Source organism: Gilliamella intestini (assembly GCF_900094935.1).
Lineage (GTDB): Bacteria > Pseudomonadota > Gammaproteobacteria > Enterobacterales > Orbaceae > Gilliamella > Gilliamella intestini.
This window is the reverse complement of sequence record NZ_FMBA01000010.1, coordinates 1-57,671: the sequence shown is the minus strand read 5'-3', so window position 1 is coordinate 57,671 and position 57,671 is coordinate 1. Positions and strand designations below refer to the sequence as shown.

Genomic DNA, 57,671 nt, shown 5'->3' with positions numbered 1-57,671 from the left:
GTTACCTCATCGTTATCCATTTTTAATGGTCGATCGAGTTCTTAGTTACGAAAAAGGTAAAACATTAAAAGCAATAAAAAATGTTACTGTGAATGAGCCTTTCTTCCAAGGACACTTCCCTAATAAACCCATTTTTCCTGGTGTATTAATTCTAGAAGCCATGGCGCAAGCAACAGGGATTTTAGCATTTAAGAGCATTGAAGAGCTCTCACCTGGGCAGCTTTATTACTTTGCGTCAATCGATAAAGCACGCTTTAAACGTCCAGTTGTACCTGGCGATCAAATTGTGTTAGATGTTGAATATATCAAAGAACGTCGAGGCATTGCGTTATTTCATGGTGTTGCAACCGTTGATGGTAAGTTAGTTTGTGAAGCAGAAATGATGTGCGCTCGCAAATAGCATCGATTTTTAGAGTATCTCCAAAGCAGTATTAAGGAACCGCTATGGCAACAGAAATACATCCTAGTTCAGTAATTGAAAAAGGGGCAAAGATTGGTGAAAACGTCAAAATTGGGCCTTTTTGTTTTATTGGTGAACATGTTGAAATTGGTGATGGAACTTTTTTAAAATCGCATGTCGTCGTCAATGGGTATACCAAAATTGGTAAAGATAACCAAATTTATCAATTTGTTTCAATTGGTGAAGTAAACCAAGATTTAAAATATCGTGGAGAACCAACACGCACTGAAATTGGCGATCGTAATATGATTCGCGAAAGTGTGACAATTCATCGTGGCACGGTGCAAGGAGGAGAGTTAACATGTATTGGTAGCGATAACCTATTGATGATTAATGCTCACGTTGCACACGATTGCCATATTGGTAATCGCTGTATTTTAGCCAATAATGCGACGTTAGGCGGGCATGTCCAATTAGATGATTATGTTATTATTGGTGGCATGACTGCTGTGCATCAATTTTGTGTGATTGGATCGCATGTTATGGTTGGTGGCTGTTCGGGAGTTGCACAGGATGTTCCGCCTTATGTTATTGCTCAAGGTAATCATGCCACTCCACATGGCGTCAATTACGAAGGTTTAAAACGTCGTGGGTTTAGTAAAGATGCTTTGCAGGCGATTCGTAATGCCTATAAAATCCTTTATCGAAATGGTTTGACATTAGATGAAGCTAAAATTGAAATCGAAACCATTGCCAAACAATATCCTGAAATCCAATTATTTATTGACTTTTTTGCCCGTTCTACGCGAGGCATTATCCGTTAATGACAAATAAACCATTAACTATAGCTTTAGTCGCTGGAGAAACCTCTGGCGACATTCTTGGTGCAGGTCTAATTCGTTCACTCAAAAATCATTATCCTAATATTCATTTTGTTGGTATTGCTGGTCCTAAAATGCAAGCCGAAGGCTGTGAAGCTTGGTATGAAATGGATGAGTTATCGGTGATGGGCATTGTTGAAGTCTTAGGTCGATTACGCCGAATTTTAGCAATTCGCAAAGATATTACTAGGCGTTTAATTGCACTTAAACCTGATATATTTATTGGCATTGATGCACCTGACTTTAATCTTTCTTTAGAAGGTAAGTTAAAACAAGCAGGCATTAAAACAATCCATTATGTGAGTCCATCTGTTTGGGCTTGGAAACAAAAACGGGTGTTCAAAATTAAACGTAACACCAACCTTATTTTGGCTTTTTTACCGTTTGAAAAAACGTTTTATGATAAGTTTGATGTACCTTGTCGTTTTATTGGTCATAAAATGGCAGACGATATCCCACTTAATCCAGATCAAACTGCAATGCGTCAACAATTAGGTATTCCACTACATTGCCGTTGTTTAGCTTTATTACCGGGTAGCCGTCATGCTGAAGTGGCATTATTATCAGCTCCCTTTTTAAAAGCAGCGCAGTTATTACGCCAACGCTACCCAGATTTACATATTTTAGTACCTTTAGTTAACGCAAAAAGACGACAAGAGTTTGAGCAGATTAAAACAGAAATTGCTCCACAACTTGAAATGCAGTTATTAGATGGTCATGCTCGTGAGGCAATGATTGCAAGTAATGCGTCAATCTTGGCTTCGGGTACTGTGGCATTAGAAAGCATGTTAGCTAAATGCCCAATGGTTGTTGGCTACAAAATGAAGCCTTTTACCTTTTGGCTTGCTAAAAAATTGATTAAAACACCTTATGTTTCATTACCGAATATTTTAGCGGGTAAAGAGATTGTGCCAGAATTATTACAACAAGATTGCACTCCTGAAAATATTGTTAATCGCATTATTCCTTTTTTAGAAACTGATAATTCAGAATTAAAACAGACATTTTTATCTTTGCATAATCAAATTCGTTGTAATGCTGATGAACAAGCTGCTAAAGCAGTGTTTGATGTATTAAAGGAGCCACATTGCTAGAGTTTACCTATCCAGATGCTACTTTGATTGCAGGGGTTGATGAAGTTGGGCGAGGTCCGCTTTGTGGCGATGTAGTTACCGCTGCAGTTATTTTAGATCCTAACAAACCAATAAAAGGGTTAACTGACTCCAAAAAACTAACTGAAAAAAAACGTGAACATTTATTTGATATTATCAAACAAGATGCTTTAGCTTGGTGTATTGCAAGAGCATCGGTTGATGAAATTGATAAATTAAATATATTACATGCCACCATGCTTGCTATGCAACGGGCAGTATCAGGATTACCCATAAAACCCAATTTTGTATTAGTTGACGGCAACCGTTGCCCTGATTTTGGTATACAAACACAAGCTGTAGTTAAAGGTGATTTATTAGTGCCAGAAATTAGTGCTGCATCCATTTTAGCCAAAGTTACGCGTGATCGTGAAATGGTTGAGCTTGATAAATTATATCCACAATACGGTCTTGCTAAACATAAAGGTTATCCAACTAAAGCACATTTAGCGGCAATAAAAGAACATGGTATTAATCATTTATATCGTAAAAGTTTTTCACCAGTTAAGAGTTTAGCATTATTTTAATTCACCATTGTTTGTCAACTGTTATCAGCAAGGGGGAATTAAAAATAGAAACTGGTGAAATAACCGTTTCTTGATAAGGAATTTTGTTTCCATAACGTTCTTTTAGTTTTTGCTTCACGGCAGGTGATGAAAGATTAAAATCTTTGATAGTTTGTAATTGACCAATTTTCAATTTAAGTGCTTTATCATAAATTTTCCAGATTAACTCAGAACAATAGATATAATTATTGTCCCAACCAAACCAGATATCATAAGGTTTGCCTTCAAAACTACTTGCGACTCGCTTTAATTTAGCAATTTCGTTATTGGATAAATCGTGATTTTTTAAACGTTTTATGATGTATTTTTTATTTTTACCACGCGCAATCCAACTATTTAGCGGGGTATAAATTACTTTATTAGCAGCTTCAAAAACATATGGTTTGCCATTTTTAATGAAAATAATTCCCATATGACTGTATGGAGAGTTTGTAGCTTGTTCAACTGCCAAGCTTTGTCTTGATTGTGAGGATTGAAAAATAATATCACCATCTTGAGGTTTATAACTAGCAATACTAATAAAGCTAACTAAAGACAGCATAAACAACATAATAAAACGCATTAAATTTACCTTTACCTGTAAATAATGAATAGCTACTTATAAAATAGTATTTTGTAAGTAGCTATCTAAATGGGAAACTAATCTTGATGAGTAAAGATAGAAGCAAATTTATTTTTATACATCTCTTTACTAGCTTTAACAAATCGAATTGTTTTGACAATACCTAACAGACTTGCTTGATGCATGCGATACAACAGGCGATGAATCATTAAAGCAAAAAATCCTTTAACGTTCATTTCTCCTTTACCGGCAATTTTAACTACACCTTGTGCAGTATCATGCAAAGAAATAATTGTACCATTATCCGTATATTTAAATAACTTCATTGGTTTATTATTTAATTTGTTAATAATATTTTCATAGCATATTTTTGCCATTTGATGTGCAGCTTGTGCAGTTGCTGGTGAAGCTCGCCCGCTGTCTTGCATAGCATATGCACAATCACCAATAACAAAAATATTATCATCGCGCGTTGTTTGTAATGTTGGTTTAACCACAAGTTGATTCGAACGGCTTGATTCTAAACGAGCAATATCTTTTAAATAGTCTGGTGCTTTTACGCCTGCGGTCCAAATCATAATATCTGCGCTAATAATATCGCCTTCCTTTGGATAAAAACCATCGCTTTGCGCTTTAGTTATCATGGTATTAGTCAACACATGAATTCCGCGCTGTTGCAGGGTTTTAGTAATACCTAATGCTGTCTTTTCAGGTAATGCCGGTAAAATGCGATCGGTTGCTTCAATAACAGATACATCCAGTAAGTCAGAACACATTTTATTACGCCCACAAGTGCCAAAGGTTTCAACCATATGAGGTAATTCTGAAGCTAATTCAACGCCAGTTGCTCCACCGCCAACAATAGCAATACGGATTTTATCTTCATCTTTTGCTTCATTTTCATCAATAATTGAACAAAAACTGGCAAATTTTGCAATGAGTGTTTCACGTAAACGAATTGCAGCATTTTGGTCATCTAAAAAAATACAATGTTCTTTTACTCCTGGTGTCCCAAAATCGTTTGAAGTACTACCAATTGCTACAACTAAAATATCATATGGAACAGAAACAGATTCATTATTTGAGTTGTTAATAATAACTTGTTTTTCTTCACGATTAAGATCGGTAAAAGCACCTTGAATAAATTGAAAAGCGTGTTGTTGACCTTGTGTAGTATAATCAATTTTATCTGCTTGTTCGCTTAAAACGCCGGTGGCAACTTCATGTAATAAAGGTTTCCAAATATGATAACTATTTTTATCTATTAGCGTAATTTCAGCTTGGTTTCTTTTTCCTAGTTTATCGCCAAGGTCAGTTGCTAATTCTAATCCTCCTGCGCCACCACCAATAATAACTATTTTTTTTATCATATTTAATCCTTTTTTAATACTTTATATTTTAAACTATTAAATATTTTACTAAATACATAGATTTTTATCTATTTTTTTTGACTAATGTCATTTATATATAAAACCTATTAAAGTGATGGTTTACAATTGTTAAAAAGCATCTATAGTATAAAAATTATTTGCTTTAGTAGTGAAAATAGTGTTAATACTATTTTTATTTAAAATGATTTTTGTTGAATTTAACGCTTATAAAGCACTTTTCGTATAATGCAAAAATAAAAGTGGTCATATGTTTATAAAATATAGTATATGATCATTTTAATTTTTTATGCCTTATGTCTTTACCATCACTCTATACACAAAATTTTATGAATAAAAAAATTTTTATTATCATTACGTTAATCGTTATTTTGATATCAATGACGATTTTAATTCGCTCACACAATAGCCCACTTATATTACAAGGCGAAGTTGATGCGCCGAATGTTAGCGTTGCTTCTAAAGCCAAAGGTAGAGTGCAAGTAATTCATGCCCATCGGGGTGATGACGTTAAACCTGGGGATATTCTTATTACTCTCGATAGCCCTGAGCTTTTAGCTCAAGTCAAAGCGGCTGAAGCTGCGCGAGACCAAACAAAAGCTCAATTAGCGCTTTCGGAGCATGGAACTCGTGAAGAAAGCATTCGTTATTATGAAGCAGTTCTTGAGCAAGCAAAGGTAACATATGATAATGCTTCCAAAGAATATGAGCGTAACAAAGCTATTTCGGCCAAAGGTTATGTTTCTCAATCTATCTTAGATAGCGCATTAAAAACACGTGATTCAGCTTTTCAACAGGTTCAATCAGCACAAGCTAATTTAGATCAAGCTAAAAATGGAGATCGTATTGAGCAACGTGAAATTTATGCAGCCAAATTAGAAGAAGCCGAAGAGCAACTTAAACAGCTACAAATACAATATGATGATTTACAAGTTAAAGCGCAAGTAGCAGGTGAAATAGGTTCTATTGCTGCTGAAGTCGGTGAATTGTTTAATGCTAACAGCCCATTATTAACCGTGATCCAACTGCCTCAAGCTTATTTTGTATTTAACTTGCGTGAAGATATCATGTCTAATATTCGCAAAGGCGATCATATTATACTTCAAGTACCTGCACTCAATTACAAAGAGATTGAAGCTGAAATTCGTTATATAGCACCAATGGGTGATTATGCAACAAAACGTGCAACAAGAGCAACAGGGGATTTTGATTTGAAAACCTTTGAAGTCAGACTCTATCCTATTGCACCAGTTGAAGGTTTACGTGCAGGTATGAGCACATTATGGAAGCTAGACAAATAATGTTAGATTTCTGGCATCGTTTTAAAGAGGCGTTTAACGCCGAAATACCACAAATTTTTAGGCGGTTTACTTTTCACTGGTTAATGTGGATTTTACCTCTTATTATTTTTGTATTAATCAGTAGTATCTTCTATCGTGGTGTTTTATTCGATCTTCCTGTTGGTTATATTGATAATGATAAAAGTGTTTTATCACGCGAGATTGTGCGTAATCTTAATGCTGGTGCGCATGCTAATCTTATCAATTACGGCAATGAGCTTTTTTTGGCAGAAGGTGATTTACAAAAAGCAAAAATTTATGCGCTACTTTATATTCCACCTAATTTTGAAGCGGATGTATTATCAGGTCGCCAACCTACACCAATGCTTTATTATAATGCGTTATATTATAGTGCTGGATTATATTCGATCATGGATTATTCTGGGTTGATAGCAACAATCAATACCCAATATCGAACCACCATGGCTACTAGCATTGGCATGCCAGTTCCCCCATTGGCAAAAGTTAACTTTAATTATGATGGTTTATTTAATGCTAGTGGTAACTCAATGTACTTCCAACAATTTTCCGCAGTAGTGCATTTATTGCAGCTATTTGTTGTAACCACAACAATTCACATTTTAGCACAGTTGCCAAAGCGAACTCGTCCTAGCTACCCTTTTGTTTTAGGAAAATTAGCACCTTATACAATTTGGTTTACTATGCTGCTCATTTTTGAAATTGCCTTGCTCGTTTTGTTTTCTAATGCGCGTGTATCAGGTTCTCCGTTTGCCATGATGATAGTGGTATTTTTCTATGTTATTGCAGCACAAAGCATTGGTATTTTGCTATACACTTTTACTAAAACTCCTATTGATGCCTATACTTATATAGGTATTTTAGTTGGACTTGCATTAACTTATTCTGGTGTTGTTGTACCTGAACTATCCATGCCATGGATTGCTAGATTTATCTCTTCGCTTGAACCATTAACTTATGCACTAAATAAACTGTTCGATCTGTTTTTGCGTCACTCTAGTTATTTATCGGTGTTAAAAACATGCGGAATTTTAATGATCTATCCAATTATTATTACCGTGTTAGTCAGAAAGCGTCTAGTAAGACGTTTACATTCACAGTAAGAGGATAAATTTAGATGATTAAAATATTTTGGTCTTCATTTATAAAAATATTCTTTTATCTGTTAGGACGACCAATGTGGTTATTGTTACTATTGTCAGTATCATTAATGAGCCTTGTTTATATTAATGGAACTATCACTAATTTACCGATAGCAATTGTTGATCAAGATCATACTCCAACAAGCCGTGGTTTAATTCGCTCATTAGAAACAAGTTCAAAAATTGATACAATTATTTATGAAAGCTCTCTTCAGGCTTATGATGATATCAATAATCGTAAACTTTTTGCTGTGATCACAATTCCAAGAGATTTTGAAAAGCGTCTAATAAATGGTGAAGAAGTTACAATTCCTGCATATGGTGATGCTTCAAGTCGTTTAGCTAATGGTTTAATACAAGTTGATATAAAAGGGATATATCAGCAGATATTGACTGAATATAATACTAAAATAATGCGTAATAACGGATTTTCAGATAAACAGATCAATATTATTTTATCACCTATAAAAGGTCAAACCGAACCACTTTATAATGCAGGCATCAGTTTTGCTGCCATTACCTTTCCAGGTTTGTTAGTCATGTTGCTACAGCACTCTTTTTTAATTGCTTCAACTCGTACTAATATCACCTTAAATTCGCTACCTCAAGGCAAACCGCCTAAAATTGTTGTCTTTGGCAGTTTATGTGGGTTATTACCTATTTGGTTATTTTTATCTATTGTATTATTTGGTTTATGGCCTTGGATACTTGGTTATCGGCAATTAGCTAGCATTCCCGAAATATTAATCATGACATTTCCATTATTGCTTGGTGCGCTAGGTTTGAGCAAATTACTAACAGAATGTTTACGCCGTACTGAGATGATATATCTTACATTAGCATTTTTAACCACACCTGTTTTCTATCTTTCAGGAACAATTTGGCCTATTGATGCAATGCCATTATGGGTGCAATGTGTTTCTTATTCTCTACCTTCAACTTGGGCAACCAATATGATTGCAGGAGTGAATCAAATGGGGTTAAGCTTATCAGATAACTGGTTAAATATATTTATGATACTTTTACTAGGAGTAATATATAGTTCGTTAGGTATTTTCATATCAGCCTTACGAGAAGGAAAAGTTAGAAGTATATTTAGAAAAATGAAAACGTTTCGATATTTAAAAATGCGTAGCTAAATGATAAATATGGGTAAAGTGCATATACGGAAAAAATCTGAGTTTTACTGAAGGAGCTTTTTATTACTAACACAGTGAATTGATTCAGTATTCCTGTTATTATGATTTATAGTTTTCACTAAAAATAATAACGCTTTGAATGTACAATAAATTTTACCCATGGATTATTAGTTTACGGTTAAAAACCATACCTCTTTCTCTTTCTGCGATATTAGTAGGTAATGCACTAGCTTATTGGCAACATCAATTTAGTTTTTGGATACTACTGTTTTCATTAATTACAGCATCATTGTTACAAATTCTTTCTAATCTAGCCAATGATTACGGAGATGAAATTAAAGGTAGCGATCAAAACAATCTTACTGCCCATAATCGAGGTATACAATTAGGCTTAATTACACTTAAGCAGCTAAAAATAGCGCTATGGATTAATATTTTTTTATGTATTTTATTTGGGCTGATTTTGCTTATATTTGCTTGTAATAATATTTATGAATTATTTATTTTTATATTATTAGGATTATTATCTATTGTTGCCGCAATAACTTATACCATGGGTAAAAAACCTTACGGCTATATTGGATTTGGCGATCTATCAGTACTTACTTTTTTTGGTTTGATTGGCGTCATGGGTAGTTTCTACTTGCAAACTAAGGTATTCTCTTTATCCATTATTTTACCTTCTTTAGGCTGTGGTTTGTTATCCGTTGCTGTGCTTAATATCAATAACCTTCGTGATATAGAACTAGATCGAAAAAGTAATAAGCGTACATTGGTAGTAATGATTGGTAAATGTATGGGGCGATATTATCATTTATTGCTATTACTCATAGCATTTTGTTCGCTAAGTTTATTTGCATACAATAAATTACAAACAATCTGGAGCGGTTTGTTTATATTAACATTACCGTTATTTATTAAGCATATTTATATGGTTTTTCAATTTAATACGCACAAAGAAGGGGTACCTTTATTATTACAGATGGTCAAACTTGCTTTATTGACTAATTTACTTTATTGTTTGGGGATTATTTTGAGCTAGTTCACGTTTATTTAATTTTAATATCATTTTACTTGGCATTAGCGTTATACTAAATAAACTTATATATCACAGCAAAAGGAGACTTGATAATGGAGTTTGATACTTCAATTCTTTGCGATTATTACCCAGAAGATGTTAACGTAGTTGAACCAATATTTAGTAATTTTGGTGGCGTAGCATCGTTTTCAGGTCAAGCTGTAACAGTTAAATGTTTTGAAGATAACGGCTTACTATACGAAATTTTGCAATCAGACGGCTCAGGAAAAATCCTTGTTATTGATGGGGGTGGCTCTGTTCGTCGAGCGCTAATTGATGCAGAGCTAGTAGATATTGCTGTTCAAAATCAATGGGAAGGAATAATTGTTTATGGTGCTGTTCGCCAAGTTGATTATCTAGCTGAAGCCGACATTGGCATTCAAGCTCTAGCAGCTATTCCTGTTGGTGCTGAAGATCAAGGCATTGGTGAAATTGATATTCGTGTTAATTTTGGTGGAGTGACTTTCTTCTCAGGTGATTTTGTCTATGCTGATAATACAGGTATCATCCTATCTGAAATTGCTCTTGAAATTGAAGATAAATAAAAAATAGTATGAACCACCGGTATCTATCGGTGGTTTTTATACTTAAACGTATATTTACCTGAAACTTTTTAACAAAAACATCTTTAATTTTAAATCACTCGATTACGAATATAACCACCTGTTACCGTCTTTATTAAACCTTCTAGTTCCATATCTAATAATTTGACGGCCACTTCTGAAATCGACATATTTACTTGTTGAGCAATAATATCAACAGGGATAGGTTGATGATGAATCACAGCAAAAATTTCAGGGTATAAAATAGAATTATTTGGTTCTTCTTTAAGCTGATTACACGAGCTATTTACTGCTGATAAATAACTGTAATAATGCTCTAAAATATCAACTGGTTTAGAAACTAAATAAGCGCCTTGTTTAATTAAATAGTGAGTTCCACTACAGTTTTCATTGTTAATATCACCAGGTAAGGCAAATACATCTCGATTTTGTTCAAGTGCATAGCGCGCAGTAATTAACGAGCCGCTTTTCTCTGAAGCTTCAACCACAAAAGTTCCTAAACTTAACCCGCTAATAATTCGGTTCCGACGAGGAAAATAGACAGATCTGGCTTTTTCAAATGGAAAAAATTCGGATACAATTGTCCCACCTTGCGCCAAAATATCATTGGCTAAGTTTAAATTTGATCTTGGTGCAATTTTTGCTAAGCCGCTGCCTAACACTGCGATGGTATAACCCGATACTTCAAGTGCGCCACGATGGCAAATAGCATCTAATCCAAGCGCCAAACCACTAGTTATTGTTAAACCATTAATAGCTAACTCACTAGCAAAATATCGTCCCCACTGTGCTCCATATTCACTAAATTCACGACTTCCAACCATAGCTAATTGAGGTGAATGTAATAACTGCCGATTACCTAAAACAAACAACAATAAAGGCGGAGAACAAATTTGTTTAAGTAATAAAGGATAATCGCTATCACAATAAGCAATAAGGTGTTTTTGTGGGTGGGGTGATTCTAACCATTCAAGTATTGGTTCTAAATGAAGATATGATGTTTCATAAAAACGTACTAATTGAACATCCGACAATCCTAGTTTATTTAACAAACAAGACACATTTTGTATGCTACTTGGTAAACCGTTAGCAAAAAGCTGTCCAATTTTTTCAAAAATATTTTGTTTTCCATATCCAACCATTGAAATTCTTAATAAGAATTCATATTTACTCATCATAATCTTTCCGCACTCGTTTTAAATGATTTAGATATCTTGAATTGATAAGATAAATACTACCAATAGCCAACAAGGGCTATTCATCAGTATGATAAATGTTTACAATGAGCAATAGTTTGAATAAACCCGAAATTTGAGGAGTAGATCGAAGAATTTATGGCTATTTTACCGGTATTACGTTTTCCTGATGAGCGACTTCGCAAAGTTGCTAAGCCTGTTACCAAGTTCACCCCTGAGCTACAAACGATCATTGATAACATGATCGAAACTATGTACGACGAAAATGGTATTGGGCTTGCTGCAACCCAAGTTAATGTACATGAACAAATTATTGTTATTGATGTATCAGAAGATAAAAGCCAAGTTTATGTGATCATCAATCCTGAAGTGATAAGCCAAGAAGGTGAAACGGGTATTGAGGAAGGGTGCTTATCGGTACCTGATTGTCGTGGATTTGTGCCAAGAGCAGAAAAAATCAAAATTAAAGCACTAGATCGTCATGGCAATCCTTATGAAATTGATGCCGATGAGTTACTTGCTATCTGTATCCAACACGAAATGGATCATTTAAAAGGTAAACTCTTTGTTGATTATCTTTCACCATTAAAACGTCAACGAATTGAACAAAAAATGAAGAAACTTGCTCGTGAGGAGCAACGGAATCAATAAGATTAACCGTCATAGTGATTGACGGTTAATCTATCTAAAGATAACTATTTAGCAACAATCACCATCGCAGGACGAATTAATCGGCCATTTAAGGTATAGCCTTTTTGGATGGTGTTTACTATTTGACCCGATTGATGTTCTGGTGATTCAACCATGCTAATTGCTTGGTGCACATCAGGATTTAGTTGTGAATCTTCAGTATTAATCACTTCAATACCAAATTTTTTGACAGTATCTAGGAATGATTTTAATGTCAGTTCTAACCCTTCAACAGTAGCTTTATGCTCAGGGTTGGTTTTATCTGTAGATTCTAAAGCTCGTTCTAAATTATCAATAACGGGTAATAATTCATTAGAGAATTTTTCTAGTGCAAATTTACGAGCTTTATCAACATCTTGTTCAACACGTTTACGAACATTATCAATTTCAGCTCGCGCACGAATCATGGCTTCGTTTTCATTTTTTTTAGCCAACTGTAATGCTTGTTCTAGCTCTGCAATACGTGCATCTTTTGCGCTTAATTGCTCTTCTAGACTTGGTTGCGCTGGAGCTTCTTGCTCTGTTATTTCTTCAGCTGGTGTGTCAATGTTAGTTTCATTTTCTGACATATTTTTATCTTGCTCTGTCATAAGGTACTCCAAATAATGTAGTCGAAAACTTAGTGAATTACGGTTATTATGGGGACAATTTTTATGATTACAAGCTTATCAGTAAATTGATATGTAATTTTTTGACCTGTGATGAAAAAATACATATCGTTTATATAAAAGAATAACAAGGATATTTTATGAATACACCTTTTAAATGCATTGGTCTCATTGGACTTCCTCGTAAATTAGAGGCAATCGAAACTCATCAAGTGCTTTATGATTGGCTTGTTAGTCTTGGTATTCATGTGCTAGTTGAAGATCGCTTAGCGGATCATATTCAATTTTCGGTTAGCCATTACGCTTCGTTAGAATCAATTGGCCAGCAAGCTGACCTAGCTATTGTTGTAGGTGGTGATGGAAATATGCTACGTTCAGCTAGGTACTTGTCACACTATAAAATCAAAGTGATTGGTGTTAATCGAGGTAATCTCGGTTTCTTAACGGATATCTCGCATGAACAAGTAATTGAACAATTAAGCCCTGTTATTGCTGGCGAATATGATGATGATCCACGTTTTTTACTTGAGGTGTCGATTTATGATAATGGTAACTTGATTAATTCAGGTTTTGCCGTCAATGAAATAGTCGTTACTCCTAACACTGTAGCGCACATGATTGACTATGATGTTTACATTAATGAACGTAATGCGTTTTCACAGCGAGCTGATGGGTTAATTATTGCAACGCCAACAGGCTCTACCGCTTACTCACTATCGGCTGGTGGTCCTATTTTAGCGCCTCATTTAGATGCATTAATTATTACGCCAATGTTTCCGCATTCGTTAGCAGTTAGACCATTGGTTATCAAAGGTAATAACCCAATTCATCTTAAATTTCCAACTACTGCGCTTGATTTAAATATTGCCTGTGACAGCCAAATTATTTTACCGGTCAAACCAACGCAAGATGTGATTATTCGCCGATCTTTATATGAATTTAATTTAATTCATACCAAAGATTATGATTATTTTAATAATCTTTCGACTAAGTTAGGGTGGTCACAAAAGATGTTTTAGTCTATTTTTGTAAAAAACTTTCAGGAAAGTATGCGTTTTAGTATAAAATTACATCTTAAATAACTAATGTCATGATATAAACGGTGAATGATGAAAAGATAGCTGCAATCACATCATCCACCATAATACCAAAACCGCCAGGTATACGTTTATCAAACCAACGAATTGGCCACGGTTTTGCCATGTCAAAAATCCTAAATGCTACAAAGGCTATCGCAATCCACATAACAGAAAGTTGTGGAATAAAAAATAGGGTGATCCACATGCCAACAAATTCATCCCATACTATATGTCCTGAATCGTGCGTATGGGTATCATCCGATGTTTTTTGGCAAATAAAACAACCAAAAATAAAAGTCACTAAAATAAATACCCAGTATAAAGCTGGTTGTAAACCATAAAATAATAGCCAAAGTGGAATCGCCATTAACGATCCCATTGTTCCCGGCATAATTGGAGATAAACCACTACCTAGTCCTACAGCTAAAAAATGAATGGGATTGGTTAACTTGAGGAATTTTTTAAAATCTTTATTTCGTTCTTGTTTTGTCATAATCCAATATTCTTTTAAATAAAATTTGCCGACATTAAGCCGGCAAAAAGAAAGTGCCTAATTTTTTAGCTAAGCATTTAAGTATTGATTATGACAATATTATTCATCTTTGGCTAATGTTGCAACCATTACCGCTTTAATGGTATGTAGCCTGTTTTCGGCTTCATCAAAAACAATACTATGTTCAGATTCAAACACATCATTAGTCACTTCAAGTCCATTGGTTAAACCATATTGAGCTGCCATCTGTTTACCGACGGTAGTGTTCATATCATGAAAAGCTGGTAAACAGTGCATGAATTTGACATTTGGATTATTGGTAAGTTTAATAACATTTTCATTCACTTGATAAGGTGTTAATAATTTAACACGCTCATCCCAAACTTCCTTAGGCTCACCCATTGATACCCATACATCAGTATATAAAAAGTCGACGTCTTTAACTCCTTTGGCAACATCTTCGGTTAAGATAATTTTTGCACCCGTATTTTTTGCTATATCTTGGCACTTTTGTACGAGTTCGGCTTCGGGATGACAGGCCTTTGGTGCAACTAAACGAATTTCCATTCCCATTAAAGCCGCACCTTCCATTAACGAATTTCCCATGTTATTACGGGCATCGCCTAAATAGGCAAATTTAATGCTACTTAATGGGCGATTGCCTATATGCTCTTTCATTGTCATAAAATCGGCTAAAATTTGGGTTGGATGTGCTTCGGTCGTTAAGCCATTCCATACTGGTACACCAGCATATTGGGCTAATGTTTCAACGATCTCTTGACCATAACCACGATACTCAATACCGTCATACATTCGACCCAGCACGCGTGCGGTATCCGCAATTGATTCTTTATGACCGATTTGACTACCACTTGGTCCTAAATAAGTGACATTTGCACCTTGATCAAATGCACCAACCTCAAAAGCACAACGCGTACGGGTGGAGTCTTTCTCAAAAATTAATGCAATATTTTTACCAATCAAATGTTGTTGTTCTTGCCCTTGTTGTTTGGCTTGTTTTAATTCGATAGCAAGATTAATTAATTGATTGATTTCGGTAGAGGTAAAATCAAGTAATCGTAAAAAATGACGCTGATAAAAACCGTGCATGATATAGCTCCTAATAACCGTAATGATGTAAATGATTCTATTTGAATAATTATGCAAATTCAAGTTAAACATCATAATAACCCTAACATTTTACCTTTATGTTGAGATAAGTCTCAAAAATTAGACTTAATTATTAAAATAATTTTTATAATATTGCTTTTTTTGTACAAAAAAGTGTAATAAAATGACCAAATATTGTATCTTTGTAGCTAGGTAAAATTGAATTTTTATTCAAAATTCATGATAATTCATTCAAAGGATCTTTTAGTCATGCAAACTTATGCCCTCCTTATGTTACAAGATGGTTCGCAATTTATCGGGAAATCAATTGGTGCTGATGGTCAAACAGTTGGGGAAGTGGTATTTAACACCTCAATGACAGGTTACCAAGAAATTCTTACCGATCCGTCTTACTGTGAGCAATTGGTTACATTAACCTACCCGCACATTGGTAATGTAGGAACGAATGATACCGATGCCGAATCGAACCAAGTTTATGCAAAAGGCTTGATTATTCGTGATTTGCCATTATTAGCTAGCAACTATCGAAGCGAACTCAGCCTTTCTAGCTATTTAAAAAAACATAATGTTATTGCCATTGCGGATATTGATACGCGGCGCTTAACCCGTATTTTGCGTGAAAAAGGTGCACAGCATGGCGTCATCATAACAGCAACGGACAAAACGACCTTACTTGAAAAAGCCGAAATAGCTAAACAGCAGGCAATCGATTTTAAAGGATTAAGTGGGCTTGATTTAGCCAAAGAAGTGACTTGTTTGACAAGTTATATTTGGTCACAAGGCATATGGACAAGGCAACAGCAACAGCCTGCTCCAAAACCAGAAAGCCAATTACCATATCATGTTGTTGCTTACGACTTTGGTGTAAAACATAATATTTTGCGAATGTTAGTTGAGCGTGGTTGTAAATTAACTGTTGTACCAGCAAAAACGACAGCAAAACAAGTCCTTGCTTTAAATCCCGATGGGATTTTTTTATCTAATGGTCCAGGAGATCCTGCACCTTGCAGTTATGCGATTGATGCCATTAAACAGTTTTTAAACACAGATATTCCTATTTTTGGCATTTGTTTAGGTCATCAACTTCTTGCGCTTGCTTGTGGTGCTAAAACTATCAAAATGAAGTTTGGTCATCATGGTGGTAATCATCCTGTTAAAGATCTAGAAAATAATAAGGTAATGATCACTGCACAAAATCACGGCTTCGCTGTAGATGAAGCAAGCTTACCAGCTCATTTACGAGCGACGCATAAATCACTGTTCGATGGTTCATTACAAGGTATTCATCACAATCAAAAACCGGCTTTTAGTTTTCAAGGTCATCCCGAAGCCAGTCCTGGGCCTCATGATGCAGCATCACTTTTTGACCACTTTATTGAGTTAATTAAAATTTATAAGCAGGAGCAATAATCATGGCTAAGCGAACAGATATAAAAAGTATATTAATTATTGGTGCTGGCCCAATTGTTATTGGTCAAGCATGTGAATTTGATTATTCTGGTGCTCAAGCCTGTAAAGCGCTGCGTGAAGAAGGTTATCGTGTTATTTTAGTTAACTCTAATCCAGCCACTATCATGACAGATCCTGAAATGGCTGATGCCACTTATATTGAACCCATTCATTGGACAAGCGTTCGTAAGATTATTGAACAAGAAAGGCCAGACGCCATTTTACCAACCATGGGCGGTCAAACAGCATTAAACTGTGCATTAGAGCTTGAAAAACAAGGTGTATTGAAAGAATTTAATGTTGAAATGATAGGTGCAACAGCCGATGCTATCGATAAAGCCGAAGATCGCAAACGCTTTGATGAGGCGATGAAAAAAATTGGTCTTGATACCGCTCGCTCAGGGATTGCTCATTCGCTTAAAGAAGCTTACGCCGTTCTTGATCAAGTCGGTTTTCCTTGCATTATTCGTCCATCATTTACCATGGGGGGCACCGGTGGCGGTATTGCTTATAATACCGAAGAGTTTGACGAAATTTGTACTCGAGGACTTGATCTTTCGCCAACCAATGAACTACTTATTGATGAATCATTGATAGGCTGGAAAGAGTACGAAATGGAAGTGGTGCGAGACAAAAATGATAACTGTATTATTGTTTGCTCAATTGAAAACTTCGATCCAATGGGTATTCATACAGGTGATTCAATTACGGTGGCTCCGGCACAAACTTTGACGGATAAAGAATACCAAATCATGCGTAACGCTTCGATTGCGGTACTGCGTGAAATTGGTGTTGAAACCGGTGGCTCCAATGTACAATTTTCGGTTGATCCAAAGACAGGGCGATTAATTGTTATTGAGATGAATCCACGGGTATCTCGATCATCAGCCTTAGCTTCGAAAGCAACGGGTTTTCCTATCGCGAAAATCGCCGCTAAACTGGCTGTCGGTTATACGCTTGATGAATTATCTAATGATATAACAGGCGGAAAAACCCCCGCCTCATTTGAACCATCAATTGATTATGTTGTCACCAAAATTCCACGCTTTAATTTTGAAAAATTTGCTGGTTGTAATGATCGTTTAACCACACAAATGAAATCAGTTGGTGAAGTGATGGCCATTGGGCGTACCTTCCAAGAATCAATGCAAAAGGCGTTGCGAGGGCTTGAAGTTGGCGCTTCAGGATTTGATCCTAAAATTGATAATTATACTGATGAAAAAAATATCACCCAAATTCGTTATGAGCTTCAAGAAGCGGGCGCTGATCGAATTTGGTATATTGCTGATGCTTTTAGGGCAGGATTCAGCTTAGAAGATATCTTTTTACTAACCAATATTGATCGTTGGTTTTTAGTGCAAATTGAAGAGTTGGTTAACCTTGAAAACAAGCTAAAGAAACAATCACTTGCTCAACTTGATCAAGAAACATTATGGCAATTAAAACGTAAAGGTTTTTCTGATTTACGCATCGCCAAACTGCTTAATACCACAGAACAAGCTGTTCGCAATTTACGTCATCAATATCAAATTCACCCTGTTTATAAACGTGTTGATACCTGTGCGGCTGAATTTGCAACAGATACCGCTTATCTTTATTCAACCTATGAGCAAGAGTGTGAAGCTAATCCTCAATTTAGCCGTAAAAAAATTATGATCCTTGGTGGTGGTCCTAATCGGATTGGACAAGGTATTGAGTTTGATTATTGTTGTGTGCATGCCGCATTGGCACTGCGTGAGGATGGTTATGAGACCATTATGGTTAACTGTAATCCCGAAACAGTTTCAACCGATTATGATACTTCTGACCGCCTCTATTTTGAGCCAGTTACGCTTGAAGATGTGCTTGAAATTGCGCATGTTGAAAAACCAAATGGTGTTATTGTGCAATACGGTGGGCAAACACCGCTAAAACTTGCTCGTGCGCTTGAAGCAGCAGGGCTACCAATTATTGGTACCTCACCCGATGCTATAGATAAAGCCGAAGATCGTAAACGCTTTCAAGAAGTCGTCGATAAACTGAAATTAAAACAACCTGTCAACGCAACAGTGACCGATATTAACAAGGCAGTCATTGAAGCAGAAAAAATAGGTTATCCATTAGTGGTTAGACCTTCTTATGTATTAGGTGGCCGAGCAATGGAAATTGTCTATAATGAACAAGATTTAAGGCGTTATTTTAAAACCGCAGTAAGCGAATCAAATAATGCACCAGTCTTACTTGATCACTTTTTAGATGATGCAATTGAAGTTGATATTGATGTAATTGCTGATGGTGAGCAAATCCTAATTGGTGGCATTATGGAACATATTGAACAAGCCGGAATTCATTCAGGCGACTCAGCTTGCTCACTACCAACCCACACCTTAACTGCAGATATTTTAGACAAACTACGACAGCAAGCCAAACAATTAGCACTTGAACTCAATGTAAAAGGTTTAATGAATGGGCAATTTGCGGTGAAAGATAATCAAATTTATTTGATCGAAATCAATCCTCGTGCAGCTCGTACTGTACCGTTTGTCTCAAAAGCAACAGGTTTACCACTGGCAAAAATAGCGGCTCGCGTGATGACAGGGCAATCACTTGCCAAGCAAAATGTGACTAAAGAGGTGATTCCTCCTTATTATTCGGTAAAAGAAGTGGTATTACCGTTTAATAAATTCAGTGGCGTCGACCCAATCTTAGGCCCTGAAATGCGCTCAACCGGTGAAGTAATGGGAATCGGTAAAACCTTTGCTGAAGCCTTTGCTAAAGCTCAGTTGGGTAGTTTATCCAATATGAAAAAATCAGGGAAAGCATTATTATCGGTTCGCGATCAAGATAAAGTAAGGTTGTTAGAGATAGCTAAACGATTAATTACTCATGGGTTTAGTATTGATGCAACTATTGGCACGGCAAAGGTATTACAACAAGCAAAAATACCATGCCAAATCGTAAAAAAAGAAAACGAAGGGCGACCAAATATCCATGACCATATAAAAAATGGCGAATATAGCTATATTCTTAATACCACTTCTGGGCGAGCAGCTATTGAAGCCTCAAAAATATTGCGTCGAAGTGCCATTCAATATAAGGTACATTACGATACCACGATAAATGCTGCCTATGCTACAACTGTAGCGCTAGATTACGATCCGGCACAAACAGTAACGCCATTACAGAAACTTTATTGGTAATCAAAAAGACAAAGACGAGCAATGCTCGTCTTTTACAGTTTATACTTAAATTAACTTTCTGACGAATTCTTAGCTGCCTTTGCCCAAATGTCTGCTTCAGTCATATTATGTGTATGATTTGCAAAATCATAACAACTTGGTTTTTTATCAATAAAGGCTTGAGTTGTAAATTCCAATTGTTTGATATCATCAAAAAGCCAAGCTGCAATATAGTAATGTTGCGTGCCTTTTAAGTGATAATAAAGATGAGTACCACATTCTTTACAAAACGCTCTTTCAGCCCACTGAGAAGAATTATAATGGGTGATATTTATTTGTCCTTCAATATTAATTTCACCATTATGCGCTAATGCCATTAGTGGTCCTGCGTTCCATTTACGACAAGTTTGACAATGGCAAGCGCTTAAATGAGCATTTTCAAATGGGACTGTTAATTTTACTTTTCCGCATAAACATGATCCGTGGTATTGGATGGACATAAGCGATTCCTTATTTAAAATAACTTAAATTATTACTATAGTAAAAATTAGAATATCACAATATATTTTATACAACTAACGAAATTGTGCCTAATGAACTGACTTAATAACTAGCTAATAATTAGAGTCAAATGACATCAAAAAGGGATAATTCAATAAACCAGTTTACTCACAACTTTATTTTTTATAATAAATTATTTAAAGGCTCGTAATAGACAATAAAATGCTCGTTTTTAATATAAAATAATGTTAATTTATTTGCTATATTTCAATTAATTTAATCAGTTATCATTATGGATATGATTCATTCTTCTGATCTAAAAACGATCATGCATTCCAAGCGAGCCAATATTTATTATTTAGAGCATTGTCGTGTTTTGGTTAATGGCGGGCGAGTTGAGTATGTTACTGAGCAAGGTCAACAATCGTTATATTGGAATATCCCAATAGCTAATACTACCTGTATTTTATTAGGCACGGGAACATCATTAACGCAAGCGGCAGTGCGAGAGCTTTCACGGGCAGGCGTTATGATTGGCTTTTGTGGTGGAGGCGGAACGCCTCTATTTTCATCAACCGAATCTGAATTCGCTTGTCAATTTTTTTCGCCACAAAGTGAATATCGCCCGACAGAATATCTACAAAGCTGGTGTCAATTTTGGTTTGATGATGAACGTCGATTACAAGCAGCTAAATTATTGCAACAAATACGGCTTAATATTATTAGTGAGTGTTGGCCGCAATTTGATTGGGATGTTGATAAAACGCAGTTAACGCATATTCTTACTGATGCAACACAACAATTTACCGATGTTGATAATAGCCAAGCACTTTTAGCCGCAGAAGGGCGAATTAGCAAACGTCTTTATAGCATGGCAAATCAATTAACCTTACAAGATGATAAATTTAAACGAGAACAAGGCACACGAGGCAAGAGTCATGATCCCGCTAATCAATTTTTAGACCATGGTAACTATTTAGCCTATGGACTTGGCGCAACGGCTTGTTGGGTGTTAGGTCTCCCTCATGGACTTGCTATTTTACACGGAAAAACTCGCCGGGGTGGATTAGTTTTTGATGCGGCAGATATTATTAAAGATGGCATTGTATTACCTCAGGCCTTTTTATCAGCCAAACAAGGCGATAGTGAAAAAGAATTTCGTATGGCATGTATTGCGCAATTTGCTCAATTAGGTGCACTTGATAGGATTATTGATACTTTAAAACAGATAGCAGATCAAATATGAATATTTTACTTGTTAGTCAATGCAAAAAAAATGCCTTAACCGAAACAAGGCGGATTATCGATCAGTTCGCTGAGCGCTGCGGTGAACGAACATGGCAAAGCCCAATGACCGAAGCAGGGCTACAAACGCTCTATAAATTATTACGTAAAACTGCACGAAAAAATACTGCTGTTGCATGTTACTGGACACATGGCAAAAATTTAACTGATCTTTTGTGGATTGTGGGTGATCGCAGTCAGTTTAATCAAGAGGGACGAGTCCCAACTAATCGTACTAAACGTAATATTTTACGCAGTGACAGCGAAAATTGTTGGCAATATGCAACCAGTATCCAATTAATTACAACCATAGCGGCACTACTTCATGATTTAGGCAAAGCAACGATTGGTTTTCAATCTAAATTACGAGCAGAAACGGCTGTGGCGGCTGATCCTTACCGACATGAGTGGATTTCGTTACAATTATTTTTATTAATGATTCAAGGCTGCACCACGAACGAAGCCTTATTTGATCGATTAGCGCATTTTGATCAATATCGACAACAGAATCCTAATTGGTACCAGCAACTAACCAAAGTCGACAAAAATGATCTCACGCAGTTACCGTTATTGGCACAATGGATTGCGTGGCTCATTGTGTCGCATCATCGAATGCCGTTTTTAACGACTTCATTAGATGGTGATAAAAAAAAGAAACAAGAAAAAGATTCATATCTCTCAGGCTTAAAAATAACTACCTTTTATAAAATATTGAATGCAGTTGATGGGTGGGTTAAAAATAGTCATAGTCAGCATACTTCGCCCGATGATTTTTGGCAGCTTAAGAGCGATATTACCTTAAGCCAGCTTTGGCTGAAAAAACTAAGCCGTTATGCAACCAAAGCCCTAAATCATGTTCCCTTAATGCAATTGTCTAATATTGACGCGTTTTTATTGCATATTTCACGTTTAAGCTTAATGGTGGCTGATCATAACTACTCAAGTTTATCTTTGTCAAATGACGAGGCAAAAAAAAATAGGGCAATACTGATTGCCAACACAAATTACCAAAAAGAAGCCAAACAGTGTTTGGATGATCATTTGGTCGGTGTTGCTAATTTTTCAGCCCGTTTTGCTCGTTTATTACCTAAAATAACCACGGAATTACCCGCAATCAATCAACATAAACCTTTTACCAAACGAACAACTATAAAACGATTCCAATGGCAAAATCATGCTTTTGATTTAGCAAAAAGTTATCAACAACTATCTGATGAATGTGGCTTTTTTGGTGTTAATATGGCATCTACTGGCTGTGGTAAAACCTTAGCCAATGGGCGGATTATGTATGCGCTTTCAAATCCAAAACGGGGCGTACGTTTTACCATTGCATTGGGATTACGTGTTTTAACGTTGCAAACAGGTAAAGCATTAAGAGAAAGATTACACTTAAGTGATGAACATCTGGCGATTTTAGTGGGTGGGCGAGCCACAAAAACCTTGTTTGAACTGAGTAGTGAAGAAATTCAACAAAACGATTCTCAAAAAAAATCAGAAAACCAAGGTAGTGAATCTATCGAATCGTTACTTGATGAATATATTGATGTCGCAGAAAGTGGTATTGCTGATTGTGAATTAGGTACTATTATTGAAGACAGTAAAGCACGACAATTACTTTATGCACCTATTGTGACATGTACAATTGACCATATTATTCAAGCTAGCGAATGTAGCCGAGGCGGTAAATATATTGCACCAACGTTAAGATTGTTAACCTCAGATTTGATTTTAGATGAGCCAGATGATTTTGATCAACACGACTTGCCAGCGCTGGCGCGTTTAGTCCATTTAGCTGGATTGTTTGGGAGCAAAGTACTACTGTCATCGGCGACCTTAACGCCAGATTTAATTGCTGGATTATTTGATGCTTACCAAGCAGGGCGAAAAATTTGGAATCAAAATAACCAATATGCCAATAATGCCATTGTATGTGGTTGGTTTGATGAATATGAACAGTCGATATCACAAATTGCTGATACTAAAATGTTTAGCGATCATCATCAACAATTTGTAGCAATGCGCATTCATCAATTAGCACAAAGCGCAGTTCGTCGCCAAGGGCATATCTTAGATCTACTAAATTACCAAGAAAATAAAACAGAAAACCAAAAAATCAATTATGGTGTGCTAGCTAAACAATTATTGGATCAAGCTTATCAATTTCACCAAGATCATCATCAAATTGATAAAAAATTGCAAAAAAAGGTAAGTATCGGTTTAATGCGTTTTGCCCATACAGAAGATGTTATTTCACTTACAGAACAAATTTATGCACAAAAGAAGTTACCTACTGATACTGCTTTTCATATCGTGGTTTATCATGCTCGACAACTGCTGTTATTGCGTAGCCAATTAGAAGAAAAACTTGATAGAATTTTAAATCGCAGTGATGAACAGGCACTATTTAACCAACCTGAAATTTGTCAAGTTATAAAAGGTAGCAAGAAAGAAAATCATATCTTTATTGTGATTGGCACACCAGTCACCGAAGTCGGGCGCGATCACGATTATGATTGGGCGATTGTCGAACCATCATCCATGCGCTCTATTATTCAGTTAGTAGGGCGAGTATGGCGTCACCGACCACAAAAAATTGCACAAAAGGCCAATGTAGCCATATTAGGCTCGAATTTAAAAGCAATTGAATCTAAGTATCGTACTGATCAAGCCTGTTTTACTAAACCGGGGTTTGAAGAAGAGTCATTATTCTTGCTGAAAACCCATAAAACCCATGAACTAATCCCAGCTTATCAGTTAGTTAATATAGATGCGGTTCCACGTATTAAGTCTTGCCCTGAAGATGGGCTAACGCTAGCTGAATTAGAGCATAAGGTCATGGCAGATCTTTTTGCAATTAATGCCCGTAAAAGTAATTATGTCACCAGCTATTGGCAACAAGGCTTAGCTCATCACCATTGCGTGCATTTACAGGCAATTTCACCATTTAGGGATGATGGTCACACGCAAGATGAATATATTTGCCAACTTGATGATGATGGGGATTATCAATTTAGCTATGCAGATGTGGCATGGCAAACACCAGATGAGTGCTGTAAAGATACACAAAATAGTATAATTGAATATAAAAACTGGTCATTTGCTAATCCTAACATTCAACCTTGGTTGGTTAATAGTGTCGAGCAAGCCATAGCAAAAATAACCGAATATTTCCCAAATAAAACGCCATATCGATTAGCGAATGAATTTTGTAGCGTAAGCTTATATCGTAATAGCAGTTGGTATTTTCATCCTTATTTAGGATTTTATGAAAAGAAAGGATAAAAGAATATTGTTTTTATACTGAAACACATAGTTACCTGAAACTTTTTGACAAAATATCGTCAGGTGAATAATGGTTGCTAGTAAAAGTGAGGTAATTCTTTTATACTTGATGGCACTGCTGTGTAAGCAGTTTAGAAACATGAAATTTTGTTTTAGTTTAATAATCTCACCGCCGCATAGGCGGTTTTTATTTCCCCATGATATTTATTTTTATCTTAATTTAAATGACCCATGAAATTATATTTTATTTTAATAAAAATTTGACACATCTTTTTTTGTTGTGTATATTTTGTTTCGTGATTTACTCACAAATATTAAGAAGCTCTTATCCGATGTTTACGTCATTTGATAAGAGCATATTTCAACCTAGGCATAAATGAAGGAGAAATACTATGTCTAATAATAAATATTTTGTTATACCTCGTCAAATTTCTTATGATAAAGAATTATTAAATCAAATACAAAAATTCATTATTGATTCGCCTGCTGCTAATGATGAATTAATTATTGGATTACCTGCGAAGTCTAAATATTATTCGATTAAAGATATAATGAAAATTCTAAATATTTCGACGATTAAAGAAGTTGAATATTTGATTAAGAAATTAGAGCTTGAACAATCTAAGTATAGACATCTTAATTCTTATAATGAATGGTGTTATAACAAAAGTGCGATAACTTCATTGAAGTTATATTTAAAATATAAAGCAGCATAGTATTAAATTAAGAGGCTTATAGATGATGATATAAGCCTTTTTATTTTAAATTTACAAAAATATAAGGAGGGTCAATGGATAACATATCTTGGCAAGATATAAGAAAAGTAATTTTAGATTTTCTACAACAACGGCTTGCCAATAATAGTAATTATAAAAGCGAAACCGCTAAGCTAGAAAAAGCAAAAGAGCTAGGCGATCAGGTTGCAGTGAATGAGGCTCAGCAAAAGCTAGCTGAACTCGCTAAACGGTTTGATTTTGAAACGTGGATGGAAGATGCAGCAACTAGAAGAATTTCGTGGATAACAATAGGAACTCATTTAAGCAAAGGTATTCATTCATCTAGCTCTGGAGATAACGTTAACATTGCAACCCAATCTAAACTGAGCCATCAAACAGTTATATCTTCTGCAACACCATCCTTGTTAGAACTTGATAGCTCTGGTAACGCCGCTTCATTAGATATATTTTCTCTTTTTAATCAATCTGTTGGTGGAAAGAAAATCCTTCAAGTAATTATGGAAAATCATCCAGCTGTTTTACCTGCACTTTCCGATGATAAGCAAAAAGCATTACTTTATTTAGCTAATTTTAAAAAAGCAATTTTTGGTGATTTTGAACATCCCAAAGCATCAGAGCTTAATAAGCAGATTTATTGGCCGAATAGCCAACAAACTTATTTATCACAGCAAGACAATAATTATCGATTGTTAATTCCGTTACATCCTAGTTCATTGTGTCATTTGGTTTATCAAAAAGTACAATCCCGATTTTCAGACGAAAATAAAAAAGCACGTGAACAGCGACGAATTAAAGATATTGAACATCAATCTTATTTTTCTTTTCAAGATTTAGCGGTGGTTAAATTAGGAGGGAGTAATCCCCAAGGAGTAAGTCAATTAACCAGTAATCAGGGAGGACGTAATTTTTTGTTACCTTCCATGCCACCTAAATTTCAAAAACCTCAGTTTCCATCAATTACAAATTTTCAAGAAACCATTTTTAATAGTTCATTTCAATATTATTGTCGATATGGTTTTAAGTTATTATTTGATACTGTTGAAGCAAAAAAAAATGTTTTTGTTGTGAGAAATAATAGAAAAGAGGCTTTTTTTGTCATCTTAACATTAATTCTTAAGTTCGTTGCGCATATCCAAATGACCAAAAGGGCTGGTTGGAGTAGGGAATCCTCACTAAATTTAACTCAACAACTTTGGCTTGATCCAAAACGAGTCAGGTTGGATGGCGAAACCGATTTTAAAATAAGATATGAACAAAGCGATTGGCAACAAGAATTAGAAAAGCAATTTGCTTTTTGGATTCAAACTATTTTAAAAGAAAAATTCAAAAATATTAAACAACAATTTGCCGATCCGGAATTTAGTGAATGGCGCCGTGAATTTCGATCTGCGGTGAAAGCAAGTCAACGTAAATGGGAGGGGATCTTTTAATGGCATTACCAGATTATTATTTATTTTTTGATCATGTCAAAATTCATAATGCTAATGCAATTTCTAGCCCATTAACGTATGGCTTTCCAGCTATTTCGGGTTTTTTGGGTGCGATTCATGCTTTAAGTCGTAAAATTGAATCAGAAAATCCTATTTACTTAGATGGTGTGTTAATTGCATGTCATGAATGTGATGTACAAGTTTATCGGTCAAACAACTATGCGGATTATACTTTTCGATTAACACGCAATCCATTAGCTAAAAATGGTAGTACTCGTTCAATTATTGAAGAAGGTCGAGTACATCTTGATGTATCATTATTAATCGAAGTGAGAATAGAAGATGTAGAAACATTATATGACGCCGAGCAACAGAAAGCTTTTATCCAACAGATGAAACAAAAACTTTACCAACAACGTATAGCTGGCGGTCATGTAGTATCTATTGGGGATGTCAAGTTAATTTCTTCTGATGAATCAGATGCTGATTTAGCTAATTTACTATTACCCGCATTTGTTTTAGTTGAAGCACCACAAGATTTACAAGATATCACTGCTGAATTACAGCAACAAGATCCTAATGCTACAGCGCTTGATGCTCTGATTGAAACAGCGATGTTGCATCATCATCCACAAGAAAAAGATCACTGGCAAACCACATCGGTTAAACAAGGTCGTGGTTGGCTTGTTCCTTTACATTTGGGTTATCAAGCTATTTCACCGTTATTTTCAGCGGGTAAGGTTGAACATGCGCGCAGTAATGAGCATGCCACACAATTTGTGGAGTGTATTTATGGGCTGGGTAAATGGGTCTTTCCTTTACGCTTGAAAGAGAGTTTATCACAGGCTTTTTGGCGTTATAAATGCAGTGAATTGCAATCTAATGATGCAGAAATTTATATTATCAATCAAGAAACTAATTAAGTAAATTTAGAAAATTATAGATTAAGGAATACATTATGAGTAAAGATAAAATGACAACGGCAAGCGTACTTGCTTTTGAACGTAGTTTTGATATTTCAGATGCAATTTTTGCACAGCAAAGTAGTACGGATACCAATAAATTATCCCCTGTTGTAGTTACTGAAAAATCAGTTCGAGGCACTATTTCAAATCGTCTTAAAAATGCAGTGGCAAACGATCCAACCAAATTAGATGCTGAAATACAAAAACCAAATTTACAAACGGTAGATGTCGCTTCGTTAGATGCCGATAAAGATACTTTGGTAGTTACATGGAGCTGTAAAGTGTTGCCATTTTTAGGTAAACCATCAGTATGTAATGATATCGAATATCAAAAAGAACTAGAAAAAACAACGCAGGGTTATATTCAAACGCAAGGATTGACAGCACTAGCTAAGCGTTATGCTATTAATATCTTAAGTGGCCGTTGGTTATGGCGTAACCGTATGGCAGCAGAGCAAATTAGCCTTTCGATTACTCGGAAAGATGATAAAAAATCAATGATTGAAGTCAGTGATGTTAAACAATATCAACTGAACTCATTTGATTATGATGATAAATCGGTGAATGATCTTGCTACACTGATTGAAGCAGGATTATGTGGTAAAGAGTTTGTGATTTTTAACGTTGAAGCCAAATTGAAAATGGGCTTAGGTCAAGAAGTCTACCCGTCACAAGAATTAATTCTAGATACTGGCAAAACTAAAAGTAAAGTATTGTATGAGAAGAACAAACAAGCGGCCATGCATTCACAAAAAATCAGCAATGCAATTCGAACTATCGATACTTGGTATGACGATAATGCTCAATTCCCAATAGCAATAGAACCGTATGGCTCGGTGACATCAATGGGGCATGCTTTTAGACAACCAAAACAGAAATTAGACTTTTATACCTTATTTGATAATTGGGTATTAAAAGGTGAAAAACCATTGCTTGAGCAACAACATTATGTAATTGCGGTATTAATTCGTGGTGGTGTCTTTGGTGCTAGTGGCAAGGAGTAAATAATATGCACTCACACTATTTAGAGCTGCGAGCTATTTCGCAAATTGAGATAACTGAGGTGGACGTGATTAATCAAGTCATGCAGTCACTGCACCAAATCTTGGTTAATCAACAAGGAAATATCGCAATTAGTTTTCCTTGTTACAATGTGCACCGAACATTAGGCGGAGTAATTCGCCTATTTGGTACCGAGCAGGAATTGCAAAAACTTAAAGCAGATATACAGCAAAAATCATCGATTAGTGATTATGCTTTATTGATGCCTATCACAACAGTACCGGCAACGATAAAAGGCTATTTGCATTTGAGTCGTGTTAATCCTAAAGGTCAGAGTGCGTTAAGACGTGCCGAAAAAAGATTAACTGCACAAGGTAAATGGACACCTGAAGTGAAAAATAAAATGGTTGAAAAGTGGGGAAGCGTTCATTTGCAATATCCACATCTTCATTTGAATAGTAAAAGTACAGGTCAAAAATTTATTTTGTGGTTAAAGCAAGAAAAACGTCCAGAGCCAGTGCAAGGCACATTTAATAGCTATGGACTAAGCCAAACCGCAACAGTTCCTGATTTTTAAATTTCTAACCCTTTTTTTGAGGATGATTTTAACATATTGATTATTATTGATATTAAAATAGACTCAAAAAAAGGGTAAAAATTGGGAAAAGTGCAGTATGCTCTTTTACAATAAGGCACTATTGAGATAAAATTCTACTTCAATGCCGTATAGGCAGTTTAGAAAGCTACCCCTCTGACTGTTGCGTTGAATTTACCCTTCAATGCCGTATAGGCAGTTTAGAAAATTGCATTTGTAAGATGTACTCACGCTTTGGCCTTCAATGCCGTATAGGCAGTTTAGAAAACACCAACCGAAACATTTGAAATATCTACTGACTTCAATGCCGTATAGGCAGTTTAGAAATGCGAGACACAGTCTTGGTTTAAAGTTATCGTCTTCAATGCCGTATAGGCAGTTTAGAAAAGACCGTGAGTTTTTAGGCATCAGTGATGCAGCTTCAATGCCGTATAGGCAGTTTAGAAAAATAATTCGCGCAGGCATGGGGATATACCCATCTTCAATGCCGTATAGGCAGTTTAGAAAATGCTCGCAATTTCATCACGAATTGTTGATATCTTCAATGCCGTATAGGCAGTTTAGAAATAAATAGGCTGCCTATCAATGCTATGGCATATCCAAGGTTCTAATGACATGTCATAGGGGCTTTATTTTGGCTAACTGCCATATTAAGAACCCCTATAAGGGCTACCCACTATAAAGGTTAAGGAGGAGTAACACATACAGCAACAGCGTCCATAGGAGATGATTCAATTTGACCAGGAGCAGGTGGATCTTCGGTGAACATCATACCCTGATTCCCCGAAATCCAGTATCTAAAATTGGTGCCTGATAATGTATCACTAGCCCATATTTTATCAAAGGAACAAGAATCTAAAAAATAAGGATAAGTTACAGGATTAAAAGCATCATTGTTGTATTCCTGCATACTACCCCACTCCGCAATAAGCCCAGCTCCTATTTGACGTTGGTAATGATTACTCGGTGATGCTGGTGTGGCACCGGGTGAGGGACCTACTTGGTCACATGAGTGAAAATAATCTTTACAAACCGCATTAGTCAAATCCTTCACTTTTACAATTCGATATTCAAGGTCATGATCTTTGCCTCGACCAAGGCTACGACACCAAGTTTCCTGTTTAGGGAAGATATCATAATAAAAAGTTGAATTGCATCCCCTTCTTTTTGTACGAGGGACAAACCATTGCTTCAACTCAAATCCATATTTTACCACCTCATTACCATAAATATCTTTAGCAACTAACTCAAATATCTGTGGCAAATTGGGCTTGGTCAACGGGTTAGGGTTGTTAGACTGTATTTGATCATCACTTGCTTTTGGCCCTGTTAACTTTACACGAGTTACTAGTTTCCTATCTTCATTAGGAATCCACCATTCTTTTGCTACGACTGTTTTCACTGTAGCTGTTATTCCTGAATGAGTAACAGGCTCCCATTTCAATGTATTTATATCAACACCTTCTATCAGTAAATCAAAATATAAACTATCCATGCCAGTAGTTGGAAAATTAAGACCGTATGATGCAGGATCAGTTGATTGAACTAAAAACCCCTTCTCGGTACTCCATATATTAGGTGGTCCATCATATCCATCATTATAAAGCCCGTAAAATAAAACCGGTCTAGCATAACTTATAGTTGGCGATGTCATCAATATTGCATCGCTACGATTACTCTTTTGATAATTTTTACTGATAGTTGCCTGTAAATTCCATGAATATGGTAATAACAACAGTGTCAACAACACGATTTTGGGAGATAACTTTAACAATATAAATGAGAAACGTGTAAAAACACGTTTAATTTGTTTATTTAATAAATTAAAAAAATAATTTTTCTTATGTTTAAAACAGCGATGCATCACAATATCCTTTGATAAATCAATCCTTATTTTTATGATAATTTACTTAAGTAAGTTACTATAATGCAATTATAATTCAAAAAAAATGGTTGTCTATCTTTTGCATTACTAAATATTTGCTGATTATGACACATATTTTACAAATAGATGTTCGTTTATGCCTTGATATTCACGTCCATTATCGGAATAAATACATGTAGTAGTATACGGACACTGGGCTAACTATAAAAATTGTGCCAAGCTAAATTGGGATTTATCGGGGTAAATACCCACATAAAGCTCACGTGAAAAATCATCAATGCCAACAAATAAATATTCTCTAGTTTGCTGTTTCGTTTTGTTTTTAAGTAAAGGTAAACGTTTGGTAACAACGTGTAGCATTTCATCCGGATATAGCGTTTAGCTTGCCGTCTTAATTTATCTTCAATAGATTTTTCGACTTTAACCAGACGTTTAATTCCATATAGGCAGTTTAGAAATGAGTGTTTCTAGTTTTATTAACTGAAACACTTCATTATTAGTATTATAAAGTAACTATTCTGCGCCAATTTGCGTACTCATTTTTATCTCTCGATTATCGGTGATTTCTAAATTTGACAACACCACTAATTGAGGAAAATTTGGTCTTAGAAATTGTGAAAGCATAGGCCTTAATGCATGGTTCACTAATAACACTGGTGGTGCACCAATAGCTTCTTGTTGGTTAAGTGCTTTTTGTAGTTGCTCAATAATATGTTCAGCAAGTCCCGGTTCAAAATTGCTGGTATTTTGCAGTGCTTGTAATAATAAACGTTCTAAGTTGATATTTAACCCTATTACATTGATTGGGTCTGTACCTGGGAACCATTGTTGTGTGATTACTCTACCTAATGCGATTCTTACTATACTAAGTAATTGATAAACATCATTTTGAATTGGTGAATGTTCACAGATGGTTTCAATGATGGTTCGCATATCACGAATTGAAACCTTTTCTGCGATCAAGTTTTGCAGTATTTTATGGAAAGTGGTTAATGTTACAACATTAGGAATAAAATCTTCTACTAATTTGGGAATCTCTTGTTTTATTCTGTCTAATAGCTCTTGGGTTTCTAATCGACCTAATAAATCGCTAGCAAACTGTTGTAGTAAATGATTAAAATGAGTAGCAATCATGGTGCTTGTATCAACAACGGTATACCCCAATATTTGCGCATTTTCTTTATTGCTTTCATCTATCCAAACTGCAGGTAATCCAAAGGCAGGTTCGGTTGTTGGAATGCCCTCAATGGTTTCAGTTACATTACCGGGATTGATCGCTAACCATTTATCATTAACAATTTCACCTTTGCCAATTTCACCACCTTTTATAAATATCTTATATTGATAAGGTGCTAATGAAAGATTATCTCTTATATGAACTTGAGGTGGTAAAAAGCCAAGTGTTTGAGCAAATTTTTTCCGTAAACTGCGGATCCTTCCAAGCAACTCGCCATTTTGAGTTTGATCTACCATTGGGATTAATCCGTATCCTACCTCCATAGCTAAGATATCTTCAATATTAACATCTGACCAAGTTGCTTCAATGTTGGCTGGCGTGGTTGCTTGTACATTAGCTTGTTTGGGTGCTACTTTTTGTTCAGTCTTTTTCTGTTTAGTTAGCCACCAAGATATGATTGATAAAATAACAGTAAAGAGTAGAAAAACTAAATTTGGCATACCCGGAATTAGTCCAAGTAAACCAATGACGACAGCTGTTAAAATCAATACTTGTGGATTATTAAAAAGCTGTGTAATCATTTGATCACTGATGTTATCTTGTGATGTGACTCGAGTAACAATAACGCCAGCTGCGGTTGAAATAATGAGTGATGGTATTTGTGCAACTAAACCATCCCCAATGGTGAGTAAAACATAAGTCTTGCTAGCATCTGAAAATGGCATACCTTGTTGAACCATACCAACTAGTAAGCCTCCGATAATGGTAATTGCCATTATTAGTAATCCAGCAATGGCATCACCGCGTACAAATTTACTTGCCCCATCCATTGACCCATAAAAATCGGCTTCTTGAGAAACTTCGGCTCGGCGGGCTTTAGCTTCATCTTCACCAATTAAACCCGCATTCAGATCGGCATCAATAGCCATTTGTTTTCCGGGCATGCCATCTAACGCAAAGCGTGCGCCCACTTCAGCTATTCTACCTGCTCCTTTGGTGATGACCATAAAGTTGATAATGACTAAAATAATAAATACCACAATACCAATAGCAAAATTACCACCAACTAAAAAGTGTCCAAAAGCTTCAATAACCCTCCCAGCAGCAGCACTACCTGTATGTCCTTTTAATAACACAACTCGCGTTGAAGCGACATTTAATGATAGCCGTAATAAAGTGGCAAAAAGTAAAATAGTTGGAAATGCAGCAAAATCAAGCACACGTTTAGTAAATAATGCGACTATCAAGATAATAATTGATAACGTAATATTAAATGTAAAAAATAGGTCCAAAATAAATGCAGGCAGGGGTAATACCATCATCGAAAGAATCAATAAAATTAGCAAAGGACCAGCTAAGATTTGATAACGACCATTTTTTGTATTATTTGATAATAAATTAAGTAGTTTAGATTTAATCATAAGACTAGGTATTACCTTTATTTATTTACGGATAGTGATTCAGGTATGGGTAAATTATTTGGCGCTATTGGTTTATCGCCACCATATTTATGCCACTGTTTTAATTGATATACCCAAGCTAAAATTTGCGCAACAGCAGCATATAATTCAGTTGGAATAGTTTCGCCTATTTCACCATGACGATACAAAGCCCGCGCAAGTGGAGGAGCTTCTAATTGTGGAATATTATGTTCACTGGCAATTTCTTTAATACGTAGCGCAATTTTATCTGTGCCTTTGGCCAATAATTTAGGTGCCATCATTGTTTTTTCATCGTATTGCAGAGCAACCGCATAATGGGTTGGGTTGGTAACAATGACATTTGCTTTCGGTACATCTTTCATCATTCGGCGTCTTGCCATTGCTTGTTGCATTTGACGAATGCGCCCTTTGATTTGCGGATTACCTTCTTGCTCTTTAAATTCATCTTTAATCTCTTGTTTTGACATTTTTAATTTTTTCAGATTACTCCAAATTTGGTAAAAGATATCAAAACCGACCATGGGTACTAAAGAGATAACACTAAGAATCCCACAAAGAATAACTAACTGTGTTGATTTGGCTAATGCATTATTTAAATACATATTAGGTAACGATAGCATGTCATAAAAATGATGCATTAAAAACAGTGTTGAAGTTATAGTAATTAGTATTACTTTAAGCACACTCTTTAACAATTCAGAAAGAACTCTAGTACTAAATAACCTACTAAATCCTGATATTGGATTAAGTTTTTTAAAATTAGGTTTAATTGATTGTAGACTAAATAGTAATCCGCCAACGCAAAGTGGTGCAAATATAGCAATAATAACTAGACCAAAAAAAATAGGTACAATTGCCCAAAAACCATGGATTAATAAGTTAACTAAATTAAAGACCATTAATCTGTCATCAGTTTTATACGAAACCTTGATTGCAGTTTTTATCATTGTGATTAATTGGTTAACTAAATGTGATCCCATTACCCCAAATAAAGAGGTACCTATTAACAATATTAACAAAGAAGTTAATTCTCGAGATCTGGGGATCTGTCCCTTTTCTCTAGCCTTTTTTATTTTGCTATCGGTAGGTTGTTCACTTTTATCTAGATCATTATCGCTAGCCATGATGACATTAAATAAAATTTCATAGTTTGATTAAAATTTACAATGCTAACAGTATGAACTAATTACTAACAAGTTATTGGCTTAATAAGAGGGTATTTTTGTGGGTATTTATCGAGTTTGCCACTAATAACATCAACAAATATCAATTCTCCTTAAACTTTAGCTCGTTTTGATGAGATAACATCTGTTTGTTGATAGCCATGATTAGTATAAACTGCTGGGCTATTCATCTTTTTAAGATAATTGATCGATTGTTGGGTTATATTCATGCGATTTTGAATGATTACTCCGTTATCACGATTTATCTTTGACAATAATACCGTTGTGTTAGTAATTGATAGCCAATGTTCTGCAATTGTTGGGCTTTCTTCATAAGGTGGTTGAATATTAAATTGTTTACTTAATTTTATACGCTTTTCATCTAGTAACTTTAACTCAATCAGGAGTTGGCTTTTTTTATTAATAATTTCATTTAATTGATTGGTTAAGCTATTTTCAATTAATAACTTTTGCTCGGTTTGCAAAATTCCTGAAAGTGTTTGTAGCATTTCTGTTATTTTATTTAGGGTATCATTGAGTTCTATCATTTTGTATTCCTATAATTGTCTTATTTTCAAACACGTTGTAGTAATTGTTTAATTAATTTATCTGCAATTTTATGTGTATCAATAGTCAATGTACCATTAGTAATGGCTTGTTTTATTTTTTCAATTTTTTCGATATCAATATCTTGGTCAGTTGAATGCAAAAGATCCATCGAATTTTGAGTTATGCTTACATTAGTACTCACATTCTCACTGTTTTTTGCTTGTACAGATACCGTTTCACTTTTATTTTGCTCATTGACAACACCACGCTTAAGTAGTCCTGATATGGTTGTAACGGATTTTGTTGCATCTATACTCATAAAATACCTTTAATCAAATTGACGATTTAAGTGATTTGTTTAGTTTTATTATCGGCAATAATAAAAAAATCATTAATATTATTTGTTGAAAATAATTACTCCTTGGTGAGTAAGTGTTCCTTCAACAACCTTATTAGAATTTAGCTTAACTCTAATTTTATCATTTAACGCAGCATTACTGAGGCTTTTACCACTTGTTGACACTTCATAACCCTCGCCATAAATTATTACTTTAATTATTTGACCTGCTTTTACTAGCCAGCTATTTTGAAGCATTGTTGTTTTTATTGGCTCGTCCTGATTGATATTACGCAAAGCGATACGATTAAGCACATCAACTTCATTTAAAATAACCGAAGAAGATAATTTATCTAGCCGACCTGATTGTATGCGAATATGATCTTTATCTATTACCGCTCCTGCATTTATTGTTTTTTTAGCAACAATATAGTTACCCACTGCAGCAACATGAATTTGGATAAATTTTTTCTTATTATCACATTGTGCACTAATAGTTATGTTACCCAACAATTTTTTTTTATCTAATAATGAAAGTATTGGTGTATTGCAATCCAATTTAGGTTTAGCGGTAAGATATGTAATTACAATCTCATCAGGTTTATAGCTAAATTGTTGTGATAGCAAATTATTAATCTGTTTATCAAGTGAATTAGCAAAAACTGTATTCGAACTAAATAGTATAAAAATAGCGAACATTAATTTTTTAATTTTAATCATATTTACTTGTTTTGAATTATTCATAAACTGATTTTACTTTATCACTGCATCAAATGAATCTTGAAATAAGGGCAATTTTTATCGTTATTTCTTCAATGACTTTTTTTTGATTGGCTTAAAATTCTCACTATCAAAAAAAGTGAGACAATTTTATGTTTGATAAATTAGATACATTTGTTAATTTTCATCAGCAAGCATTAAATATAAGAGAAAAACGGCAAAATATATTAGCTGCAAATATTGCCAATAGCGATACGCCTAACTATCAGGCTCGAGATATTGATTTTAACGCTGAACTCATTAAGGCGCTTAACAACCAGAGCAATATTAATCATTTCAACCTAAATACAACCGCATGTAATCATATCCAAGGCGCGGTATCACCTAAGCCTAATCAAAATGTGCTTTATCGAATTCCTTATCAAGCATCAGCCGATGGTAATACTGTCGAAATGGATCAAGAGCGCACAGCTTTTATTGATAATAGTATTCACTACCAAAGCAATTTAACGTTTTTAAGTGAACAGTTTAAAAATGTTATGTCAGTATTACAAAAAGGATAATCATGATGAGCTTTTCTATTTTTGCAATATCTGGGTCAGCATTAATGGCACAAACCCAACGAATGAATGTTAGCGCTAGTAATTTAGCCAATGCTGATAGTGTAACAAGTACATCAGGTAAGGCTTATCGTGCCAAGCAAGTCGTTTTTCAAGTAGATAACCAAGGTTTGCCTAATAATGGCATTGCAGGGGTTAAAGTATCGCAGGTTATTGAAGACCCAACACCAATGAATTTAGTTTATGAACCTAATCACCCTTTAGCCGACTCAAAAGGCTATATTCAAAAACCAAATGTCGATGTGGTTGCCGAAATGGTTAATACCATTTCAGCATCACGTAGTTATCAAGCAAATATTGAAGTTATTAATACAGCAAAAACGTTAATGCTAAAAACATTGACATTAGGACAATAACAAGGAGTTACCGATGGGCGTATCGAATGTACTGGTTTCAGAATCTTCAGGTGTAAAAAGTCCTCAAGCAAAACAAAAAAATACGTCTGATGGTAACTCTAGTAAAGAGTTGCAGGATAATTTTTTAACGTTATTAATTGCACAAATGAAAAACCAAGATCCAACAAACCCAATGGATAATAGTCAGTTAACCTCGCAACTTGCTCAGATTAATACGTTAGCAGGAATCGAAAGGCTTAATACCTCATTAGGCATCGTTTCGGGGCAGATTGACGATAGCTTATCGGTTAATGCCAGCAATATGATTGGTAAAGGGGTTATGGTCCCAGGTAATAAAATTTTAGTAGCTACCTCGGATCCTAATGATATCAATACATTTGATGATACTAAGCCAGATAAAGAAACTATCACAACGCCTTTTGGTTTTGAATTGATGCGTGATGCAGATTCAGTGGTTATAACCATTCAAGATGAAAAAGGCAATGTGGTTCGTGAAGTCGATTTAGGTGCTATTCCTGCTGGGGTCAGCTCTTTTACTTGGGATGGCATTTTAAATGATGGAACAATTGCGCCTGATGGGAGTTATACCTTTTCGGTCAATGCAACTAATGATGGGCAAAAAGTATCCTCTACACCATTATCTTATTCAGTTGTGTATGGCGTAATTAACAGCAAGGTTAACAATAAAGTATTACTCGATTTAGGTATTCTTGGTTCTATTAGTATTGACGAAGTTCGTCAAATTCTTTAAAGGAGATGAAGTTCTATGGGATTTTCTCAAGCAGTAAGTGGCATGAATGCTGCATCAAAACAATTAGATGTTATTGGCAATAACATCGCTAACTCAGCAACAGTCGGTTTTAAAAGCGCAAGCATCTCGTTTGCTGATATTTATGCAGGTTCAAAAGTTGGAATGGGCGTAAAAGTCGCTAGTGTGATGCAAAATTTTAATGATGGCACAGCAACAACGACGAATAACAGTTTAGATGTTGCGATTTCAGGAAATGGCTTTTTTCGCTTAGTCGATAGTAATGGTCAAATTTACTATACCCGTAATGGACAATTTCAATTGGATGCGGAACGAAATATTGTGTCTACTGATGGCTTACAACTGACTGGGTATCTTGCAACAGGAACGCCACCTCAAGTACAGCAAGGCGCAGCGCCAGGGCCATTAAAAATTTCGCAAGAAATGTTAAATGCATCGGCTACAACAAAAGCTTCTTTGCAAACCAATTTAAATTCAAATAGCAAAGTGCCAACAAAACAACCTGTTAACGCACTTGATGCTGATACGTTCAATTATTCTACAACCATTACCACTTATGATTCTTTGGGGAATCAACGTAATGTTCAACTTTTTTATGTAAAAACGGCAGATAACCAATGGGATGTTCATTACCTTGATAGTAGTGATCCTAATGCAACTTTACAAAGAGTTGGGCAAATGGAATTTGATTCTTCTGGTAAATTAATCAGCGATCCTGAAATGACTATTAATATTAATGGGTTAAATGGTTCAGCGGATAACACCTTTACGCTATCATTAGCAAATAGTTCTCAACAAAATATGGGCAAAGAAGTCGGCAGCATAAAAACGCCAATAGTTGATGGCTACGCGCCGGGTGATTTAGTTGGCTATAGTATTAATGATGATGGTTCGATTTATGGTGTTTATTCAAATCAGCAAACAATGTTATTAGGTCAAATTGCTATGGCCGATTTTGCTAATGTTAACGGCTTAGAATCAGCAGGTAACAATAATTGGCGATCAACAATTAACTCAGGTACTGAAGTTTTAGGTGCGGCAGGTTCTGGCACATTTGGCTCACTAACCAGTGGTGCGGTTGAATCATCAAATGTTGATATGAGCCAAGAATTAGTGAATATGATTGTTGCTCAGCGTAATTACCAATCTAATTCACAAACTATTAAAACGCAGGATCAGATCCTAAATACGTTAGTTAATTTACGTTAATTAAAAGGTTATTTATGGATCGTGTAATTTATACAGCAATGTCGGCAGCAAGTCAGACGCTTAATCAACAGGCAATCACTAGCCATAACCTAGCCAATGTCTCTACAACTGGGTTTCGAGCTCAGTTAACAGCAATGAAAGCAGTACCTATTGTTGGCAGTCAAACGAAGCAGACACGAACCATGGTTACAGCAACAACGCCAATGTTTGATTCAGCAATGGGTGAATTTAATTACACAGGTAGAAATTTAGATGTTGCTTTAGCTCAAGATCATTGGTTAGCCATACAACTTCCTGATGGTAGTGAAGCTTATACGCGTAATGGCGCTATTCAAATTGACCAAAACGGCACACTAAATGTTCAAGGATACCCTTTAGTTGGTGATAATGGCGTTTTAACTGTGCCACAACAATCGCAAGTAAGTATAAGCAGTGATGGAACGCTTTCAGCATTGGGTGCAGGCAATAAGCCAACCACTATTGCCCAAGCAGGTAAAATCAAAAAAGTGCATCTTGAACGTCATGAAATTGTTCGTGGTGATAATGGCTTTTTTCAACTAACCGACGAAGCACGCAACCAACGAGGTGCTGTATTGCAAGATAATCCTCAAGCGAAACTCATGTCAGGCGTATTAGAAGGCAGTAATGTCAATCCTGTTTCGACAATGGTTGATTTGATAAGTCATTCTCGACAGTTTGAAATGCAGATGAAAGAAATCATGACGGCTGATGAAAATGCACAAAAAGCGAATCAAATTTTATCGCTAACTTAAATTTATTAATGTATTAAGGTAGGAAGAAAATGATTAAATCATTATGGATTGCAAAAACTGGCTTAACGGCACAACAAATGAATATGGATATTATCTCTAATAATTTGGCCAATGTTAGTACCAGTGGTTTTAAAAGACAAAGAGCCGTATTTGAAGATTTATTATATCAAACCGTTCGCCAACCTGGCGCACAATCTTCAGAGCAGACAACCTTACCATCTGGTTTACAAATTGGTACTGGTGTTCGCCCTGTTGCAACAGAGCGTTTACATAGCCAAGGAAATTTAGAAGCTACTGATAATAGTAGTGATATTGCCATTAATGGTCAGGGATTCTTTCAGGTTTTATTACCTGATGGAACACAAGCTTATACTCGTAATGGTTCATTTCAAGTTAACCAAAATGGTCAATTAGTTACGGCTGCTGGCTATGAAATTCAACCCACCATTACAATTCCATCTAATGCAACAAAAATGACTGTTGCCCGTGACGGCGTAGTAAATGTGACGTTAGCTAATCAATCAACACAAGTGCAAGTTGGTCAATTAACGTTACATACATTCATGAATGATACTGGGCTTGAAAGCATTGGTGAAAACCTGTATTTAGAAACCGAAAGCTCGGGAACATCGACCGAAAATACTCCAGGATTAAATGGTGCTGGATTGCTATATCAAGGCTACACTGAAACCTCTAATGTCAACGTTGCTGAGGAGCTAGTTAATATGATTCAAGTCCAACGGGCTTATGAAATTAATAGTAAAGCCATTTCGGCATCTGATCAAATGTTACAGCGTTTAAATCAGTTATAAACATTAGCCATATGATAAACAAAATGAGATATTTTTATATTTTAATTGCTTTCTTTTTGTTTAGCTGTGCACAGTTGCCTAAAAAAGCATTAGTTGAAGGCGAAACTAGCATAGTGCCACAAATGCCCGAAATTGTGAACACTAGTGGTTCGATTTATCAAGCTGCTCAACCTAGCAGCTTTGGTTATCAGCCGATGTTTGAAGATCGTCGTCCTCGTCATGTAGGAGATGTGTTAACTATTGTTCTGCAAGAAAACGTTAGCGCCAGTAAAAGTTCATCTATTAATGCGGGGCGTAATGGCTCGGTAAATTTAGGGATAAAAAAAATCCCCACTTTTTTAGATGGATTAGTTGGTCGAGGCAAAGCCGAAACAGATCTTTCTGGAAGCAATGACTTTAAAGGTTCAGGTGGCGCAAACGCTAAAAATACATTTAGCGGCACTATCACGGTTACCGTTCAAGATGTCATGATTAATGGTAATTTAAAAGTAATTGGTGAAAAACAGATTGCAATTAATCAAGGCACCGAATTTATCCGCTTTTCGGGAGTGGTTAATCCAAGAACCATAAGCGGTAATAACACCGTTATATCAACACAAGTTGCCGATGCTCGCATTGAATATGTTGGCAATGGCTATATTGACGAAGCACAAACAATGGGCTGGTTACAGCGTCTATTTTTAAATCTTTCACCATTTTAACGAGTCTGATTATGATAAAAAAACTGCGTTCCTTTTTTAGTGTTATCTTTATGATGATATTGGTCATACCGAATGGACATGCTGAACGTATACGTGATCTAGTCACTATTCAAGGTGTAAGAGAAAACGCATTAGTTGGCTATGGCATTGTTGTGGGTCTTGATGGAACTGGCGATCAAACATCACAAACCCCCTTCACCATTCAAAGCATCACCAACATGTTATCTCAACTAGGTATTACCGTGCCATCAGGAAGCAATATGCAACTGAAAAATGTTGCTGCGGTAATGGTGACAGCTAAATTACCCTCTTATTCACGAGTTGGACAAAAAATTGATGTCGTCGTATCTTCACTAGGTAATGCTAAAAGCTTACGAGGTGGCACATTAATCATGACGCCATTAAAAGGTGCTGATAATCAAGTTTATGCCATTGCTCAAGGTAATCTTTTTGTTGGTGGAATGGGCGCAAGCAATAAAGGAAGTAGTGTTAATATTAACCAAATGGCGGGCGCTTCAATTCCTAATGGTGCAACAATTGAACGCGAGCTGACAATCAACCTAAATGAACAAAATGTTATCCATTTACACCTTAACGAATTTGATTTTACTCGAGCGTTAAAAATTTCGGACGCAATTAATAGGCTACAAAAAAATATTGCTGTCGCATTAGATGGCACAACAATCGCTTTACAAATGCCAGAAGAAAATACTGCAAGAGTAAAGCTCTTATCAAAAATACAAAACCTTGAAATTGCCGCAACGCCTATTTCGGCAAAAGTTGTAATCAATACTCGAACAGGTGTTGTTGTTATGAACCAAAAAGTTAGGCTAGATAATTGTGCTGTGGCACATGGTAATTTGTCGGTGGTTATTAATCGTAAACTCAATGTTAGCCAACCCAATACTCCACTTGCTGGTGGTGCGACGGTTGTCACACCTGAAAATCAAATCAGTTTAGAACAAGAAGGTGGCGCACTACACAACCTAGCATCAGGCGCGGACTTAAATCATGTAATTAATTCGCTCAATGTGCTCGGCGCTAACCCGACCGAATTAATGTCGATACTTGAAGCACTAAAAACAGCAGGTTGCTTGCATGCAGCTTTAGAAACAATTTAAATTATCTGTCATTACATGGCTTATGAGTATATAAATTAGGCAAAAAAAGAAAATACATTATGAATAATAAAATAAGTCAATCTTTAAATCATTTTGCTTATGATTTTTCTGGGCTTAATCAATTAAAACGTAATGTTGCAAATGGTTCGGCAGGAAGCATTAGGCAAGTTGCCGAGCAGTTTGAAACGTTATTTATCAATATGATGATGCAGTCAATGCGCAAAGCAATGCCAGAAAGTGGTTTATTTAATCATTCCGCTACACAACTGTTTACGTCAATGTTTGATCAGCAAATTGCACAGCAAGCAGCAGGCAAAGGATTTGGACTGGCCGATATCATTACTAAACAATTAAGTCATCATACATCGCCATCAATAAAGGTAAATTTACAATCAAATACCAATAATGCCTCGCAAAATCTTAGTTTAGCGCAGTCTTTATTTAGTGATGTATCAGCTAATATATCACCTCAGGCATTAGGGCAAATGCTTTATCGCCAACATAAGGCAAATCAGGCAACTAGCTCAACCAATGAATTATCTTTAAAAACACAAATAAAAGATGGAAAAGACGAATATATTGTTAAATTTGTAACCGAATGGCTTGAACCTGCCAAGCAGGCTGCAAAACATTCAGGCATTCCTTACGAAATTATCATTGCACAAGCAGCATTAGAAACAGGCTGGGGACAAAAGCAAATAAAAACAGAAAATAATCAATCAAGTCACAATTATTTTGGAATTAAAGCGACTCGATCGTGGCAGGGAGGCTCAACGCAATTAACTACTCAAGAATTTATCAATAATAAAATGATAAAAATCAAAGACCAATTTAGAGTCTACCATAGTAAACAACATGCACTTACCGATTATATTAATTTATTAACAAATAATCCTCGTTATCGTGCTGTAGTTAATGCGCCAGACGCTAGAACGGCAGCTAAAGCATTACAAGAGGCCAATTATGCCACCGATCCCAATTACAGTGACAAACTAATTCAAATCATTGGACGTATTGAACAAATAGCCCAAAATAATCCTCCAACAAAAGTATTAGGATTTAAGCAAATTGCGTTTAATTGACAATAGAATTATTTGCACAAGTCCTTCGTATTTATTACCGTAATTTAATAAATTACGGTAATATGCAAAAATAATTCCGTATTTTTCTATACAACTTATCTAAACAAACATTCTAACTAAAAAATAAAGACATCGCCATTTTGTAAAAAACTTTCAGGAGTGTACTACGTTTATGTAAAAAATCACAAAAAATCACGCATAAATTAACAAACAAAAGTATTGGATGACATCAAATTATGGACACTATTAGATGGCAATGGTGGCTTTTATTATCATAATAATACTCAAAATAAAAATTCGATATGGTCACATCAGTTGTGGATTGGACAACAATTAGAAGATCAGCGTAAACTGGGTGAATTAACCGTACAAGGCATTTTTTGCCGGGCGTTTTTCCGCAATGGCGACAAGGTCGAAGTGGTGGTCGAACCACTCCACGACGGTAGCTACTACGCCTATGCCCTTCGCCGGCCCATCGATCACCGCCTATGGTTATACCCTTGGGCTATAAAAGGAACCAAAGCTAACAATGATAAAAATCATTCAAAAAAACAATTGATTTTATTAGTGTTTTTTGGTTGTTTTTTTATGTTAATTATACAATTACATTGATTGCTTATCTTGCATGATATAGCATTACTTATTGAGCATTTCAGCAAAAAAGGAGGCGTTAAGCCTCCTATAGGGGATGAATTATTTAGGGGGTAAGATCACGTTGCTCAAATCAGCATGCAATGTTTATTTCATTTGAAACAGTGACATACTTTGCATGGTCATAAAGGTGTATTGTGCAGCTTGTAAATTTGCTTGTAGTATGGCGTATTCTGAAATGGCATCATACCAATCTACATCTTCAAACTGACTAATTTGTGTTTGGAATTCAATATCTAATGTTTTGCCTAGTGTGATTAGTCTGTTTACTTCAGCTAATACCGAGCCACCTTCTGCTCTAAGCGTTGAAATATTGCTAAATGAATTATCGACACCATTGCGAGCTTTTGATAATCCTTCTCTAAATGCATCAACACTTTTTTCATCATCATAATTTAAGTCTGCTTTTAATGCATCAAGTGCATAATCGATACTGACAAAAATATTGCTTTCTGCTGGTGAACCATCGGCATTTTTGACATTGGCATCTGTCATAAATACTTCAATACCTGTAAAACTTGCCGAAACTTCTCTTGAATCATCAATTAAAACATTAATAGAGGTACTTCCGCCAATATAGGTGATTTCGCCTGATTCATTTTTTATAAAAGGAGGCGCATCATTTTTTTTGCCCGCAAAAATATAATTTCCGTTTGTATCTTTTGAGTTAGCTAACGAAAATAGTTGATCTTTTAAACCTTGTAATTTATTGGCAATATCTAGCCTATTTTCTTCATTTAATGTTTCATTAGCGGCATAAACTAAGGTTTCTTGAATTGATTGAAGGACGGTATTGATTTCCGACAAAAGCGTATCTTGGCGACTTAGTGTTTTTTCAGTACTTTCGCGCGTAGCTTGAAATTGTTCATTTTGAGCTTGCGCTTGTTTTAATATTAATGACTGTGCAGCCCCCATAGGATCATCTGAAGGCGTTAAAATTTTTTTTCCTGTTGCTAGATGTAAACCGGATTTTTGCCATTTGCTGTTAGTATTTAAAATACTTTGTGTATTTTTTTGATAGAGCGAGTTTGTACTAAGGCGCATTTTTTATCCTTTTATCATTTAGTTAAACTTAAAATGGTATCAAATAGTGTTGTTGCCGCATCAATCACTTTTGCATTCGCTTGGTAGTACTGCATATAAACTTGCATTGAGATATACTCTTCTTCAAGATTGACCCCAGATATTGATTGATTTTGCTCATAAATTTGTTGAGTTATATTTTGCGTTGATTGGGATGAAACTTTAGCTGTTTGAGTTTCGCTACCAATGTAACTCACTAAGGTTGTATAAGCACTTTTTAAGGTTGTTGTACCATTGATAAGTTTTTCATATTGGATTTCTAATAATTTAGCAACATTACGATTATCGCCTGCGCCATTTTCTTCGTCATCAAATCCTGTTGCTAGTTTATTGACATCTTTAACCAACAGTTCTAATGACGAAGCAATATCTGCCACGGGTTTAATCATAAAAGAGTCACCACTTACAGCGTTACCGCTTATTTCAATAGACAGACCATCAAAGAGCAATTTATCCCCTTCAATTTTTGGGGTTATTTGTTGATGATCGGATAATCTTGTAACAACCCAATCTTTGCCATTAAATTCTATTTTGTAATCAGATGCTTTTACATCTGTAAACGATGTAAACTCGATTTTAGCTGTGGCATTACCTTGATTTTTAGTATTGGTGATACAACTAGGGTGGTTGTAATTAAATAATTTTTCGCCTTGATTACCATTAATATCAATACCCGACATATGCACTTCGTTAAAGCGTTCAGCTAAATTGAGGGCAATTAAACCTAATTGATTGCGTGCATCGGTTAAAGGGCCTTCACGAAAGGTTAACAGACCATTTAATGAGCCTGATGTGATGTTCTGACTCGTTAATTCTTGTGTTGCGCCTGAATGATGCGTATAAATAATTGTATTTAACGTGGGATCGTCTGCTGAAGGTTGAACTGATAATAAATTTATAGAAGAACCTTGAACTAAATTTAGACCATTGGCTAAGGATAAGTTATATTGTCCATTTTGCTCAGTAACGGTAATACCAATGATTTCACTCAGTTCATTAACAAGTTGATCACGCTGATCAAGTAATGCGTTGGGTTCAAGCCCGTTACCCACTGATTGTAGTTGTGAAATTTTTTGATTGAGATGAGCAATTTGCTGAGTATAGGTGTTGATTTTATCTACATTACTGCTTAATTCAGTATTAATATTAGCGATTTGATTTTTTAAGTTTTTTTCTGTTTTATTAAATTGGCTAGTTAACGATGCCAAATCACTTATCACTGTTTGTTTTGTCGATGCATCACCTGCATTTGAAGCCAGTTTATTTAAACTTGCAAAAAGGTTGTTGAGTTGTGATGAAATACTATTGTCATTTTCTGCCAATAGATTATCGACTTTTGATAATTCATTATAATAAGCTTTAATTGAACCGCTTTGCGATTGTGATTGACGCAGTTGTCCAACCACAAAGTTGTTAAAGGCACGGTTCACCGATGAAACCGAAACACCATTACCCACAAAACCAAAACTATGTTGAGTTCCATTTGCTTGACGTAAAATTTGCTGTTGACGATTGTAACCTGTGGTATGGGCATTACTAATATTATTGCTTATTACATTAAGCATATTTTGTGCAGCATTTAATCCACTAATACCAGTATTCATCAATGAATTTGTCATAAAAACTCCTAAATTTATGGTTTCAGTTAATAATATTATTATTAAACGAACAGGTTACCTTTTATATCGGCGCAAGTTACCAAAACTTTAATTATTTTTTAGATAATGCCATGGATGGTTTATCTTTTGATTATTGCTCGCTAATGGATTGGGTTTGTTTTAAAAAATCAATACCTGTCATGTTGTTTTCGGCCTCAATATATTCTTGCGCGGTTTTATTTAAAATTAAGATGCTAATACGACGGTTGGCATCTTTACTGTAGTTTGGATTGTTTAAACTTACTGTATCGGCTAGGGCAATAATACGAGTAATTTTGCTTGAATCTAAACCGCCAGCAATAAGCTCTCTTCTTGATGAATTGGCTCTATCGGCTGATAATTCCCAGTTGCTATACCCTCGATCGCCTGTTGAATATTGCCGTTCATCAGTATGACCTGATAAAGTGATTTTATTGGGTAATGAATTGATAATCGGTGCTAAAGTTCGCAGAATTTCTCGCATATTGGGGTCAATTGTAGCGCTACCTACATCAAACATCGGTTTATCGTCAGAAGCTAAAATTTGAATGCGTAATCCCATTTCAGTTAATTCAATAATAAGATTAGGTGCTAATTTTTTTAATTTCTCATCAATTTCGAAAATATCATAAATCTTACGTGCTGCTTCAATCATTTGTATTTTTTCAAGTTGTTTTTTTTCAATTTCATTTTGTGATAGAGCATCATTTTTTTCTTCACCAAGCTGTTTATTTACATCATCACCGCCACCAGGAATAGGGCTTTCGCTGTCGCTAATGTTTTTTCCACCATTGTAGCCAAGAATTAAGGGCGTTCTAAAGTATTCTGCAATACCTTTCAACTCTTGTGGTGTTGATGTTGAAATTAACCACATGACTAAAAACAGCGCCATCATTGCGGTCATAAAATCGGCATAGGCAATTTTCCATGAACCACCATGATGCCCACCACCATGTCCCGATTTTTTTTTAACAATTATTCTTATAGATTGATCTTTCATTACTCGTTATTTTTATTGATATTTTTATCTTTAATTTCTTGAATATATTTTTCTAATTCAAAAAATGACGGCCTTTCATGAGAAAAGATTGTTTTTCGCCCAAATTCGATACAAATTTGTGGTGAATAATCATGCATGCTGGCAATTAGTATGGTTTTTGTACATTCTAATATTTTGACTACGTCGGCATTTCTTTGTTTCAATAAAGCTGCTAATGGAGAAACAAATCCATAAGCAAGTAAGATTCCTAAAAAAGTGCCAACCATCGCATGAGCAATAAGTTCACCAAGCTCACTCGCTGGCCTATCGGCTTGTGCAAGTGTATTAATAACGCCCATTACAGCTGCAACAATCCCAAATGCGGGTAAACCATCACCAATTCCCGAAATAGCATCTACCGGTTTTTCAAGTTCGTGGACAAACGTTTCAATTTCTTCGCTCATTAGTGTTTCAATTTCAAATACATCCATATTGCCACTAATCATTAGTCGTAAGTAATCAGTAATAAAATCGCAGATTCTTGGATTAGCTAAAATTAATGGATACTGTTTAAACAATTCACTTTCGTGTGGATTATCAATATCTGACTCAATAGATAATCCCCCGTTTTGGCGGATTTTAGTTAAAATGGTGTACATAAAATTGATCAGCGTCAGATACAGATTTTTATTATATTTAGATGTTTTAAATAATAACCCTAACGCTTTGAGTGTTGCTTTTATCGTTTTTTGTTCATTACTGACAATAAAAGCACCAATTGCAGCACCGCCAATAATTAACAATTCAAGTGGTTGAAATAGCACAGCTAAATAGCCACCACTTAGCACATAACCAAGTAGTGCTGAGGCGATAACAACAATATATCCTATAATTATTAGCATTGGCTTTCTTCTTTCTCCATGGAGTAATAGTTAAATTGTGGAAGTATCTCTAATATTTGTTTAAGCCGTTATCTGTTTTACTACAGATGGATTTAAATTACTTAACGTTGATAACAATTTTAGACACTTTTCATTATTTTCTTTTTGTGTTTTATTATTTTTATCCGCTCTTGACGGTGGTTGACATAAACTACAAGTAAACGTATTGTGTGGATGGTAAGCGTGTGTAATAAAAAGTCCACCGCAGTCTGTACAACATGATTGTTGCATGATATTTTTTTCTACAAATTTAACTAAAATCCAAGCTCTAGTTAATCCTAAAACAGGTTCATCTTTGTGTGAAAATTGACACTGTTCTAAATAAAGTTGATAGGCTTTTAAGATCGTTTGAATGCCTGATTTTAGACCATTTTTAACTAAAAAAGCGTAAGCATTATAAAAAATACTGGCGTGGATATTTTGTTCCCATGTCATAAACCACGAGGTTGAAAAAGGTAATAAACCTTTAGGTGGCGGGCAACCTTGAATTTCTTTATAAAGCTTGATAAGTTTATTTCGGCTTAAATTAGTTTCACTTTCCAACATTTGAATTCTACCACCAAGGGAAATTAATTTGATGGCAAGCTCGGTTTCCTGATATTTTTGAATAATACTTGTCATTTCGATTCCTTAGTTACTTATTGAGTGAGTCTAATAACAAACTTGATAAAAGAATTCCTGTATGCATCTGTTTTATATCTCTAATACGGGATTCTTCTGTCAGTTTTTTCATCATTTCTGCGTTTTCAAATCGTAACTGAAATATTAATTGATTGGTTTCCGATAAAACCAACATTTGAGAAGTACTTAAACTGCTAAGTATATCTGCCGTTTGCTCATCGATACCTAATCGATACATTGCCATTACTTTATCTTTTTCAATCATTTTTTGACTTAATAGTAGTGTTGACAGATTCAAATGATGTATACATTTAAGAATATCGTCATCTAATAAATTTCCCAATTTAGCCACCAATTTATATTTATTTTATTCGAACAAAAAAACGAATAATTAGTAAAATTAAAACGAAAATTTTTTTTATGCGCGTAAAGTTACATTTTTAAATGAAAAAGGTCAATAAAAAAATAATTTCAATTTATTTTCGATTAATTACGCTTTATTTGATTTTTTTTTTTATTTTTACTGAAAACTGACTTTACTTTGTATTCTTTTTATTGCTTGACTATGTAATTGGCTTACTCTTGATTCACTAATATTCAAGACTTTACCAATCTCTTTTAAATTGAGATCTTCTTGGTAATAAAGTGATAGAACAAGCTTTTCTTTCTGGGGCAAGTTTTCAATTTGTTGAATAACGGTGTTACGAATTTCTTCATTTATTATGGCTAAAAAAGGGTTATTATCTTCTTCATTTTCAATAATGGTATCAATGTTGTCACCTAACTTTTTATAGATTTCATCATATGAGCATATTTGGCTGCAATTTGAATCTAATAAAATCTTACGGTATTCACTAATTGATAATTTTAAATATTGGGCAATTTGCTCATCGTTAGGGGGGGTACCTAACGTTTGTTCTAACTCATTTATTGCGGTTGTGACATCTTTAATCTGTTTTCGAGTTTTTCTCGGCAACCAATCACGGTTACGTAACTCATCAAGCATTGCGCCTTTAATTCTTGGTATAGCGAAAGTCGCAAAGGTATTACCTTGCGATTTGTCATAACGCTTTATTGTGTCTAATAAACCGATATAGCCAACTTGTAATAAATCATCAAGTTCAACCGTTGTAGGTAAACGAACAGCTAGTTTTAAAGCTTCATTACGAACTAAATGAATATACTGTTTCCAATCGATTTGGTTTATTACGCCATGCGAGTTATATAAGCTATTATCCATTTTTGAACCAATGTTAAAAAAATGCTTAATAGTATTATGACGATAGTTGATAAATTTAATGGGCAGAATAAAGGGATAAAAAATAGCTAATTATAAATATTAGTCATAACGGTATGATAAAAACACCGCTATGACTATATGATATAGTTAGAATGACCAAAAATGAATGATCAGAATTACTGTAATAAAGACAGTACAGATTGTGGTACTTGGTTAGCTTGTGCTAATACTGATGTACCTGCTTGTTGTAAAATTTGACCACGAGTCATGTTTGATACTTCAGTTGCATAATCTGCATCTTCAATTCGGCTACGAGCAGAACTTAAGTTATTTACAGTATTGTTGATGTTTGTTACTGTTGATTCGAAACGGTTTTGTACCGCACCAAGTTGTCCTCGTAATGCATCGATTTTTGATAATGCTTCATCAATAGTTTTTAATGGATCTGCTGTTGGTGTGCTTGATACGTTAAAATCTTTTAAGCCAAGCTCTGTGCTATCAATTTTTTTCAAATTGATTTCAATGGTTTCACCGTCATTTGCACCTACTTGGATTTTTAGTGTTTTATCTTCAGATAATACTTTAGAACCATTGAAATCAGTTTGTTTAGAAACACGATCAATCTCGTCTAAACGTTGATCGATTTCATTTTGGATAGACTCTAAGTCGCTTTTAGAGTTGGTACCATTTGCCGCTTGAACAGTTAGCTCACGAATACGTTGAACGTTGTTATTGATTTCATTTAATGCACCTTCTGTTGTTTGTGCAAGTGAAATCCCATCATTTGCATTACGAGCTGCTTGAGTTAATCCTTTGATATTTGATGAGAAACGGTTAGCAATAGCTTGACCTGCCGCATCATCTTTTGCGCTATTAATACGCATACCAGAAGAAAGACGCTCAATTGCTGTACCAAGAACGCTTTGAGAGTTGTTAAGGTTGTTTCTTGCCATTAAAGACATTGTATTAGTATTAATTACTTGTGCCATTTTTTATCTCCATTAATATAAATAATAAAATCAACGATATATTGAAGTCTTATTCAATATTTTTGCTGATACATAACTTATCGGTAATAAAATAAAGAACTTTAGTTTTTTTGACATTTATCTTTTTTTAAAATAGGTAAATTGTTTCTAAAATCTTTAATATTAAAAAAAATCATAATGTTATTTTTTATAAATAAATTTTCAATGATTGTTTTTTGTTCATAAAAATAAACAGCTTCTTCTCTATTAAATAAATATTAAGTTGATGCTAAATTTTTAGGAAAACTAGCCGATATAACAAATATTGAATAATTGTTATAGGCGAATTAAATCATGGCAATAAATGCATTAGGGATTGGTTCTGGAATCGATCTGGGTGAAATTTTAAATCAATTAGAAGCAGCAGAAAAAACACGGCTAGCACCAATCACTACGCAACAAAAAGCGATTAATGCCAAAATTAGCGGTTTTGGAAAATTAAAGAGTGCATTAACTACATTTAATACGGCAACAGCAAAACTGCAAAAAAAGGAATTATTTCAAAGTCGAACTGCAACGGGTAATAATGATTATTTTTCAGTAAAAGTAAGTAGTAAAGCGGCATTAGGTAATTATGCTGTTACTGTTGATCAATTAGCGACTTCTCATGGTGTTGCAACATCAGCGATCAATGATAAAGCAACACAATTAGGTAATGATAATGAAACACGAACTATTACTATTGAACAAGCAAATGGCGATAAACTTAATGTAACGTTATCTAAAGATGAAACCTCATTAGAAGCAATTGCCAACGCCATTAATAATGCTCAATTTGTTGATGAAAATGGAAAAACAAGCCCATCAACGATGAATGCTGCGGTTGTTCGATCTGGAGATGGTCGTTATCAATTATCTATTACTTCGAAAGAAACTGGTGAATTACAAAGTATTACCTCTATCTCATCTGATGATGAGAAGTTAAATGAGATTATTGGCTTTGATATTAATCAGCCAAACAATAGCCATATGACTGAAGTTTCAAAAGCGCAAGATGCTAAATTTTCGTTTAATGGTATTGCCATAACAAGTAGTTCTAATACAGTCAAAGATGTGGTTGCAGGTGTTGATATTACGTTAAAAGCAACTACAACAACAAGCCAAAATTTGGCAATAACCGCAGATGATGAAAAAGCCGAAGAAGCAATTAAAGAATGGGTAGAGGCATTTAATCAGCTACAATCCACAATATCAACATTAACCCAGTTTACCGCTGATGAAAAAAATTCCAAGGAACTAAACAGTAGTAATGGTCCGCTTGTTGGGGATGCAACATTACGTAATATAGATCAAAGCATTCGTTCGATATTTGCTAAAGGACAATCAGGGGAATTTTCTGTTTTGGCTCAAATAGGCGTTAACATGAATAAGGATGGTCAGTTAACGATTAACGAAAATCAACTAAAAAAAGCACTCACTGAAAACAGTGATGCTGTTGCGACACTGTTTACTGGTGACGGTAAAAATACAGGAATTGCTAATGAAGTTTTCGCCAAAGTTAGTGGGTTTATTGATAGTGATGGCATGATTGATTCAGCAACTAACGGTTTGAATACAACGTTAAAATCATTAGATAAACGTCATGATCAAGTGAGCAATTCGATTGAGCAAACGATTGATCGTTATCGAACTCAATTTACTAAATTGGATATCTTAATTAACTCATTAGATAGTATGAGTAATTATTTGACTACCCAATTCGATATGATGGCAAATTTAAAAAAATAGAGAATAGTCATGTATAAAATGGGATCTCATGCTTACGAGCAAGTGAATTTAGAAACACGTATTAGTCAAGCGTCTCCCCATCAATTGATTGTGTTATTATTTGATGGTGCACTTAACGCAATTAAATTAGCGAGTTTATATATTCAAAAAGGCAATATTGTTGGTAAAGGTAACGCAATTTCTAAAGCAATTAATATTGTTGATAATGGTCTTAAAAGCTGTCTAGATTTAGAAAAAGGGGGGGAAATTGCTGAAAATTTAGATCGTTTATATCACTATATTAGCCAACAATTGTTATTAGCTAATTTACATAATGATCAAGAAAAATTACAAACTTGTTTCGATTTACTTAACAATATTGCTGAGTCGTGGCGTGAAATTGCAAAATAAAAAAGGATGATTATGCAAGGAAATAACTTATTAGAACAATACGAACAATTTAATTATGTTGTTGAACAAATGTTGATAAATGCCCAGAATGAAAACTGGGACTTATTGTTGAGTTGGCAGGCGAAATATCTTCAATTATCGAAAGGTATTATGTTGGTTGATGATTTTTCGAAAATTGAAAACATGCCATTGCAACATCAAGACATGATTCGAATGTATATCAAAAATATACTTAGCTATCAGCAGCAATTAACTCAATTGATGATTACTCGTCATATCCAGCTTAGAGAGTTAATCGGTAAACATGTCGGTTATCAGAACAAAATAGATAACTATCAAAAAATTGCAAGCTTAATGTAAGTTTGTGGATGCTTTGCTTGAATCTTATTCATCGATAGGAACCAAGCAAGCATTGCGTTAAACAGCCTTAATCAATATTGCGATTTAAAATAATTAAGTTGTAGAAATTCCTCGTATTGTTTACAGTCATTTGAGAAACTGGTGAAGTACATATGCTCATTTTTTAATATGTTATTAGCCATTTTCAGTTCTTTAATTTCTTTTTCTAACGCAATAATCATCTATTGCTAAGCCGTTAGCTCTCGACGGTTAGTTTTATTTGCGACTCGTTGCCTAATCCATTTATCTAGGGTTTATTTTTTTATTACTAAGTGGTTGGTAAGTTTACTTATAGAAAGGTGAGCATGAGATAACACATAATCGACTGATTGTCATTTGAATTCAACACTAAATTTTCTGATCATGATATTTTCTCCTATAATTTTGTTTATATCATAGAGGCGACTTTTGTCCACTTTTTTGGTTAGGTTCATTTCACGTCAAAAAAATATTGTAAATTGATAAAATAGGTGTAGTATTTTTGTACTTGACAACTAGTTCAGTGGTACATTTGTGAAAGGTAATTATTCAGTTGTAGCTATATTAATTGGTGTATTTGGTTTTTCTTTGAAATCAATTTTTATAAAACTAGCCTACTTTGATGGGATAACTTCAATTTCATTAATGTTTTTCAGAATGATCTTTTCAATTCCATTTTTCTTTGTAGCATTTTTATTATTTAAAGATAATTTAATAAAAACGAGCATTCAAATTAAGCTCAAGATTTTTCTATGTGGCTTTTTATATTATATATCAAGCTATAGTGATATAACCGGTTTGGTTTATACATCAGTTAATATAGAAAGAATTATTCTTTTCACCATACCTATATTCGTTCTTTTTATATCTGTTATTTTCATGAAAAATAAATTTAGTAAAAAAGTTTATATCCTATCTTTTTGTTCTTGGATTGGTGTTTCAATTGCATTCGTCAGTAATCAAGTTTTAATTGATAAAAATATTCATTACATCGGTCCATTATTAATAGCTTTAAGCGCTATTACCTATGCTACGTATCTTATAATAAGTGGTGAAGTGATGAAAAAGATAGGATTTATTATCTTCAATTCACAGGTCATGATTGTAGCTTGTTTGCTTTCTCTAATTCCAATGATATTTGAAGTATCAGGAACAATAAATAACCTACCATCAATCAATAATTTTAAATACCCATTTTTATTAGCCATTGTTTCTACTGTCATACCATCGTTTTTCATGATGTATGGTGTTAAACACAGCGGTGCAGCAACTACTGCAATCATAAATAATATTGGCCCCTTTATTACAATGATTTGCGGTTATTTTTTCTTAAAAGAGTCAATTGGATTATTTGATGTAATCGGTATGTGTATTGTTATATTTTGCGTTATTTCCATTAATAAAATCAAATAAAAGTAAGGAGATGAATGTAATGAAAGGCATTATTATTTCTTCATCTGAAAGACGTTTTGGTGTTACTTCAAGTGTTTCAGAGAATGCTAAACTAATTTTTGAAAAAATGCAGGTTGAAATCGAAATTGTTTATTTGTGTGAAATGAATTTATCACCTTGGTCATGCTCATGACCAAATAATTAATAATATTTTATTAAATCGAATGATTATACTGGGGTCAGGTTTTCCTGTTCTAATTCATGGAGATAAAGAAACGAAAAATACAGCAGATTTAGAAGAAATTGTTGCTTTAGAGCAAATGATTGAACGGTTAGTTGAAATTTGTAAGTCATTTAATTATGAACTATTAAAAAACAATTATTACAATGAAAGAGAACAATTAATGTTTAAGGAATCTCAATTATGAAAAGTAAAATTGTAACTACCCCCTAAAATAGTACAGCAAAAAAAGTAGAAAATTCTCTATGATAAAAGTAAAGGGGATTTAATTATGATAAAAATAACTGAACATCAAATCGTCGCTATTTTAAAAGAAGCTGAAGCGGGTATTCCTGTCAAGGAACTCTGTCGTAAATATGGCATGGGGAATTCAACTTTCTATAAATGGCGCGACAAATACGGTGGTATGGAAACCTCCGATATCAAACGTTTAAAGGAGCTTGAGGCTGAAAACCGCAAGCTTAAACAGATGTTTGCCGAACTGAGCATAAAATCTCAGCTTCAGGAAGAAATCATAAAAAAGCTTTAGTGCCCACAAAGGCACGTAAAACGTGGGCACAGCAACTACAACAAAATCATTCGGTTACCATTGCTATGAGTTGTGCCATTGTTGGCTTAAGCCGTTGTGCTTACTATTATCAACCTAAGTTACCGGATGATTCGGTGATTGTTTCGGTGTTGAATGCTATCACTGACCGGCATTTGCGCTGGGGCTTTCCTAAATGCTTTAATCGTATCAGAAAGCTCGGCTATAAATGGAATCATAAACGGGTGTATCGGGTGTATTGTGAGTTGAAACTTAATCTCAGGGTAAAACGTAAAAAAAGTATCCCCCCACGAACTCCAGAAAAGCTATT

60 protein-coding genes and 1 CRISPR repeat array (1 of these 61 running past the window's edge) are annotated in these 57,671 nt (G+C 34.9%); of the genes, 38 read left to right on the top strand and 22 right to left on the bottom strand.

The window, feature by feature from the left end:
• The 4 genes in view from fabZ to rnhB are tightly spaced (at most 44 nt apart) and all read left to right on the top strand, a layout consistent with a single transcriptional unit that may run on beyond the window.
• Positions 1-400, top strand: partial view of a 3-hydroxyacyl-ACP dehydratase FabZ gene (gene fabZ / locus GA0061080_RS04290; RefSeq protein ID WP_091121625.1) — the 3' portion only. 47 nt of this gene lie to the left of the window's left edge; only the last 400 of its 447 coding nucleotides appear in the window; the start codon falls outside the window, past its left edge; its stop codon occupies positions 398-400.
• Positions 401-444: 44 nt separating this feature from the next.
• The gene (gene lpxA, locus GA0061080_RS04285) at positions 445-1,224 is read left to right on the top strand and encodes an acyl-ACP--UDP-N-acetylglucosamine O-acyltransferase (RefSeq protein ID WP_091121621.1); all 780 of its coding nucleotides are present in this window, start codon (positions 445-447) and stop codon (positions 1,222-1,224) included.
• Positions 1,224-2,375, top strand: coding sequence for a lipid-A-disaccharide synthase (lpxB, locus tag GA0061080_RS04280; RefSeq protein ID WP_091121617.1), 1,152 nt, complete (start codon positions 1,224-1,226; stop codon positions 2,373-2,375). The genes lpxA and lpxB overlap by 1 nt, the downstream gene beginning before the upstream one ends.
• Positions 2,369-2,959 carry a ribonuclease HII gene (rnhB, locus tag GA0061080_RS04275; RefSeq protein ID WP_091121614.1) on the top strand — a complete coding sequence of 197 codons (591 nt, stop codon included), beginning with the start codon at positions 2,369-2,371 and terminating at the stop codon, positions 2,957-2,959. Before lpxB ends, rnhB begins: the two co-directional genes overlap by 7 nt.
• A 1-nt stretch (position 2,960) precedes the next feature.
• On the opposite strand, the gene GA0061080_RS04270 is transcribed toward rnhB, so the two are convergent.
• Together GA0061080_RS04270 and GA0061080_RS04265 are read right to left on the bottom strand one after the other, a co-directional pair.
• On the bottom strand, positions 2,961-3,560 hold the full coding sequence (locus GA0061080_RS04270) for a YiiX family permuted papain-like enzyme (protein ID WP_209435729.1): 600 nt from the start codon (positions 3,558-3,560) through the stop codon (positions 2,961-2,963).
• A gap of 77 nt (positions 3,561-3,637) precedes the next feature.
• Positions 3,638-4,930, bottom strand: a complete 1,293-nt coding sequence (locus GA0061080_RS04265; protein WP_091121611.1) for an NAD(P)/FAD-dependent oxidoreductase — start codon at positions 4,928-4,930, stop codon at positions 3,638-3,640.
• Positions 4,931-5,277: 347 nt separating this feature from the next.
• On the opposite strand from GA0061080_RS04265, the gene GA0061080_RS04260 reads away from it, so the two are divergent.
• The 5 genes from GA0061080_RS04260 (at position 5,278) to rraA (ending at position 10,171) form a co-directional block, all read left to right on the top strand.
• Positions 5,278-6,249 (top strand): HlyD family secretion protein, encoded by a 972-nt coding sequence (locus GA0061080_RS04260; RefSeq protein WP_091121662.1) that lies wholly within the window; start codon positions 5,278-5,280, stop codon positions 6,247-6,249.
• Positions 6,231-7,370: an ABC transporter permease gene (locus tag GA0061080_RS04255; protein ID WP_209435728.1), complete on the top strand. Its 1,140-nt coding sequence runs from the start codon at positions 6,231-6,233 to the stop codon at positions 7,368-7,370. Before GA0061080_RS04260 ends, GA0061080_RS04255 begins: the two co-directional genes overlap by 19 nt.
• A gap of 17 nt (positions 7,371-7,387) precedes the next feature.
• Positions 7,388-8,548 carry an ABC transporter permease gene (locus GA0061080_RS04250; protein WP_065561699.1) on the top strand — a complete coding sequence of 387 codons (1,161 nt, stop codon included), beginning with the start codon at positions 7,388-7,390 and terminating at the stop codon, positions 8,546-8,548.
• A gap of 139 nt (positions 8,549-8,687) precedes the next feature.
• Positions 8,688-9,590, top strand: coding sequence for a 1,4-dihydroxy-2-naphthoate polyprenyltransferase (locus GA0061080_RS04245; RefSeq protein ID WP_034909388.1), 903 nt, complete (start codon positions 8,688-8,690; stop codon positions 9,588-9,590).
• Positions 9,591-9,679: 89 nt separating this feature from the next.
• On the top strand, positions 9,680-10,171 hold the full coding sequence (gene rraA, locus GA0061080_RS04240; RefSeq protein ID WP_034909391.1) for a ribonuclease E activity regulator RraA: 492 nt from the start codon (positions 9,680-9,682) through the stop codon (positions 10,169-10,171).
• 89 nt (positions 10,172-10,260) lie between these two features.
• Here the strand turns inward: rraA and dprA are convergent, their stop codons facing one another.
• Positions 10,261-11,367, bottom strand: a complete 1,107-nt coding sequence (dprA, locus tag GA0061080_RS04235; protein WP_091121609.1) for a DNA-processing protein DprA — start codon at positions 11,365-11,367, stop codon at positions 10,261-10,263.
• 156 nt (positions 11,368-11,523) lie between these two features.
• Between dprA and def the strand changes: the two genes are divergently transcribed.
• Complete coding sequence (def, locus tag GA0061080_RS04230) at positions 11,524-12,036, top strand: peptide deformylase (RefSeq protein ID WP_091121605.1); 513 nt, start codon at positions 11,524-11,526, stop codon at positions 12,034-12,036.
• Between the two features lie 44 nt (positions 12,037-12,080).
• On the opposite strand, the gene grpE is transcribed toward def, so the two are convergent.
• Entirely contained in the window at positions 12,081-12,665 is a 585-nt protein-coding gene (gene grpE / locus GA0061080_RS04225; RefSeq protein ID WP_091121600.1) for a nucleotide exchange factor GrpE, read from the bottom strand.
• Between the two features lie 158 nt (positions 12,666-12,823).
• Here grpE and nadK point away from each other — a divergent pair, with 158 nt between their 5' ends.
• Positions 12,824-13,702 carry an NAD(+) kinase gene (gene nadK / locus GA0061080_RS04220; protein WP_091121596.1) on the top strand — a complete coding sequence of 293 codons (879 nt, stop codon included), beginning with the start codon at positions 12,824-12,826 and terminating at the stop codon, positions 13,700-13,702.
• 55 nt (positions 13,703-13,757) lie between these two features.
• On the opposite strand, the gene GA0061080_RS04215 is transcribed toward nadK, so the two are convergent.
• Together GA0061080_RS04215 and argF are read right to left on the bottom strand one after the other, a co-directional pair.
• A complete protein-coding gene (locus tag GA0061080_RS04215; RefSeq protein ID WP_034947327.1) occupies positions 13,758-14,255 on the bottom strand; it encodes a phosphatidylglycerophosphatase A family protein in 498 nt (165 codons plus the stop codon).
• Positions 14,256-14,354: 99 nt separating this feature from the next.
• Positions 14,355-15,365, bottom strand: coding sequence for an ornithine carbamoyltransferase (argF, locus tag GA0061080_RS04210; RefSeq protein ID WP_065625317.1), 1,011 nt, complete (start codon positions 15,363-15,365; stop codon positions 14,355-14,357).
• A gap of 270 nt (positions 15,366-15,635) precedes the next feature.
• On the opposite strand from argF, the gene carA reads away from it, so the two are divergent.
• Together carA and carB are read left to right on the top strand one after the other, a co-directional pair.
• Complete coding sequence (gene carA / locus GA0061080_RS04205; protein ID WP_091121593.1) at positions 15,636-16,796, top strand: glutamine-hydrolyzing carbamoyl-phosphate synthase small subunit; 1,161 nt, start codon at positions 15,636-15,638, stop codon at positions 16,794-16,796.
• Between the two features lie 2 nt (positions 16,797-16,798).
• Positions 16,799-20,014, top strand: coding sequence for a carbamoyl-phosphate synthase large subunit (gene carB, locus GA0061080_RS04200; protein ID WP_091121590.1), 3,216 nt, complete (start codon positions 16,799-16,801; stop codon positions 20,012-20,014).
• Positions 20,015-20,064: 50 nt separating this feature from the next.
• Here carB and GA0061080_RS04195 read toward each other — a convergent pair whose 3' ends face one another.
• Positions 20,065-20,493 carry a GFA family protein gene (locus GA0061080_RS04195; protein ID WP_091121587.1) on the bottom strand — a complete coding sequence of 143 codons (429 nt, stop codon included), beginning with the start codon at positions 20,491-20,493 and terminating at the stop codon, positions 20,065-20,067.
• Positions 20,494-20,786: 293 nt separating this feature from the next.
• Between GA0061080_RS04195 and cas1f the strand changes: the two genes are divergently transcribed.
• From cas1f to cas6f, 7 genes are all read left to right on the top strand, one after another.
• Positions 20,787-21,740 carry a type I-F CRISPR-associated endonuclease Cas1f gene (gene cas1f / locus GA0061080_RS04190; RefSeq protein ID WP_091121585.1) on the top strand — a complete coding sequence of 318 codons (954 nt, stop codon included), beginning with the start codon at positions 20,787-20,789 and terminating at the stop codon, positions 21,738-21,740.
• On the top strand, positions 21,737-25,060 hold the full coding sequence (gene cas3f, locus GA0061080_RS04185) for a type I-F CRISPR-associated helicase Cas3f (RefSeq protein WP_091121583.1): 3,324 nt from the start codon (positions 21,737-21,739) through the stop codon (positions 25,058-25,060). Before cas1f ends, cas3f begins: the two co-directional genes overlap by 4 nt.
• Before the next feature lie 392 nt (positions 25,061-25,452).
• A complete protein-coding gene (locus GA0061080_RS04180) occupies positions 25,453-25,776 on the top strand; it encodes a hypothetical protein (RefSeq protein ID WP_091121580.1) in 324 nt (107 codons plus the stop codon).
• A 74-nt stretch (positions 25,777-25,850) separates the two neighbouring features.
• On the top strand, positions 25,851-27,227 hold the full coding sequence (gene csy1, locus GA0061080_RS04175; RefSeq protein WP_091121577.1) for a type I-F CRISPR-associated protein Csy1: 1,377 nt from the start codon (positions 25,851-25,853) through the stop codon (positions 27,225-27,227).
• Positions 27,227-28,150, top strand: coding sequence for a type I-F CRISPR-associated protein Csy2 (gene csy2, locus GA0061080_RS04170; protein WP_091121574.1), 924 nt, complete (start codon positions 27,227-27,229; stop codon positions 28,148-28,150). The genes csy1 and csy2 overlap by 1 nt, the downstream gene beginning before the upstream one ends.
• Positions 28,151-28,185: 35 nt before the next feature.
• Positions 28,186-29,196 (top strand): type I-F CRISPR-associated protein Csy3, encoded by a 1,011-nt coding sequence (gene csy3 / locus GA0061080_RS04165; RefSeq protein WP_091121571.1) that lies wholly within the window; start codon positions 28,186-28,188, stop codon positions 29,194-29,196.
• A gap of 5 nt (positions 29,197-29,201) precedes the next feature.
• Positions 29,202-29,771, top strand: coding sequence for a type I-F CRISPR-associated endoribonuclease Cas6/Csy4 (gene cas6f / locus GA0061080_RS04160; protein ID WP_091121568.1), 570 nt, complete (start codon positions 29,202-29,204; stop codon positions 29,769-29,771).
• A 137-nt stretch (positions 29,772-29,908) separates the two neighbouring features.
• A CRISPR array of direct repeats spans positions 29,909-30,356; the repeat unit is 28 nt; unit sequence CTTCAATGCCGTATAGGCAGTTTAGAAA.
• Between the two features lie 118 nt (positions 30,357-30,474).
• Here cas6f and GA0061080_RS04155 read toward each other — a convergent pair.
• The 7 genes from GA0061080_RS04155 to flgA form a co-directional block, all read right to left on the bottom strand.
• A complete protein-coding gene (locus GA0061080_RS04155) occupies positions 30,475-31,653 on the bottom strand; it encodes a hypothetical protein (protein ID WP_091121564.1) in 1,179 nt (392 codons plus the stop codon).
• Positions 31,654-31,875: 222 nt separating this feature from the next.
• A complete protein-coding gene (locus GA0061080_RS12545) occupies positions 31,876-32,034 on the bottom strand; it encodes a hypothetical protein (RefSeq protein ID WP_167349178.1) in 159 nt (52 codons plus the stop codon).
• A 153-nt stretch (positions 32,035-32,187) separates the two neighbouring features.
• Complete coding sequence (gene flhA, locus GA0061080_RS04150; RefSeq protein ID WP_091121559.1) at positions 32,188-34,272, bottom strand: flagellar biosynthesis protein FlhA; 2,085 nt, start codon at positions 34,270-34,272, stop codon at positions 32,188-32,190.
• 17 nt (positions 34,273-34,289) lie between these two features.
• Positions 34,290-35,417: a flagellar biosynthesis protein FlhB gene (flhB, locus tag GA0061080_RS04145; RefSeq protein WP_091121555.1), complete on the bottom strand. Its 1,128-nt coding sequence runs from the start codon at positions 35,415-35,417 to the stop codon at positions 34,290-34,292.
• A 152-nt stretch (positions 35,418-35,569) separates the two neighbouring features.
• Complete coding sequence (locus GA0061080_RS04140; protein ID WP_091121551.1) at positions 35,570-36,004, bottom strand: flagella synthesis protein FlgN; 435 nt, start codon at positions 36,002-36,004, stop codon at positions 35,570-35,572.
• Between the two features lie 26 nt (positions 36,005-36,030).
• Positions 36,031-36,324, bottom strand: coding sequence for a flagellar biosynthesis anti-sigma factor FlgM (flgM, locus tag GA0061080_RS04135; RefSeq protein WP_091121547.1), 294 nt, complete (start codon positions 36,322-36,324; stop codon positions 36,031-36,033).
• Between the two features lie 78 nt (positions 36,325-36,402).
• Entirely contained in the window at positions 36,403-37,086 is a 684-nt protein-coding gene (gene flgA, locus GA0061080_RS04130; protein WP_091121543.1) for a flagellar basal body P-ring formation chaperone FlgA, read from the bottom strand.
• 128 nt (positions 37,087-37,214) lie between these two features.
• Between flgA and flgB the strand changes: the two genes are divergently transcribed.
• The 10 genes from flgB to GA0061080_RS04080 all read left to right on the top strand — a co-directional run bounded on the left by flgB (position 37,215) and on the right by GA0061080_RS04080 (position 45,117).
• Positions 37,215-37,625, top strand: a complete 411-nt coding sequence (gene flgB / locus GA0061080_RS04125; RefSeq protein WP_091121540.1) for a flagellar basal body rod protein FlgB — start codon at positions 37,215-37,217, stop codon at positions 37,623-37,625.
• Positions 37,626-37,627: 2 nt separating this feature from the next.
• Positions 37,628-38,038 (top strand): flagellar basal body rod protein FlgC, encoded by a 411-nt coding sequence (gene flgC / locus GA0061080_RS04120; protein ID WP_091121536.1) that lies wholly within the window; start codon positions 37,628-37,630, stop codon positions 38,036-38,038.
• Between the two features lie 13 nt (positions 38,039-38,051).
• Positions 38,052-38,789, top strand: coding sequence for a flagellar hook assembly protein FlgD (locus tag GA0061080_RS04115; RefSeq protein WP_065635950.1), 738 nt, complete (start codon positions 38,052-38,054; stop codon positions 38,787-38,789).
• Between the two features lie 15 nt (positions 38,790-38,804).
• A complete protein-coding gene (gene flgE, locus GA0061080_RS04110; RefSeq protein WP_091121532.1) occupies positions 38,805-40,016 on the top strand; it encodes a flagellar hook protein FlgE in 1,212 nt (403 codons plus the stop codon).
• A 14-nt stretch (positions 40,017-40,030) separates the two neighbouring features.
• Entirely contained in the window at positions 40,031-40,789 is a 759-nt protein-coding gene (locus GA0061080_RS04105) for a flagellar basal body rod protein FlgF (protein ID WP_091121528.1), read from the top strand.
• A gap of 29 nt (positions 40,790-40,818) precedes the next feature.
• Complete coding sequence (flgG, locus tag GA0061080_RS04100) at positions 40,819-41,601, top strand: flagellar basal-body rod protein FlgG (protein WP_065635947.1); 783 nt, start codon at positions 40,819-40,821, stop codon at positions 41,599-41,601.
• 23 nt (positions 41,602-41,624) lie between these two features.
• Complete coding sequence (locus GA0061080_RS04095; protein WP_245174437.1) at positions 41,625-42,302, top strand: flagellar basal body L-ring protein FlgH; 678 nt, start codon at positions 41,625-41,627, stop codon at positions 42,300-42,302.
• 11 nt (positions 42,303-42,313) lie between these two features.
• Complete coding sequence (locus GA0061080_RS04090; protein ID WP_091121521.1) at positions 42,314-43,423, top strand: flagellar basal body P-ring protein FlgI; 1,110 nt, start codon at positions 42,314-42,316, stop codon at positions 43,421-43,423.
• Positions 43,424-43,482: 59 nt separating this feature from the next.
• Positions 43,483-44,505 (top strand): flagellar assembly peptidoglycan hydrolase FlgJ, encoded by a 1,023-nt coding sequence (flgJ, locus tag GA0061080_RS04085; protein ID WP_091121518.1) that lies wholly within the window; start codon positions 43,483-43,485, stop codon positions 44,503-44,505.
• A 219-nt stretch (positions 44,506-44,724) separates the two neighbouring features.
• On the top strand, positions 44,725-45,117 hold the full coding sequence (locus GA0061080_RS04080; protein WP_091121514.1) for a hypothetical protein: 393 nt from the start codon (positions 44,725-44,727) through the stop codon (positions 45,115-45,117).
• A gap of 126 nt (positions 45,118-45,243) precedes the next feature.
• Here GA0061080_RS04080 and flgL read toward each other — a convergent pair whose 3' ends face one another.
• From flgL to GA0061080_RS04040, 8 genes are all read right to left on the bottom strand, one after another.
• Positions 45,244-46,200 carry a flagellar hook-associated protein FlgL gene (gene flgL, locus GA0061080_RS04075; RefSeq protein ID WP_091121511.1) on the bottom strand — a complete coding sequence of 319 codons (957 nt, stop codon included), beginning with the start codon at positions 46,198-46,200 and terminating at the stop codon, positions 45,244-45,246.
• Positions 46,201-46,214: 14 nt separating this feature from the next.
• Positions 46,215-47,858: a flagellar hook-associated protein FlgK gene (gene flgK / locus GA0061080_RS04070; RefSeq protein ID WP_091121508.1), complete on the bottom strand. Its 1,644-nt coding sequence runs from the start codon at positions 47,856-47,858 to the stop codon at positions 46,215-46,217.
• A 130-nt stretch (positions 47,859-47,988) separates the two neighbouring features.
• Positions 47,989-48,876: a flagellar motor protein MotB gene (gene motB / locus GA0061080_RS04065; RefSeq protein ID WP_091121502.1), complete on the bottom strand. Its 888-nt coding sequence runs from the start codon at positions 48,874-48,876 to the stop codon at positions 47,989-47,991.
• Positions 48,876-49,757 (bottom strand): flagellar motor stator protein MotA, encoded by an 882-nt coding sequence (motA, locus tag GA0061080_RS04060; RefSeq protein ID WP_091121497.1) that lies wholly within the window; start codon positions 49,755-49,757, stop codon positions 48,876-48,878. The genes motB and motA overlap by 1 nt, the downstream gene beginning before the upstream one ends.
• A 60-nt stretch (positions 49,758-49,817) precedes the next feature.
• Positions 49,818-50,417 (bottom strand): flagellar transcriptional regulator FlhC, encoded by a 600-nt coding sequence (gene flhC, locus GA0061080_RS04055; RefSeq protein WP_245174436.1) that lies wholly within the window; start codon positions 50,415-50,417, stop codon positions 49,818-49,820.
• A gap of 13 nt (positions 50,418-50,430) precedes the next feature.
• The gene (gene flhD / locus GA0061080_RS04050; protein ID WP_091121490.1) at positions 50,431-50,760 is read right to left on the bottom strand and encodes a flagellar transcriptional regulator FlhD; all 330 of its coding nucleotides are present in this window, start codon (positions 50,758-50,760) and stop codon (positions 50,431-50,433) included.
• Between the two features lie 177 nt (positions 50,761-50,937).
• On the bottom strand, positions 50,938-51,657 hold the full coding sequence (locus GA0061080_RS04045) for an RNA polymerase sigma factor FliA (protein ID WP_091121486.1): 720 nt from the start codon (positions 51,655-51,657) through the stop codon (positions 50,938-50,940).
• A gap of 176 nt (positions 51,658-51,833) precedes the next feature.
• Positions 51,834-52,646, bottom strand: a complete 813-nt coding sequence (locus GA0061080_RS04040) for a flagellin N-terminal helical domain-containing protein (protein WP_091121482.1) — start codon at positions 52,644-52,646, stop codon at positions 51,834-51,836.
• A 333-nt stretch (positions 52,647-52,979) separates the two neighbouring features.
• Here GA0061080_RS04040 and fliD point away from each other — a divergent pair, with 333 nt between their 5' ends.
• From fliD to GA0061080_RS04005, 8 genes are all read left to right on the top strand, one after another.
• Entirely contained in the window at positions 52,980-54,413 is a 1,434-nt protein-coding gene (gene fliD / locus GA0061080_RS04035; protein WP_091121479.1) for a flagellar filament capping protein FliD, read from the top strand.
• A gap of 9 nt (positions 54,414-54,422) precedes the next feature.
• Positions 54,423-54,803 carry a flagellar export chaperone FliS gene (gene fliS / locus GA0061080_RS04030; protein WP_034909484.1) on the top strand — a complete coding sequence of 127 codons (381 nt, stop codon included), beginning with the start codon at positions 54,423-54,425 and terminating at the stop codon, positions 54,801-54,803.
• 12 nt (positions 54,804-54,815) lie between these two features.
• Positions 54,816-55,163 (top strand): flagellar protein FliT, encoded by a 348-nt coding sequence (gene fliT, locus GA0061080_RS04025; protein ID WP_091121475.1) that lies wholly within the window; start codon positions 54,816-54,818, stop codon positions 55,161-55,163.
• Between the two features lie 552 nt (positions 55,164-55,715).
• A complete protein-coding gene (locus GA0061080_RS04020) occupies positions 55,716-56,594 on the top strand; it encodes a DMT family transporter (RefSeq protein WP_091121472.1) in 879 nt (292 codons plus the stop codon).
• A 19-nt stretch (positions 56,595-56,613) separates the two neighbouring features.
• On the top strand, positions 56,614-56,766 hold the full coding sequence (locus GA0061080_RS12540) for a hypothetical protein (RefSeq protein WP_167349177.1): 153 nt from the start codon (positions 56,614-56,616) through the stop codon (positions 56,764-56,766).
• 31 nt (positions 56,767-56,797) lie between these two features.
• Positions 56,798-57,001 carry a hypothetical protein gene (locus GA0061080_RS04015; RefSeq protein WP_091121468.1) on the top strand — a complete coding sequence of 68 codons (204 nt, stop codon included), beginning with the start codon at positions 56,798-56,800 and terminating at the stop codon, positions 56,999-57,001.
• 84 nt (positions 57,002-57,085) lie between these two features.
• Positions 57,086-57,343, top strand: a complete 258-nt coding sequence (locus GA0061080_RS04010) for a transposase (RefSeq protein ID WP_091121464.1) — start codon at positions 57,086-57,088, stop codon at positions 57,341-57,343.
• The coding region (locus tag GA0061080_RS04005) for an IS3 family transposase (RefSeq protein WP_141683086.1) at positions 57,343-57,671 on the top strand (329 nt) is incomplete at its 3' end. The genes GA0061080_RS04010 and GA0061080_RS04005, both read left to right, overlap by 1 nt.

Bases quoted from the DNA above. Each gene is read 5' to 3' on its own strand.
- fliS (WP_034909484.1), top strand. From the start codon at position 54,423: ATGTATAAAATGGGATCTCATGCTTACGAGCAAGTGAATTTAGAAACA.
- carA (WP_091121593.1), top strand. From the start codon at position 15,636: ATGCAAACTTATGCCCTCCTTATGTTACAAGATGGTTCGCAATTTATC.
- csy3 (WP_091121571.1), top strand. From the start codon at position 28,186: ATGAGTAAAGATAAAATGACAACGGCAAGCGTACTTGCTTTTGAACGT.
- GA0061080_RS12540 (WP_167349177.1), top strand. From the start codon at position 56,614: ATGAAAGGCATTATTATTTCTTCATCTGAAAGACGTTTTGGTGTTACT.
- GA0061080_RS04195 (WP_091121587.1), bottom strand. From the start codon at position 20,493: ATGTCCATCCAATACCACGGATCATGTTTATGCGGAAAAGTAAAATTA.
- flhC (WP_245174436.1), bottom strand. From the start codon at position 50,417: ATGACAAGTATTATTCAAAAATATCAGGAAACCGAGCTTGCCATCAAA.
- GA0061080_RS04040 (WP_091121482.1), bottom strand. From the start codon at position 52,646: ATGGCACAAGTAATTAATACTAATACAATGTCTTTAATGGCAAGAAAC.
- flgJ (WP_091121518.1), top strand. From the start codon at position 43,483: ATGAATAATAAAATAAGTCAATCTTTAAATCATTTTGCTTATGATTTT.
- GA0061080_RS04255 (WP_209435728.1), top strand. From the start codon at position 6,231: ATGGAAGCTAGACAAATAATGTTAGATTTCTGGCATCGTTTTAAAGAG.
- flgE (WP_091121532.1), top strand. From the start codon at position 38,805: ATGGGATTTTCTCAAGCAGTAAGTGGCATGAATGCTGCATCAAAACAA.
- flgB (WP_091121540.1), top strand. From the start codon at position 37,215: ATGTTTGATAAATTAGATACATTTGTTAATTTTCATCAGCAAGCATTA.
- rraA (WP_034909391.1), top strand. From the start codon at position 9,680: ATGGAGTTTGATACTTCAATTCTTTGCGATTATTACCCAGAAGATGTT.
- csy1 (WP_091121577.1), top strand. From the start codon at position 25,851: ATGGATAACATATCTTGGCAAGATATAAGAAAAGTAATTTTAGATTTT.
- carB (WP_091121590.1), top strand. From the start codon at position 16,799: ATGGCTAAGCGAACAGATATAAAAAGTATATTAATTATTGGTGCTGGC.
- dprA (WP_091121609.1), bottom strand. From the start codon at position 11,367: ATGATGAGTAAATATGAATTCTTATTAAGAATTTCAATGGTTGGATAT.
- fliD (WP_091121479.1), top strand. From the start codon at position 52,980: ATGGCAATAAATGCATTAGGGATTGGTTCTGGAATCGATCTGGGTGAA.
- GA0061080_RS04095 (WP_245174437.1), top strand. From the start codon at position 41,625: ATGAGATATTTTTATATTTTAATTGCTTTCTTTTTGTTTAGCTGTGCA.
- GA0061080_RS04265 (WP_091121611.1), bottom strand. From the start codon at position 4,930: ATGATAAAAAAAATAGTTATTATTGGTGGTGGCGCAGGAGGATTAGAA.
- GA0061080_RS12545 (WP_167349178.1), bottom strand. From the start codon at position 32,034: ATGCTACACGTTGTTACCAAACGTTTACCTTTACTTAAAAACAAAACG.
- GA0061080_RS04090 (WP_091121521.1), top strand. From the start codon at position 42,314: ATGATAAAAAAACTGCGTTCCTTTTTTAGTGTTATCTTTATGATGATA.
- csy2 (WP_091121574.1), top strand. From the start codon at position 27,227: ATGGCATTACCAGATTATTATTTATTTTTTGATCATGTCAAAATTCAT.
- GA0061080_RS04180 (WP_091121580.1), top strand. From the start codon at position 25,453: ATGTCTAATAATAAATATTTTGTTATACCTCGTCAAATTTCTTATGAT.
- flgM (WP_091121547.1), bottom strand. From the start codon at position 36,324: ATGAGTATAGATGCAACAAAATCCGTTACAACCATATCAGGACTACTT.
- GA0061080_RS04270 (WP_209435729.1), bottom strand. From the start codon at position 3,560: ATGCGTTTTATTATGTTGTTTATGCTGTCTTTAGTTAGCTTTATTAGT.
- GA0061080_RS04015 (WP_091121468.1), top strand. From the start codon at position 56,798: ATGATTATACTGGGGTCAGGTTTTCCTGTTCTAATTCATGGAGATAAA.
- flgA (WP_091121543.1), bottom strand. From the start codon at position 37,086: ATGAATAATTCAAAACAAGTAAATATGATTAAAATTAAAAAATTAATG.
- flhA (WP_091121559.1), bottom strand. From the start codon at position 34,272: ATGATTAAATCTAAACTACTTAATTTATTATCAAATAATACAAAAAAT.
- motA (WP_091121497.1), bottom strand. From the start codon at position 49,757: ATGCTAATAATTATAGGATATATTGTTGTTATCGCCTCAGCACTACTT.
- flhB (WP_091121555.1), bottom strand. From the start codon at position 35,417: ATGGCTAGCGATAATGATCTAGATAAAAGTGAACAACCTACCGATAGC.
- GA0061080_RS04010 (WP_091121464.1), top strand. From the start codon at position 57,086: ATGATAAAAATAACTGAACATCAAATCGTCGCTATTTTAAAAGAAGCT.
- argF (WP_065625317.1), bottom strand. From the start codon at position 15,365: ATGCACGGTTTTTATCAGCGTCATTTTTTACGATTACTTGATTTTACC.
- lpxB (WP_091121617.1), top strand. From the start codon at position 1,224: ATGACAAATAAACCATTAACTATAGCTTTAGTCGCTGGAGAAACCTCT.
- flgL (WP_091121511.1), bottom strand. From the start codon at position 46,200: ATGCGCCTTAGTACAAACTCGCTCTATCAAAAAAATACACAAAGTATT.
- motB (WP_091121502.1), bottom strand. From the start codon at position 48,876: ATGAAAGATCAATCTATAAGAATAATTGTTAAAAAAAAATCGGGACAT.
- cas1f (WP_091121585.1), top strand. From the start codon at position 20,787: ATGGATATGATTCATTCTTCTGATCTAAAAACGATCATGCATTCCAAG.
- flgG (WP_065635947.1), top strand. From the start codon at position 40,819: ATGATTAAATCATTATGGATTGCAAAAACTGGCTTAACGGCACAACAA.
- GA0061080_RS04140 (WP_091121551.1), bottom strand. From the start codon at position 36,004: ATGATAGAACTCAATGATACCCTAAATAAAATAACAGAAATGCTACAA.
- GA0061080_RS04115 (WP_065635950.1), top strand. From the start codon at position 38,052: ATGGGCGTATCGAATGTACTGGTTTCAGAATCTTCAGGTGTAAAAAGT.
- cas3f (WP_091121583.1), top strand. From the start codon at position 21,737: ATGAATATTTTACTTGTTAGTCAATGCAAAAAAAATGCCTTAACCGAA.
- GA0061080_RS04260 (WP_091121662.1), top strand. From the start codon at position 5,278: ATGAATAAAAAAATTTTTATTATCATTACGTTAATCGTTATTTTGATA.
- GA0061080_RS04215 (WP_034947327.1), bottom strand. From the start codon at position 14,255: ATGACAAAACAAGAACGAAATAAAGATTTTAAAAAATTCCTCAAGTTA.
- def (WP_091121605.1), top strand. From the start codon at position 11,524: ATGGCTATTTTACCGGTATTACGTTTTCCTGATGAGCGACTTCGCAAA.
- flgK (WP_091121508.1), bottom strand. From the start codon at position 47,858: ATGACAAATTCATTGATGAATACTGGTATTAGTGGATTAAATGCTGCA.
- fliT (WP_091121475.1), top strand. From the start codon at position 54,816: ATGCAAGGAAATAACTTATTAGAACAATACGAACAATTTAATTATGTT.
- GA0061080_RS04245 (WP_034909388.1), top strand. From the start codon at position 8,688: ATGTACAATAAATTTTACCCATGGATTATTAGTTTACGGTTAAAAACC.
- cas6f (WP_091121568.1), top strand. From the start codon at position 29,202: ATGCACTCACACTATTTAGAGCTGCGAGCTATTTCGCAAATTGAGATA.
- grpE (WP_091121600.1), bottom strand. From the start codon at position 12,665: ATGACAGAGCAAGATAAAAATATGTCAGAAAATGAAACTAACATTGAC.
- GA0061080_RS04155 (WP_091121564.1), bottom strand. From the start codon at position 31,653: ATGCATCGCTGTTTTAAACATAAGAAAAATTATTTTTTTAATTTATTA.
- lpxA (WP_091121621.1), top strand. From the start codon at position 445: ATGGCAACAGAAATACATCCTAGTTCAGTAATTGAAAAAGGGGCAAAG.
- nadK (WP_091121596.1), top strand. From the start codon at position 12,824: ATGAATACACCTTTTAAATGCATTGGTCTCATTGGACTTCCTCGTAAA.
- flgC (WP_091121536.1), top strand. From the start codon at position 37,628: ATGATGAGCTTTTCTATTTTTGCAATATCTGGGTCAGCATTAATGGCA.
- GA0061080_RS04105 (WP_091121528.1), top strand. From the start codon at position 40,031: ATGGATCGTGTAATTTATACAGCAATGTCGGCAGCAAGTCAGACGCTT.
- GA0061080_RS04045 (WP_091121486.1), bottom strand. From the start codon at position 51,657: ATGGATAATAGCTTATATAACTCGCATGGCGTAATAAACCAAATCGAT.